49 protein-coding genes and 1 tRNA gene are annotated in these 52,455 nt (G+C 63.6%); 25 read left to right on the top strand and 25 right to left on the bottom strand.

What is annotated here, in order from left to right; all coding sequences use genetic code 11:
* The coding region (locus tag NP534_RS05435) for a DUF1698 domain-containing protein (protein ID WP_274098042.1) at positions 1–90 on the top strand (90 nt) is incomplete at its 5' end.
* Between the two features lie 67 nt (positions 91–157).
* Here NP534_RS05435 and NP534_RS05430 read toward each other — a convergent pair.
* The gene (locus tag NP534_RS05430) at positions 158–361 is read right to left on the bottom strand and encodes a hypothetical protein (protein ID WP_033702705.1); all 204 of its coding nucleotides are present in this window, start codon (positions 359–361) and stop codon (positions 158–160) included.
* 249 nt (positions 362–610) lie between these two features.
* Between NP534_RS05430 and NP534_RS05425 the strand changes: the two genes are divergently transcribed.
* Positions 611–1,285, top strand: a complete 675-nt coding sequence (locus NP534_RS05425) for a heavy metal response regulator transcription factor (protein WP_033702706.1) — start codon at positions 611–613, stop codon at positions 1,283–1,285.
* The gene (locus NP534_RS05420) at positions 1,282–2,661 is read left to right on the top strand and encodes a heavy metal sensor histidine kinase (RefSeq protein ID WP_274098041.1); all 1,380 of its coding nucleotides are present in this window, start codon (positions 1,282–1,284) and stop codon (positions 2,659–2,661) included. Before NP534_RS05425 ends, NP534_RS05420 begins: the two co-directional genes overlap by 4 nt.
* A 74-nt stretch (positions 2,662–2,735) precedes the next feature.
* Here the strand turns inward: NP534_RS05420 and pdxJ are convergent, their stop codons facing one another.
* The 10 genes from pdxJ to rpoE all read right to left on the bottom strand — a co-directional run bounded on the left by pdxJ (position 2,736) and on the right by rpoE (position 12,728).
* Entirely contained in the window at positions 2,736–3,458 is a 723-nt protein-coding gene (gene pdxJ / locus NP534_RS05415; protein ID WP_156310258.1) for a pyridoxine 5'-phosphate synthase, read from the bottom strand.
* Positions 3,459–3,519: 61 nt separating this feature from the next.
* Positions 3,520–4,203: a DNA repair protein RecO gene (recO, locus tag NP534_RS05410; RefSeq protein ID WP_274098040.1), complete on the bottom strand. Its 684-nt coding sequence runs from the start codon at positions 4,201–4,203 to the stop codon at positions 3,520–3,522.
* A 53-nt stretch (positions 4,204–4,256) separates the two neighbouring features.
* On the bottom strand, positions 4,257–5,159 hold the full coding sequence (era, locus tag NP534_RS05405; protein WP_027594149.1) for a GTPase Era: 903 nt from the start codon (positions 5,157–5,159) through the stop codon (positions 4,257–4,259).
* Positions 5,152–5,841 (bottom strand): ribonuclease III, encoded by a 690-nt coding sequence (gene rnc, locus NP534_RS05400; protein ID WP_033702710.1) that lies wholly within the window; start codon positions 5,839–5,841, stop codon positions 5,152–5,154. Before rnc ends, era begins: the two co-directional genes overlap by 8 nt.
* Before the next feature lie 161 nt (positions 5,842–6,002).
* Entirely contained in the window at positions 6,003–6,857 is an 855-nt protein-coding gene (gene lepB / locus NP534_RS05395; protein WP_274098039.1) for a signal peptidase I, read from the bottom strand.
* Positions 6,858–6,862: 5 nt separating this feature from the next.
* Positions 6,863–8,662 carry a translation elongation factor 4 gene (gene lepA, locus NP534_RS05390; RefSeq protein WP_033702712.1) on the bottom strand — a complete coding sequence of 600 codons (1,800 nt, stop codon included), beginning with the start codon at positions 8,660–8,662 and terminating at the stop codon, positions 6,863–6,865.
* A gap of 272 nt (positions 8,663–8,934) precedes the next feature.
* The gene (locus NP534_RS05385) at positions 8,935–10,335 is read right to left on the bottom strand and encodes a DegQ family serine endoprotease (protein WP_371856416.1); all 1,401 of its coding nucleotides are present in this window, start codon (positions 10,333–10,335) and stop codon (positions 8,935–8,937) included.
* Between the two features lie 209 nt (positions 10,336–10,544).
* The gene (locus tag NP534_RS05380) at positions 10,545–11,510 is read right to left on the bottom strand and encodes a MucB/RseB C-terminal domain-containing protein (protein WP_274098037.1); all 966 of its coding nucleotides are present in this window, start codon (positions 11,508–11,510) and stop codon (positions 10,545–10,547) included.
* Between the two features lie 8 nt (positions 11,511–11,518).
* Complete coding sequence (locus NP534_RS05375) at positions 11,519–12,115, bottom strand: sigma-E factor negative regulatory protein (RefSeq protein WP_033702715.1); 597 nt, start codon at positions 12,113–12,115, stop codon at positions 11,519–11,521.
* Positions 12,116–12,146: 31 nt separating this feature from the next.
* Positions 12,147–12,728, bottom strand: coding sequence for an RNA polymerase sigma factor RpoE (gene rpoE, locus NP534_RS05370; RefSeq protein WP_003252049.1), 582 nt, complete (start codon positions 12,726–12,728; stop codon positions 12,147–12,149).
* 435 nt (positions 12,729–13,163) lie between these two features.
* Here rpoE and nadB point away from each other — a divergent pair, with 435 nt between their 5' ends.
* On the top strand, positions 13,164–14,768 hold the full coding sequence (gene nadB / locus NP534_RS05365) for an L-aspartate oxidase (protein ID WP_274098036.1): 1,605 nt from the start codon (positions 13,164–13,166) through the stop codon (positions 14,766–14,768).
* Between the two features lie 56 nt (positions 14,769–14,824).
* Here the strand turns inward: nadB and NP534_RS05360 are convergent, their stop codons facing one another.
* Positions 14,825–15,283 carry a protein YgfX gene (locus tag NP534_RS05360; protein ID WP_274098035.1) on the bottom strand — a complete coding sequence of 153 codons (459 nt, stop codon included), beginning with the start codon at positions 15,281–15,283 and terminating at the stop codon, positions 14,825–14,827.
* The gene (locus tag NP534_RS05355; RefSeq protein ID WP_027594141.1) at positions 15,267–15,521 is read right to left on the bottom strand and encodes an FAD assembly factor SdhE; all 255 of its coding nucleotides are present in this window, start codon (positions 15,519–15,521) and stop codon (positions 15,267–15,269) included. Before NP534_RS05355 ends, NP534_RS05360 begins: the two co-directional genes overlap by 17 nt.
* Before the next feature lie 134 nt (positions 15,522–15,655).
* On the opposite strand from NP534_RS05355, the gene ygfZ reads away from it, so the two are divergent.
* Positions 15,656–16,597 (top strand): CAF17-like 4Fe-4S cluster assembly/insertion protein YgfZ, encoded by a 942-nt coding sequence (ygfZ, locus tag NP534_RS05350; protein ID WP_274098034.1) that lies wholly within the window; start codon positions 15,656–15,658, stop codon positions 16,595–16,597.
* A gap of 57 nt (positions 16,598–16,654) precedes the next feature.
* Positions 16,655–17,461 (top strand): HDOD domain-containing protein, encoded by an 807-nt coding sequence (locus tag NP534_RS05345; RefSeq protein WP_274098033.1) that lies wholly within the window; start codon positions 16,655–16,657, stop codon positions 17,459–17,461.
* A gap of 38 nt (positions 17,462–17,499) precedes the next feature.
* Here NP534_RS05345 and NP534_RS05340 read toward each other — a convergent pair whose 3' ends face one another.
* Both NP534_RS05340 and NP534_RS05335 read right to left on the bottom strand, forming a co-directional pair.
* The gene (locus NP534_RS05340; RefSeq protein ID WP_033702720.1) at positions 17,500–18,879 is read right to left on the bottom strand and encodes a sensor histidine kinase; all 1,380 of its coding nucleotides are present in this window, start codon (positions 18,877–18,879) and stop codon (positions 17,500–17,502) included.
* Positions 18,872–19,543 (bottom strand): response regulator, encoded by a 672-nt coding sequence (locus NP534_RS05335; RefSeq protein ID WP_027594137.1) that lies wholly within the window; start codon positions 19,541–19,543, stop codon positions 18,872–18,874. Before NP534_RS05335 ends, NP534_RS05340 begins: the two co-directional genes overlap by 8 nt.
* Before the next feature lie 199 nt (positions 19,544–19,742).
* Between NP534_RS05335 and NP534_RS05330 the strand changes: the two genes are divergently transcribed.
* From NP534_RS05330 to NP534_RS05310, 5 genes are all read left to right on the top strand, one after another.
* Positions 19,743–21,032, top strand: a complete 1,290-nt coding sequence (locus NP534_RS05330; protein ID WP_274098032.1) for an OprD family porin — start codon at positions 19,743–19,745, stop codon at positions 21,030–21,032.
* Between the two features lie 32 nt (positions 21,033–21,064).
* Entirely contained in the window at positions 21,065–22,045 is a 981-nt protein-coding gene (locus NP534_RS05325; protein WP_274098031.1) for a Bug family tripartite tricarboxylate transporter substrate binding protein, read from the top strand.
* 149 nt (positions 22,046–22,194) lie between these two features.
* Complete coding sequence (locus tag NP534_RS05320; RefSeq protein WP_274098030.1) at positions 22,195–22,653, top strand: tripartite tricarboxylate transporter TctB family protein; 459 nt, start codon at positions 22,195–22,197, stop codon at positions 22,651–22,653.
* Positions 22,654–22,656: 3 nt separating this feature from the next.
* On the top strand, positions 22,657–24,171 hold the full coding sequence (locus NP534_RS05315; RefSeq protein ID WP_047583618.1) for a tripartite tricarboxylate transporter permease: 1,515 nt from the start codon (positions 22,657–22,659) through the stop codon (positions 24,169–24,171).
* Positions 24,164–25,192 (top strand): AbrB family transcriptional regulator, encoded by a 1,029-nt coding sequence (locus NP534_RS05310; RefSeq protein WP_274098029.1) that lies wholly within the window; start codon positions 24,164–24,166, stop codon positions 25,190–25,192. The genes NP534_RS05315 and NP534_RS05310 overlap by 8 nt, the downstream gene beginning before the upstream one ends.
* 37 nt (positions 25,193–25,229) lie before the next feature.
* On the opposite strand, the gene ung is transcribed toward NP534_RS05310, so the two are convergent.
* Positions 25,230–25,922 (bottom strand): uracil-DNA glycosylase, encoded by a 693-nt coding sequence (gene ung, locus NP534_RS05305; protein WP_186663421.1) that lies wholly within the window; start codon positions 25,920–25,922, stop codon positions 25,230–25,232.
* A gap of 126 nt (positions 25,923–26,048) precedes the next feature.
* On the opposite strand from ung, the gene NP534_RS05300 reads away from it, so the two are divergent.
* Positions 26,049–27,164 (top strand): enoyl-CoA hydratase/isomerase family protein, encoded by a 1,116-nt coding sequence (locus NP534_RS05300; RefSeq protein ID WP_274098028.1) that lies wholly within the window; start codon positions 26,049–26,051, stop codon positions 27,162–27,164.
* 39 nt (positions 27,165–27,203) lie between these two features.
* On the opposite strand, the gene NP534_RS05295 is transcribed toward NP534_RS05300, so the two are convergent.
* Entirely contained in the window at positions 27,204–27,644 is a 441-nt protein-coding gene (locus tag NP534_RS05295; RefSeq protein WP_274098027.1) for a hypothetical protein, read from the bottom strand.
* 212 nt (positions 27,645–27,856) lie between these two features.
* Here NP534_RS05295 and NP534_RS05290 point away from each other — a divergent pair, with 212 nt between their 5' ends.
* The 6 genes from NP534_RS05290 (at position 27,857) to NP534_RS05265 (ending at position 33,625) form a co-directional block, all read left to right on the top strand.
* Positions 27,857–29,347, top strand: coding sequence for a sensor domain-containing diguanylate cyclase (locus tag NP534_RS05290; RefSeq protein WP_274098026.1), 1,491 nt, complete (start codon positions 27,857–27,859; stop codon positions 29,345–29,347).
* A complete protein-coding gene (locus tag NP534_RS05285) occupies positions 29,340–29,561 on the top strand; it encodes a cysteine-rich CWC family protein (RefSeq protein ID WP_033702730.1) in 222 nt (73 codons plus the stop codon). The genes NP534_RS05290 and NP534_RS05285 overlap by 8 nt, the downstream gene beginning before the upstream one ends.
* Before the next feature lie 32 nt (positions 29,562–29,593).
* Entirely contained in the window at positions 29,594–30,286 is a 693-nt protein-coding gene (locus NP534_RS05280) for a pseudouridine synthase (RefSeq protein WP_274098025.1), read from the top strand.
* Positions 30,287–30,621: 335 nt separating this feature from the next.
* Positions 30,622–31,506 (top strand): alpha/beta fold hydrolase, encoded by an 885-nt coding sequence (locus tag NP534_RS05275; protein ID WP_186656580.1) that lies wholly within the window; start codon positions 30,622–30,624, stop codon positions 31,504–31,506.
* Between the two features lie 111 nt (positions 31,507–31,617).
* Positions 31,618–31,691, top strand: a tRNA-Gly gene (locus NP534_RS05270).
* Positions 31,692–31,924: 233 nt separating this feature from the next.
* Positions 31,925–33,625 (top strand): SulP family inorganic anion transporter, encoded by a 1,701-nt coding sequence (locus NP534_RS05265; protein ID WP_274098024.1) that lies wholly within the window; start codon positions 31,925–31,927, stop codon positions 33,623–33,625.
* Positions 33,626–33,756: 131 nt separating this feature from the next.
* On the opposite strand, the gene NP534_RS05260 is transcribed toward NP534_RS05265, so the two are convergent.
* The 4 genes from NP534_RS05260 to NP534_RS05245 form a co-directional block, all read right to left on the bottom strand.
* Positions 33,757–35,361 carry an alpha/beta hydrolase gene (locus NP534_RS05260; RefSeq protein WP_274098023.1) on the bottom strand — a complete coding sequence of 535 codons (1,605 nt, stop codon included), beginning with the start codon at positions 35,359–35,361 and terminating at the stop codon, positions 33,757–33,759.
* 7 nt (positions 35,362–35,368) lie between these two features.
* Positions 35,369–37,738: a TonB-dependent receptor gene (locus tag NP534_RS05255; RefSeq protein WP_274098022.1), complete on the bottom strand. Its 2,370-nt coding sequence runs from the start codon at positions 37,736–37,738 to the stop codon at positions 35,369–35,371.
* Between the two features lie 73 nt (positions 37,739–37,811).
* Positions 37,812–38,774 carry a FecR family protein gene (locus NP534_RS05250; protein ID WP_274098021.1) on the bottom strand — a complete coding sequence of 321 codons (963 nt, stop codon included), beginning with the start codon at positions 38,772–38,774 and terminating at the stop codon, positions 37,812–37,814.
* Complete coding sequence (locus NP534_RS05245) at positions 38,767–39,306, bottom strand: RNA polymerase sigma factor (RefSeq protein WP_274098020.1); 540 nt, start codon at positions 39,304–39,306, stop codon at positions 38,767–38,769. The genes NP534_RS05250 and NP534_RS05245 overlap by 8 nt, the downstream gene beginning before the upstream one ends.
* A gap of 135 nt (positions 39,307–39,441) precedes the next feature.
* On the opposite strand from NP534_RS05245, the gene NP534_RS05240 reads away from it, so the two are divergent.
* Positions 39,442–40,452: a DUF4917 family protein gene (locus NP534_RS05240; protein WP_274098019.1), complete on the top strand. Its 1,011-nt coding sequence runs from the start codon at positions 39,442–39,444 to the stop codon at positions 40,450–40,452.
* A 20-nt stretch (positions 40,453–40,472) separates the two neighbouring features.
* Here the strand turns inward: NP534_RS05240 and NP534_RS05235 are convergent, their stop codons facing one another.
* The 4 genes from NP534_RS05235 to NP534_RS05220 all read right to left on the bottom strand — a co-directional run bounded on the left by NP534_RS05235 (position 40,473) and on the right by NP534_RS05220 (position 43,395).
* Entirely contained in the window at positions 40,473–40,982 is a 510-nt protein-coding gene (locus tag NP534_RS05235; RefSeq protein WP_274098018.1) for a helix-turn-helix transcriptional regulator, read from the bottom strand.
* Between the two features lie 2 nt (positions 40,983–40,984).
* Positions 40,985–41,263, bottom strand: a complete 279-nt coding sequence (locus NP534_RS05230; RefSeq protein ID WP_274098017.1) for a hypothetical protein — start codon at positions 41,261–41,263, stop codon at positions 40,985–40,987.
* A gap of 200 nt (positions 41,264–41,463) precedes the next feature.
* Entirely contained in the window at positions 41,464–42,678 is a 1,215-nt protein-coding gene (locus NP534_RS05225) for a class I SAM-dependent methyltransferase (protein WP_274098016.1), read from the bottom strand.
* Positions 42,679–42,777: 99 nt separating this feature from the next.
* Positions 42,778–43,395 carry a TPM domain-containing protein gene (locus NP534_RS05220; RefSeq protein ID WP_274098015.1) on the bottom strand — a complete coding sequence of 206 codons (618 nt, stop codon included), beginning with the start codon at positions 43,393–43,395 and terminating at the stop codon, positions 42,778–42,780.
* A 186-nt stretch (positions 43,396–43,581) separates the two neighbouring features.
* On the opposite strand from NP534_RS05220, the gene bglX reads away from it, so the two are divergent.
* The 6 genes from bglX to NP534_RS05190 all read left to right on the top strand — a co-directional run bounded on the left by bglX (position 43,582) and on the right by NP534_RS05190 (position 52,343).
* The gene (gene bglX / locus NP534_RS05215; protein ID WP_033702736.1) at positions 43,582–45,873 is read left to right on the top strand and encodes a beta-glucosidase BglX; all 2,292 of its coding nucleotides are present in this window, start codon (positions 43,582–43,584) and stop codon (positions 45,871–45,873) included.
* A gap of 83 nt (positions 45,874–45,956) precedes the next feature.
* Positions 45,957–47,714 (top strand): sensor histidine kinase, encoded by a 1,758-nt coding sequence (locus NP534_RS05210; RefSeq protein ID WP_274098014.1) that lies wholly within the window; start codon positions 45,957–45,959, stop codon positions 47,712–47,714.
* Positions 47,708–49,039 carry a sigma-54-dependent transcriptional regulator gene (locus NP534_RS05205; RefSeq protein ID WP_274098013.1) on the top strand — a complete coding sequence of 444 codons (1,332 nt, stop codon included), beginning with the start codon at positions 47,708–47,710 and terminating at the stop codon, positions 49,037–49,039. Before NP534_RS05210 ends, NP534_RS05205 begins: the two co-directional genes overlap by 7 nt.
* A 252-nt stretch (positions 49,040–49,291) precedes the next feature.
* On the top strand, positions 49,292–50,611 hold the full coding sequence (locus tag NP534_RS05200; protein ID WP_274098012.1) for an MFS transporter: 1,320 nt from the start codon (positions 49,292–49,294) through the stop codon (positions 50,609–50,611).
* A gap of 714 nt (positions 50,612–51,325) precedes the next feature.
* On the top strand, positions 51,326–51,613 hold the full coding sequence (locus NP534_RS05195; RefSeq protein ID WP_033702740.1) for a hypothetical protein: 288 nt from the start codon (positions 51,326–51,328) through the stop codon (positions 51,611–51,613).
* A gap of 118 nt (positions 51,614–51,731) precedes the next feature.
* Positions 51,732–52,343, top strand: coding sequence for a flavin reductase family protein (locus NP534_RS05190; RefSeq protein ID WP_274098011.1), 612 nt, complete (start codon positions 51,732–51,734; stop codon positions 52,341–52,343).
* Positions 52,344–52,455: the final 112 nt, after the last annotated feature.

The raw sequence follows: 52,455 nt of genomic DNA, 5'->3' as shown, positions 1-52,455 counted from the left end.
CTGAGCGACTTCCTCGACCCGAACGACCACAGCCGCACCATCGAAGGCCTGCCAGCGCCGCGCCGGGCGACGCTGGTAGCGCGCAAATAAAAAAGGCGCCCTACGGGCGCCCGAACATCCCTGCGACGAGGAGCGATGGCGCCGCAGGTGGGTAAAGTCAGTCCTTGGCCACCTCGCGGGCCTTTTGCTGCGCTGTGCGCTCCCGTTCCACCACGGCCTGTTGTTTGTCACCGTGCAGGCGCTGCTGGTCCTGACGGAACGCTTCCCAGAACTGCCGGGAACGCTCGGCGCCGCCTTCGGCATAGGCGCTGACGCTGCCAAAGGCCAGGGTTGCCAACAGCAGGTATTTGATCAGGTTCATCGTGCTTGCCTCGTGATAACCGTTCAGATGGGGCCATCCTAGCGAGGCGTAGCTAACGCCAAGGTGAGGCGGGCATTACAGTCCTGCAATCTGGCCGGGTGCCCCCCTGCCAGGCAGCGGCATGACGCGCGGATTACAAATCCGTTATCCAGGCAATTCCCCCTCTCTCATGCCGTAACATCCTGCCGCTTGACCCTGATGTCACTACAGGGTCGAGAATCGCCCCCTTTTCACCACTGCGAGCCCCCTATGCGCCTACTGATCATCGAGGACGAGCTGCGTACCGCCGATTACCTGCTGCAAGGCCTGCGCGAGAACGGCTACGTGGTCGACTGTGCCCATACCGGCACCGACGGCCTGCACCTGGCCCGCCAGCAGGCCTATGACCTGGTCATCCTCGACGTCAATTTGCCCGAGCTCGATGGCTGGACCGTACTGCAGCGTCTGCGCGCCGAATCCGCCACGCGCATCATGATGCTGACCGCCCACGGCCGCCTGGCCGACCGGGTCAAAGGGCTGGACCTGGGCGCCGATGACTACTTGCTCAAGCCCTTCGAATTCCCCGAGCTGCTGGCGCGAATCCGCAGCCTGCTGCGCCGCAACGACCAGCAACTGCAACCCAGCACCCTGCGCGTGGCCGACCTAGAGCTGGACCCTGGCCGCCATCGTGCTTACCGCGCAGGGCAGCGCATCGACCTGACCGCCAAGGAGTTCGCCTTGCTGCACCTGCTGATGCGCCAGACCGGCGAGGTGCTGTCACGCACGCAAATCATCTCGTTGGTGTGGGACATGAACTTCGACTGTGACACCAATGTGGTCGAAGTCTCGATCCGCCGCCTGCGGGCGAAGATCGACGACCCCTTCGATGACAAGCTGATCCACACCTTGCGCGGCGTCGGCTACGTACTCGAGGCACGGTTTTGAAGAATGCCAGCCTGTCGCTGCGCCTGGGCCTGAGCGTCACGCTGATGGGGGCGGTGCTGGTGCTGCTGTTGGCCTGCCTGGCCGTGGTTGCCCTGGATCACGAACTGGACAGCCGCGCGCGCAAAGACCTGGCGCGCAAGATGCTGCAGGTCGAGCACAACCTGAGGGTCGACCTGCGCAGCGAAGACCTGGGCAGCCGCGCCCACCCTCTGCTTGACCTGGTGATGGGGCACGACAACCTCAGCCTCAGCGTGCTGGCCCTCGAAGGCCGCCATCCGCACCTGCTCAGCCTGGGGCCGGCACTGGAGTCGCGCGTGGGCGAACTGCAGACTGGTGCGCGCCTGGCCTTCCACGAATGGCGCGACAGCCGTGGCAAGCAGATGCTGACTGCGACACGTCAGATGCGCTTGCGCGACGACACCCCGGTACGGGTGATGATGTCGCTCGACCGCGCCGACGACAACGCACTGCTTCAGGCTTACCTGCGTTCTACCGTGCTGGTCTTGCCTTTGCTGCTGATATTGATCGGCGCTGCTGCATGGTGGCTGGTGCAGCGCGGGCTGGCCCCCCTGCAGCACTTCCGGCGCATTGCCGGGCAGGTATCGGCCCAGGATCTGCAACACCGCTTGCCCGCTACCGGCCTGCCGCAGGAGTTGGCAGCGTTGGCCACAAGCATCAACGTGATGCTCGACCGCCTCGACCAGGGCGTGAGCCAGCTGTCGCAATTTTCCGACGACCTGGCCCATGAGCTGCGCACGCCCTTGAGCAACCTGATGGGCAAGGCCCAGGTTACCCTGAGCCGTGAGCGCGACAATGCCAATTACCGGGAAGTGCTGGAAGACAGTATCGAAGAGCTGACCCGGCTCAACCGCATCATCAACGACATGCTGTTTCTCGCCCAGGTCAGCCAGCCGCAGGCCCAGGTGGCGCTCAAGCCCCTGGCACTGGCGGATGAGACGGCACAGGTGGTCGAGCTGTTCGCCATCAGCGCCGAGTTCAAGGATATCGAACTGCGCATCCGTGGTTGGGGCACGGCATCGGGTGATCGGCTGATGTTCCAGCGTGCCTTGTCGAACCTGTTGAGCAATGCCATTCGGCATGCGCTGCCAGGCAAACCCATAGAGCTGGGTATCGAGCGCCAGGGTGGCGATGTCAGGGTATGGGTTGAGAACCAGGGGGTGGGCATTGCCGCAGAGCATCAGCCGCAGTTGTTCGAGCGTTTTTACCGCGTGGGCGCCGGGCGTTCTCGGCTGGAGGGTGGCACTGGCCTGGGGCTGGCAATTGTGAAATCGATCATGCAATTGCATGGGGGGCGGGTTGAGGTCGTGAGCAGCCCGGCAGGGCCGACCCGGTTCAGTCTGATATTTCCGGGTTAGCGATGGCCCTGGCAATGTCGCCGCGCTCTGTGTAGGAGCGGCCTTGCCGGGGCGCTCCTACAAAGGCCCTATGATCAGCGCGACGCCGCTACGATCAGCGCCTTCATCTCCGCCACCGCCGCCTTGAAGCCGACGAACAGCGCATGGGCCACCAACGCATGGCCGATGTTCAGCTCATTGATGCCCTTGATCGCAGCAACCGCCTCGACGTTGTGATAATGCAGGCCGTGGCCGGCATTGACGATCAGCCCCTGGGCCACGCCAAAGGCCACACCGTCAGCGATGCGCTTGAGCTCTTCAGCCACTTCGGTCGGCGTCTGGGCATCGGCGTAACGGCCGGTGTGCAGTTCGATGGCCGGGGCGCCCACGCGGCGTGAAGCTTCGATCTGGCGCTCGTCGGCGTCGATGAACAGCGACACTTCGGCACCGGTGCGCGCCAGGCGCTCGACGGCGGCCTTAATCCGCGCCTCCTGCCCCGCCACGTCCAGGCCGCCTTCGGTGGTCAGCTCCTGACGGGTCTCGGGCACCAGGCAGATGTGTGCCGGGCGAATCTTCTCGGCGAACGCCATCATCTCTTCGGTAACGCCCATCTCGAAGTTCATGCGCGTCTGCAGCACATCCTTGAGCACCACCACGTCGCGTTCCTGAATATGCCGGCGGTCTTCGCGCAGGTGCACGGTGATGCCGTCGGCACCCGCCTCTTCGGCGTCCAGGGCAGCCTTGACCGGGTCAGGGTAACGCGTGCCCCGGGCCTGGCGCAGCGTCGCCACGTGGTCGATGTTTACGCCGAGAAGCATGCGGTTGCTGTGAGTCACGAAAGGCTCTCCTGAAGATTTAGCCACACAGCATACGACGGGATCAGCGCTTGCGAAACAGTTCCCGACTGACCAGTGGTTTAGGGCCCAGGTGAACAGCCAGTGCCTGGCGCATCAGCCGTTTGGCCGCAAGCAAGGCACCTGGGGCTTCCCAGTCTGCTTCAGCCAGGGCCAGCAGCTCGGCACCCTGGAACAGGCCGGGCTGCACTAACTCGACCCGCTCCAGCCCGGCATCCACGCGCAAACGATAACGCCCATCGGCATCGATCGGCGTCTCGTTGACGTCATGCTGCAACGAAAACGCATAGCCGAGTTCGTCCAGCAGGCGCCATTCGAAGGAACGCAGCAGCGGCTCCAGTGGGCGCCCGGCGGCCAAGGCCTGCAAGGTCAGGGTGTAGTGTTCGAACAGCGCCGGGTGTGGGGCTTCGGCCGGCAGCAAACGCATGAGCAGCTCGTTGAGGTACAGCCCGCTGAACAGTGCATCGCCATGCAGCCAGGCGGCGATACCGAGGGCATCCAGGCGGCCGACATTCTTCAGCTCACCGCGCCCGCGCAGCTCCACCTCCAGCGGCACGAACGGCCGTACCAGGCTGCCCCCTTTGCCTCGCGCCCGGCGCAGCACGGCCCGCACTCGACCTTGCGGCGTGAGGAAGTCCACCAGTGCGCTGGTTTCCTTGTAGGCACGACTGTGCAGCACATAGGCCGGCTGGCCGACTGGTTGTTCCATGGGGAGTGGCCCGAAAGCAGAGCGGCCCGGAGAGATCCGGGCCGCTGGAGGGGTTACAGGTCGCCGTAGCCCAGCGAGCGCAGGGCGCGCTCATCGTCGGACCAGCCGCCCTTGACCTTGACCCAGAGGTTGAGCATGACCTTGGCGTCGAACAGCACTTCCATATCTTTGCGCGCATCGGAGCCAATGCGTTTGATACGCTCGCCCTTGTCACCGATGATGATCTTCTTCTGGCCATCACGTTCGACCAGGATCAGCGCATGGATGTGCAACACATGCCCCTGCTGCTTGAACTCTTCGATTTCCACGGTGATCTGGTACGGCAGCTCCGCACCCAACTGACGCATGATCTTCTCGCGCACCAGCTCGGCCGCCAGGAAACGGCTGCTGCGGTCGGTGATCTGGTCTTCCGGGAAGAAATGCTCGTTCTCGGGCAAATGCTTGGCGATCAGCCCTTCCAGTGCCTCGAGGTTATGCCCCTGCTGGGCGGAGATCGGCACCACTTCCGCGTTCGGCAGTTGCTCCTGGAGCCATTGCAGGTGCGGGATCAGATCGGCTTTTTCTTCCAGACGATCGGTCTTGTTGACCGCCAGGATGACCGGGCCACTGACGTACTGCACGCGCTCGAGCACCAACTGGTCCTCGTCGGTCCAGCGGGTGCGGTCGACCACGAAGATCACCACATCGACGTCTTTCAGGGCAGCCGAAGCGTTACGGTTCATGTAACGGTTCAGGGCCTTGTCGTTGGCCTTGTGCATACCCGGCGTATCGACGTAGATCGCCTGCACATCACCTTCGGTCTTGATGCCGAGCATGTTGTGGCGGGTGGTCTGTGGCTTGCGCGAGGTGATCGCCAGCTTCTGGCCGAGGATGTGGTTGAGCAAGGTCGACTTGCCCACGTTGGGGCGGCCGACAATGGCCACGTAGCCGCAGCGGGTCGGATTGTTATCAGTCATTGCCATTCTCCACGCCCAGGGCGATCAGTGCAGCCGCGGCGGCGACTTGCTCGGCGATTCGCCGGCTCACACCCTGACCACGGCTCTTGTTGTTCAGCAGAACCACTTCGCATTCGACGAAGAAGGTCCGGCAGTGCGGTTCGCCCTGGATGTCCACCACCTCGTAACGCGGCAGCTCACAGCTGCGCGACTGCAGAAACTCCTGCAGGCGGGTCTTGGGGTCCTTGTTGGTGTCGACCAGGGTCAGGCTTTCGAACTCATCGGCCAGCCAGGCCAGCACACGCTCCCGAGCGGTCTGCATGTCCGCGTCCAGGTAGATGGCGCCAATCAGCGCCTCCAGGGCATCGGCCAGGATCGATTCACGGCGGAAACCGCCGCTTTTAAGCTCACCAGAACCCAGGCGCAGGTATTCGCCCAGGTCAAAGCCCCGGGCCAGACGGGCCAGGGTTTCACCCTTGACCAGGCGGGCACGCAAGCGCGACAGTTGGCCTTCGCGGGCCTGCGGAAAGCGCTCGAACAGCGCCTCGCCCGCCACGAAGTTGAGAATGGCGTCGCCAAGAAACTCCAGGCGCTCGTTATTGCGCCCGGCGTAGCTGCGATGGGTCAGGGCCAGAAGCATCTGGTCCTGATCCTTGAAAGTGTATCCGAGCTTTCGCTCCAGAGTGGCAAGGGAAGCAGTCATGCGGCCACCCGTTGGTTGTTCAACGCGTTGTTCAAATCAACATCCTGAAAGACTGTTTGGCTGTGGTCCGCCGCTGCACGCGACGCATCTCTCGATCCCTGAGAACACAGCCTATGTCAGAAATGCATTCGGCGCTGTCTGCTGGACAGCGCCGAAGGGTATCAATGGATCAGGCCGACCCGCGACAGGTTGGGCAGGTGGCTGAGCTTGGGCTCTGGCCAGCTCATCCAGACCGCGAAGGCCTTGCCGACAATGTTCCGGTCCGGAACCATGCCGTGCAGTTCCTTGGGAATGTTCGGATCATCCCAGTAGCGGCTATCGTTGGAGTTGTCGCGGTTGTCGCCCATCATGAAGTAGTGGCCGGCCGGTACGGTCCATTGCTGGTCCGGCGGCATGCGATAACGGCTCATCTCCTTGCGGATCAGGTGCTCGGCCTCGCCCAGCTTCTCCTTGTACAGCTCGGCGCTGCCCAAGGTGCCCGGCTCGGTGCCCACCAGTTGCTCGGCAATCGGCTGACCATTGACGTACAACCGCTTGTCATTGGTGTAGCGGATCTGGTCGCCCGGCAGGCCGACCACACGCTTGATGTAGTTGACGTTCGGGTCGCTTGGGTAGCGGAACACCATCACATCACCGCGTTGCGGGTCACCCACCTCGATGACCTTCTTGTCGATCACCGGCAGGCGAATGCCATAGGAGAACTTGTTCACCAGGATGAAGTCGCCCACTTCCAGGGTCGGTTTCATCGACCCCGAAGGGATCTGGAACGGCTCGACCAGAAACGAGCGCAGCACCAGCACGATGAACAGCACCGGGAAGAACGACTTGCCGTACTCGACCAGCAGCGGCTCCTTGTTCAGGCGCTCGACTACCGCCATCTCGGGCTGGCGGACGCTGCCCTGATAATTGGCGATTGCCGTTCGCCGGCGCGGGGCCAGGAACAGCAGGTCGATCAAGCCCAACAGGCCGCAGACGGCTACGGCGATGACTAGCAACAGCGGGAAATTTAGCGACATAGGACCTAGCTATCCAACCTGAGCACGGCGAGGAAGGCTTCTTGTGGAATTTCCACGTTGCCGACCTGCTTCATGCGTTTCTTACCGGCCTTCTGCTTCTCCAGCAGTTTCTTCTTACGGCTGACGTCACCACCGTAGCACTTGGCCAGTACGTTCTTTCTGAGCGCCTTGACAGTTGTCCGCGCGATGATCTGGCCGCCGATGGCTGCCTGGATCGCCACATCGAACATCTGCCGAGGGATCAGTTCCTTCATCTTCTCGGTCAACGCACGGCCTTTGTAGGCCGCGTTGTCGCGGTGCACGATCAGGGCCAGGGCATCGACCTTGTCGCCGTTGATCAGTACATCCAGCTTGACCAGGTTGGCCGACTGGTAGCGATCGAAATGATAGTCCAGCGAAGCGTATCCGCGACTGGTCGACTTGAGGCGGTCGAAGAAGTCCAGCACCACCTCGTTCATCGGCATGTCGTAACGCACCTGCACCTGGCTGCCGAGGAACTGCATGTCGCGCTGTACGCCACGCTTCTCGATGCACAGGGTGATGACGTTGCCCAGGTGCTCCTGCGGCACCAGGATGGTCGCGGTGACGATCGGCTCGCGGAAGTCGGTGACAGCCGAGACGTCCGGCAGCTTCGACGGGTTGTCGACGATGATGGTTTCGCCGGTCTTGAGTTCGAGCTCGTAGATCACGCTAGGAGCGGTGGTGATCAGGTCCAGGTCGTACTCGCGCTCCAGGCGCTCCTGGATGATCTCCATGTGCAGCATGCCCAGGAAGCCGCAGCGGAAACCGAAGCCCAGGGCGTCGGAGCTTTCCGGCATGTACTGCAACGACGAATCGTTGAGGGTCAGTTTTTGCAGGGCGTCACGGAAGTCTTCGAAATCCTCGGAACTGACCGGGAACAGGCCGGCATAGACCTGTGGCTGGATCTTTTTGAAGCCTGCGAGCACTTCGACTTCCGGGGTCGAGGACAGGGTCAGGGTGTCACCGACCGGTGCACCGTGAATGTCTTTGATGCTGGCGATGATGAAGCCCACTTCACCGGCCTTGAGGTCGGCGGTCTGGGTGTGTTTCGGGGTAAAGACGCCGACGCTGTCGACCAGGTGCACCTTGCCGGTGGACTTGACCAGGATCTTGTCGCCCTTCTTGACCCGGCCTTGGCGCACGCGCACCAGCGAGACCACGCCCAGGTAGTTGTCGAACCAGGAGTCGATGATCAGCGCCTGCAGCGGCGCGTCGATCTCGCCCACGGGCGCGGGGATGGTGTGCACCAAGCGCTCGAGCACCTCGTCGACACCCATGCCGCTCTTGGCACTGCAGGCCACGGCGTCGGTGGCGTCGATGCCGATGATCTTCTCGATCTCGTCCTTGACGCGGTCCGGGTCAGCCTGGGGCAGGTCCATCTTGTTCAACACCGGCATGACCTCGAGGCCTTGCTCGATGGCGGTGTAGCAGTTGGCCACGGACTGGGCTTCGACGCCTTGGCCGGCGTCCACCACCAGCAGCGCGCCTTCACAGGCGGCCAGCGAGCGCGAGACTTCATAGGTGAAGTCGACGTGGCCGGGGGTGTCGATGAAGTTCAGCTGGTAGGTCTTGCCGTCTTGCGCCTTGTAGTGAAGCGTGACGCTGTGGGCCTTGATGGTGATCCCGCGTTCGCGCTCCAGGTCCATGGAGTCAAGGACCTGAGCTTCCATTTCGCGCGCAGACAGGCCACCGCACATCTGAATGAAACGGTCGGCCAGCGTCGACTTGCCATGGTCGATGTGGGCGATGATGGAGAAATTGCGGATATGACTCAAATCACTCACGGGTCAACACTCGAAAAGGCTGCGAGCCGGGACGCCCGCCGAAAAATAGCCGGGAATTGTACCTCAAGCAGCAGGGATATGGGAGATTCCTGATCGGCTGTCTGAATGGGCCCTGTCGCTGGCAAGCCGGTACCCAAAGCGACAGCAACACGCCTGAAACCAGCGGAGTACCCGTGAAAGCCGGCTTGCCGGCGGTAGGTACAGCACATGACCCACGCCTATTTCATGAAAAAGGGCAGCCCTGGCTGCCCTTTTCCTACCCGATGGCCAGCTTATTCAGCCAGCTTGAAGGTAATGAAGCTTGCACGCCCCTGACGCAGCACGCGCATGGACACCGAACGGTTCTTCGGCAAGTCCTTGGCAATCTCGGTGAATTCCTTGGCCGAGCCGATTGCCTGGTTGTTCAGGTGGCTGATGACGTCACCCGGGCGCAGGCCGATCAACGCTGCCGGGCCATCCTGAACTTCCTTGATGACCACGCCGCCCTTGAGCTCCAGAGCTTTCTTCTGCTCGGCGCTAAGGTCGGCGACGGAAACACCCAGCCGGTTGCTGCTGCGCTCGGCACTGCCTTCAGCGCCTGTACCGATGTCGGCGTCATCGTCCGGCAGTGCGCCGACGCTGACGTCCAGATTCTGACGCTTGCCGTTGCGAATGATCTCGAGCTTGGCCTTGTCGCCATCCTTGAGGCTGCCGACCAGGTGCGGCAGGTCGGCCGACATGACGATCGGCTGGCCGTTCATGCTCAGAATCACATCACCCACCTGCAGGCCACCCTTGGCTGCCGGGCCGTCTTCCAGCACCTGGGCTACCAGGGCACCGGCCGGCTTGTCGAGGCCAAAGGATTCAGCCAGGTCCTTGTTGACCTCCTGAATGACCACGCCCAGCCAGCCACGGCTGACCTTGCCGTCTTTTTTCAGCTGGTTGGAGACGTCGATGGCCACATCGATCGGGATAGCAAACGACAGGCCCATGAAACCGCCAGAGCGGGTGAAGATCTGCGAGTTGATACCCACGACCTCGCCATTCATGTTGAACAGCGGGCCGCCGGAGTTACCCGGGTTGATGGCCACGTCAGTCTGGATGAACGGCACATAGGTATCGTTTGGCAGCGTGCGCCCCTTGGCGCTGACGATGCCTTTGGTCACCGAGTGGTCGAAGCCGAACGGCGAACCGATGGCCAGCACCCACTCGCCTACCTTGAGCTTCTCGGAGTCACCCAGCTTGACGGTCGGCAGGTTCTTGCCTTCGACCTTGAGCAGCGCAACGTCGGTGCGCGGGTCGGTGCCGACCAGCTTGGCCTGCAGTTCGCTGCGGTCCGACAGGCGGACGATGATCTCGTCGGCGTCGGCCACCACATGGTTGTTGGTCAGCACGTAGCCATCGCTGGAAATGATGAAGCCCGAGCCCAGCGACTGCGCTTCGCGCTGGCGATCACCACGCGGCGAGCGGGGTTGCTGCGGCATGTTGCGCTCGAAGAACTCGCGGAACATCGGCGGCAAGCCTTCGAGGTCCGGCATCTGCCCTGCGGCGATGCGGCGGTCCGGCAACTTCTGCTTGGTACTGATGTTGACCACGGCCGGCGAGGCCTGCTCGACCAGCGTGGTGAAGTCCGGCAGGGCTTCCTCGGCCTGGGCGGTGAGCACCTGGCCGAGCATCAGCACGGCGGCGAACATCGATAGGTAGGGTTTCAAGCGTGGTATTGACATACGGCTCCCGTCACAACGAGCGTGGTTAGCGTAAGGCCCCTGCACAAGCAGGAAAGGCCAGGCTCCAAGAAGCCTGACCTATAGAAAATTTGCCGAAAGAATGCAAATGACAATGCTTAAATTTCATTTCAGAGGCAGGTCTCTCACGCCATAAACCGCCTGAAAAAAGCACGCCATCATTGCCGCGCCTGGGCATCCTGAGCCCGCATCGACAGCGCAATGCGCTCTGCGGTACCCAGGGGTATTTCACCTACCACGGTGACCAGGACCTTGCCTTTGGGGGTATTGAGACGGCGCGATACCGCTACGGTCGGGCCCAACTGGACGCGCGTGTCGATGCCAGAGTTGTCGTTGACCGGTTCGACGAATACCGATACACGAGCCAGGCCATCGTCATACATCAAGCTGGTGACCGAGCTGTTGCGGGCTGGGTCGCGGCGTACCGAGCTGTTGACCAGCTCGAAACCCGGCGGCAGCCAGTCCGAACGCCAGCCAGCGACCGCTTCTTGCGTGGTTGTGGCGCGATGCTCCACCGGCTTGCAGGCGGCACTGGCGCGCAAGTCTTCATCGGCAGGCAGGTCATCGGTATCCAGGCGGGTCATCTGGAAGCGCTCGAGCAACTGGCCTTTGTCGTTGAGCATCAACGAGCGCAGGGGCAAGCCGGTACGGCGGTCCAGATGCAATTCGAAAGCGTAACGGTGCTGGTCGCGCGGGGTGAGCGTGACGATCACCGCATCGCGCCCAGCGACACGAGACTTGCCCGCCAGGCTAAGGTCATACCAGCCCATCAACTTGAGTGGATCGAGCACACGCGGCGCGGCATCGGGCGGCGTCTTCACGCCACTGACCAAGGCACCACTGACGCATTCCACCTTGCCGTCCACGCGCACGATTTCCTGGGCGGCGCCGTCGAGCTGCAGAAGCCGCTCGCTGACCTTGCCGTCCTGAACCTTGTGCCAGATATCGTGGGAAGAAAAGCTGCCGTTGCGTTCGTAGACGAAAGAGCCTTGGTAGCTCTGCTTCTGCTCGGCCTGTGCCAGCTTGTTCAGCCACTCACTCGCCTCGGGCGAAGAGTTGGCCGCCAACGCTGGCACCGTCATGCAGCTGCCTATCAGCAGCGACAAGAGAGGTAGCGCGCGCATGATCCTCCTTACTTAACGGGGTTATCCAGGCTAGCGGCGCGGGCGTAAGGCAGAGCGGTTTCGTTGCCCTTGAGCGCGGATTCCTGGGCATGCTGGCGCAGGTAGCCTGGCAGACGCTGATCCCAGCCGGCCTGGTTCTGCAGCACGCCGTTAGCCATCGGCCCGGTCGGTTGCTCACTGCTTTCACTATAGCCTGCCAATACAGCCGGGCCCTGAGTTTGTGGCACGCTCAGCCCCTGCTGTGCAGGTTGCTGGGAAGCCAGCTCGGCACCGGTGATCTCGTCCTGGTTGTACATGCGTACACCCGCCAGCACTGCGATCGTCACCGAGGCGGCAACTGCCAGCCGGCCGATGCTGCGCAATGGGCCCTTCTTGACCTTGGCCGGTACCGCTTCGTCGGCCAATGCTGCAGACACCGCCGAGGCGATATCGAGGTTTGGCAGCAGCAGTTCCTTGTGCATCGCTGCGCGGGCTACCTGGTAACGCGACCAGGTGGCCCGGGTTTCGGCATCGTCGACGGCACTCAGTACCCGACGTAATTCCAGTTCGTCCGCTTCGTTATCCATTACCGCGGACAGCGATTCCTGCAACGCTTCACGACTCATGGCGGTTCCTCTCTTGGCTGTAGCCGCTGTCTCAGGTTTCCTGCAACAACGGCTGCAGGGCTTTATCTATGGCCTCCCGAGCGCGGAAGATTCGAGAGCGCACGGTACCCACCGGACATTGCATGACACTGGCAATGTCTTCGTAACTCAGTCCGTCGAACTCACGCAGGGTCAACGCCGTGCGCAGGTCTTCGGGCAGTTGCTGGATGGTGCGATGGACAGTGCCTTCGATTTCATCCCGCAACAACGAGCGCTCTGGGGACTCGAGATCCTTGAGACCATGATCGCCGTCGTAAAACTCCGCATCCTCGGAGCTGACATCGCTGTCTGGTGGCCGTCTTCCACGGGACACCAGGTAGTTCTTCGCCGTGTTGATGGCGATGCGGTACAGCCAGGTATAAAACGCACTGTCTCCGCGGAAATTGCCAAGCGCACGGTAGGCCTTGATAAAGGCTTCCTGCGCCACATCCTGGGCCTCGTGGGTATCGTGAACGAACCGCACGATCAACCCGAGAATCTTGTGCTGATACTTCAGCACCAACAGATCGAACGCTCGCCTGTCTCCACGCTGTACGCGCTCGACAAGCTGCTGATCCTCTTCCTGGGTTAGCATGAACACTCCTCAGTGAACTCGAAGGAGCGCTGCAACAGCCATCGTTCAGGCTTGCAAACATAGACTCGGGCTTTGCGCAAAAGTTCTCCCCTCCAAGCAAGTTTCCTGCAGCCCTTGGTCGGCTCGCACGGAAGACGCGGCGCGGACACGGCCGGCAACGTCGATAATCAGGTTTCGAATACGCAGGTGTCAGCCCGGATAGAGCTGCTGCCCTGCGTCGCCGCGGCAATATGTGGCGTACGGGCAGCCTTCATAGGATTTCCGGCCATGCCGGAAAGTTCCCACAAAGGTTACCGCAAGCTGGCAAGTGGCATGGAAATTGGCCACCCGGGGCTGCTATAAAGGCAACCCGGCCTGGTTTAACGATAGTTTCACAATGCCATCGGCGCGTGACTATTGTGCCGCGCCCCTTCCGTAGATTACTAGTGTCCCGACATGAGCCAACAATTCCAACATGATGTCCTGGTGATCGGCAGCGGTGCCGCCGGTCTCAGCCTGGCACTGAACCTTCCCAGCCACCTGCGCGTCGCCGTGCTCAGCAAGGGCGACCTGGCCAATGGCTCGACCTTCTGGGCCCAAGGTGGCGTCGCCGCGGTGCTGGACGACACCGACACCGTCCAGTCGCATGTCGAGGATACCCTCAATGCCGGCGGCGGTCTGTGCCATGAAGACGCCGTGCGCTTCACCGTCGAGCACAGCCGCGAAGCCATCCAATGGCTGATTGAGCAAGGCGTGCCCTTTACCCGGGACGAGCAGCACGGCGTCGACGATGGGGGCTTCGAGTTCCACCTGACCCGCGAAGGCGGCCACAGCCACCGGCGCATCATCCACGCCGCCGATGCCACCGGCGCCGCGATCTTCACCACCCTGCTGGCCCAGGCCCGGAAACGCCCGAATATCGAGTTGCTGGAGCAGCGCGTGGCGGTCGACCTGATTACCGAGCGCCGCCTGGGCCTGCCCGGCGAGCGCTGCCTGGGGGCGTATGTGCTTAACCGCAACAGCGGGGAAGTGGACACCTTTGGTGCGCGCTTCACCGTGCTGGCCACCGGTGGCGCGGCCAAGGTCTACCTGTATACCAGCAACCCGGACGGCGCCTGCGGCGACGGTATCGCCATGGCCTGGCGGGCCGGCTGCCGGGTGGCCAACCTTGAATTCAACCAGTTTCACCCGACCTGCCTGTACCACCCCCAGGCCAAGAGCTTTTTGGTCACCGAAGCCCTGCGCGGCGAAGGCGCCCTGTTGCGCCTGCCCAACGGCGAGCGGTTCATGCCGCGTTTCGACCCACGCGAAGAACTGGCCCCGCGCGACATCGTGGCCCGCGCCATCGACCACGAGATGAAGCGCCTGGGCGTGGACTGCGTGTACCTGGACATCACCCACAAGCCGGCAGAGTTCATCAAGGGCCACTTCCCTACCGTGTACGAGCGCTGCCTGACGTTCGGCATCGACATCACCCGCCAGCCTATCCCTGTGGTACCGGCGGCCCACTATACGTGCGGCGGGGTGGTGGTCGACGACCGCGGCCATACCGACGTGCCGGGGCTGTATGCCATCGGCGAGACCAGCTTCACCGGCTTGCATGGCGCCAACCGGATGGCCAGCAATTCGCTGCTCGAGTGCTTCGTCTATGGCCGCGCGGCTGCCGCAGACATCCAGGCGCACCTGGACCAGATCGAAATGCCCAAAGCCCTGCCCGGCTGGGATGCAAGCCAGGTCACCGACTCAGACGAGGACGTGATCATCGCGCACAACTGGGACGAGCTGCGCCGCTTCATGTGGGACTATGTCGGCATCGTGCGCACCAGCAAACGCCTGCAGCGTGCCGAACACCGCGTCCGCCTGCTGCTTGATGAAATCGACGAGTTCTACAGCAACTACAAGGTCAGCCGCGACCTGATCGAGTTGCGCAACCTGGCCCAGGTGGCGGAGCTGATGATTCGTTCGGCGATGCAGCGCAAGGAAAGCCGTGGCTTGCATTACACGCTGGATTATCCAGGGATGCTGGACGAGGCGAAGGACACCATCCTCAGCCCGTTTTGAAAACCGCGCTGGCCTTTTCGCGGGTAGCCCCGCGATAAGGCCAGCGCCGTTTCGAGCTATACCTGGCTTGCCTGCCCCCACCTGCGCCGGCTGAATTTCAGCCGTACCCGCAACCGCCGGTGCTCATCAGCCCCCAGCGCATCCGTTGGTATGCATTGGCTTTCCCCCAGCCAGTACCCCTCCCGCACAAAGCGCAGCACCACCAGCCCCGGCACCGCCACGCTATCGCGGCACAACCGCACCGGCTGCCAGCCTCGGGCACGGCTCAACACCTGCCAGCCACGCACATCACGGCGCACGCCCACAACGGCATGATCATGCGTCAACAGAATACGTCGGGGGATGGCCCAACTGGCGTGGGCAATGCAGGCAGCAGCAACAGCAAGGGACAGCCACCAGGGCAACGCACTCACCCACACGGTAAGCAGCGCCAGCACCTGGCAACTCAGGTAGGCCGTCAGCAGCAGGCGCGAGCCCTGCCAACAGCTCTGGAAAAACTCACTTGGGCTGGACACGATCCAGGATGATGCGGACCATGCGCTGCAATTCCGGGTCTTCAGACTCGGTGCGCTCCATGAACCAGCCGAACATGTCCTGATCCTCGCAGCTCAACAGGCGCACATAGAGTTCACGGTCGGCTTCGTTGAGGGTGGCGTAGACTTCCTGGGTGAAAGGCACCAGCAGTACGTCCAGTTCCAGCATGCCGCGACGGCTGTGCCAGAAAAGCCGGTTGAGTTCAGTTTGTTCGACCATGGGGCCCTCCTCGAATGGCCCGCCAGTATACAGCCAGGCGAGCGAAGCGGCACAGGGCGTTGGTCTAGTCACCTACCTATTTTGTTACTGGCGTTCTATGATGGCCGCCAGTCTTTAAGCCACCGCGATGACCCATGGCCGATTCCGCTTTCTTCAGCCCTCTGTCCCACGAGGGCATCCTCGCCGTCCGCGGCTCCGACGCAGGCAAGTTCCTGCAGGGCCAGCTGACCTGCAACATCAACTACCTCAGCCAGGAACATGCCAGCCTCGGCGCCCGCTGCATGGTCAAGGGGCGCATGCAGTCGAGTTTTCGCATCGTGCCGGAAGGCAACGGTTACCTGCTGGCCATGGCCAGCGAACTGCTCGACGCGCAGCTGGCCGACCTGAAGAAGTACGCCGTGTTCTCCAAAGCCACCCTAAGCGACGAAAGCGCCGCCTGGGCACGCTTTGGCCTGCAGGGCGGCGATGCGGCGCTGCAGGCACTGGGTATGACGCCACCCACCGAAGCGGGCGCCACCGTGCGCCACGCGGGCCTGATCGCCATTGCCGTGTCGGTGGGCCGGGTTGAACTGTGGGCACCTGCCGAGCAAGCCAGTGCAGTGTCCGCAACACTTGCCGCAAGCTTGCCCGAAGGCAGCCTCAATGACTGGCTGCTGGGCCAGGTTCGCGCCGGCATCGGCCAGGTCATGGGCCCGACCCGCGAACTGTTCATCCCGCAGATGATCAACCTGCAGGCCGTCGACGGTGTCAGCTTCAAGAAGGGCTGCTACACCGGCCAGGAAATCGTCGCCCGCATGCAGTACCTGGGCAAGCTCAAGCGCCGTCAGTACCGCCTAGCACTCGACCAGCAGGCCATTCCCGCGCCAGGTGCCGAGATCTTCTCGCCAACCCATGGCTCGTCGGTCGGTGAAGTGGTCATTGCTGCCAGCACCGGTGAGGGCTGCGAGCTGCTCGCGGTGCTCAGCGCCGATGCGGTGAACGATGACAACCTGCACCTGGGCAGCCTGGAAGGGCCACGCCTGCACGTGCTGAGCCTGCCCTACGAACTGGACCGCGACCGGGAAATCCAGCGCTGACCAGCCTCTGCCCCGTCCGCATGGCGGGGCCGCACCACCACTGCGGTAGAGAAGTCCATGAACAAGCTGGCCGAGATGGTTCAAGCACAACTGCTTGAGGCCATCGAAAAGGATGACCTGGTCCTGCCCACCCTCCCCGAGGTTGCCTTGAGCATCCGCGAGGCGGCCGAGGACAGCGAGATCAGTGTGTCGGCCCTGAGCAAGGTGATCGGCCGCGACGCAGCCCTCTCGGCGCGGCTGATCAAGGTGGTCAACAGCCCACTGCTGCGTGCCGCGGTAGAGGTCACCGACCTGCACACTGCAATCACCCGCCTGGGCATCAACTACAGCTGCAACCTGGCCATCGGCCTGGTGATCGAGCAGATCTTCCATGCCCGCTCGCCTGCCGTTGAGCAAAAACTGCGCGAAATCTGGGCTAACAGCTTGGAAGTTGCAGGCATCAGCTATGAAATCAGCCGCCGTTATACCCACCTGAAACCAGACCAGGCCACCCTCGGTGGGCTGGTCAACCAGATCGGTGCGCTGCCGGTGCTGATCTACGCCGAGGAACACAACGAGCTGCTGTCCGACCCGGTCTGCCTGCATTACGTGATCGAGCAGATCCAGCCGGCGCTGGGCGACAAGATCCTCAAGGCATGGGAGTTTCCCGAGCAGTTGGTCAACCTGCCAAGCCAGGTTCAGGACCTTGACCGGCAGACCGACAAGGTCGATTACATCGACGTCGTGCAGATCGCCCGTTGCATCAGCCAGCGGGGGCGCAACCGGCCGTTGGCGGCGCTGCCGGCGTACCGCCACCTGGGGCTGCCGTTCGGCACCGAGCTTGAGGTGGAAGAGTTGCTTGAGGCGCGGAGCCTGTTGCGCTGAGGGCGCCGGGGCCCCCTTGAGGCCCCGCGGTTGCAGACTCAATCGGCGATAAAGCTCACTCGCACCCGCAAGCCGCCCTTTTGCCCATCGTGCAGGCTGATCTGCGCCAAGTGCGCGCGGCAGATCTCGCCGACAATGGCCAGCCCAAGCCCACTGCCCTGGGCACTGCGGCGGTAGAAGCGCTCGAACACCCGTTCGCGCTCCTCCTCGGGAATCCCCGGGCCATCATCCTCGACTTCCAGCACCGCCGGCGCCACCACCCGCAAGATCACGTTGCCACCGGCCGGGGTATGCGCCAGGGCGTTATCCACCAGGTTGCTCAACAGCTCGTTGAGCAAGGTCGGCTCGCCCTTGAGCCAGACAGGCGCCTCGGCCTCCAGGGCCAGCGCCACCCCGCGTTTGTGGGCCAGCGGCGCCATGGCCATGCCCAGTTCGCGGGCCAGTTGGCTAAGGTCCAGGCGCTGCGCGCCACCTTCGGCAATCGCCCTGGCACCATTCTCGACCCGCGCCAGAGACAACAACTGGTTGGCCAGGTGCGTCAGGCGGTCGGTGCCCTGGGCTGCGGACTCCAGGGTCTGGCGCCACTGCTCGGGCTCGGACGCACGCAAGCCCAACTCGACCCGTGCCTTGAGCGCCGCCAGGGGGGTGCGCAACTCGTGGGCGGCGTCGGCGATGAACTGCGCCTGGCGTTCGAACTGGCCGCGCAAGCGCTCGGTGAAATGGTTCAAGGCACGCACCAGCGGGCCCAGTTCGCGCTGCACCTGGACCACAGGCAAGGCCCGCAGGTCGTCGGGCTGACGCTCTTCCACGGCGGTGCGCAGGCGCTCCAGCGGGCGTAGCGCCGCACTGATGGCAAACCACACCATCACCAAGGCGCCCAGCGCCAGCATGCCCAGGCGCAGCAGGGTGTCGGCCATCAGCCCCCGCGCCATGCGCACGCGCGCTTCCTCGGTCTCGGCCACACGAATTTCCGCCATGCCGTTCATGTTCGGCTCGCTGACCGGCTTGAGCAGGCTGACCACACGCACGTCCTGGCCGAGGTAGGTCGCATTGTAGAAACGCGCCAGCGCCGGGTAGTCATCCGTGCGCGGCGTGCCCGGCGGCGGTGCTGGCAGGTTCTCGTAGCCGGAAATCAACCGCTGCTTGATGTCCAGTACCTGGTAGTAGATGCGCCCGGCACTGTCGTACGCGAACGTGTCCAGGGCCACGTAGGGCACATCCGCGCTCAACGAGCCATCGCGTTGCGACAAGCCTGCGGCGATGGTCCGCGCCGAGGCCAGCAAGGTCCGGTCGTACGCCGTGTCGGCGGCTTCGCGGCCGTTCCAGTAGGCGCTCAGGCCGCTGGCCAGCATCAGCACCACCAGCAGCAGTGCCAGGTTGCCCAGCAGCCGCCCACGCAGGCTGCCGTTGTCACGCATCGCGATGCTCGAGCAGGTAGCCCAGGCCACGGAAGGTCACGATGGCCACCGGGTGGCCGTCGAGTTTCTTGCGCAGGCGGTGGATATAGATTTCGATGGCATCGGGGCTGGCCTCCTCGTCCAGGCCAAACACCTGGGCGGCCAGTTGCTCCTTGCTCATGACCCGGCCTGGGCGTGCGATCAGCGCTTCGAGCACGCTCTGCTCACGTGAGGTCAGGGTCAGGTTGTCCTCGCCGAGGCTGAAGCGCCGGGTGTCCAGGTCGTACACCAACGGCCCGCAACGCTGCTGGCGCTCGCCACCGAGCACGCTACGGCGCAGCAAGGCCTTGACCCGTGCTTCCAGCTCGGTCAGCTCGAAGGGCTTGGCCAGGTAATCGTCAGCGCCCAGGTTCAGCCCGTGAACCCGGTCCTTGACGTCACTGCGCGCGGTCAGCATCAGCACCGGCAGGGTCTTGCCGCGCCCGCGCAGGCGCGCCAGCACCTCGAAGCCATCCATGCGCGGCAGCCCGACATCCAGCACGGCAACCGCATATTCCTCACTGGCCAGGGCCAGGTCGGCAGCCACGCCGTCATGCAGTACATCCACGGTCAAGCCGTGGCTTTTCAAGGCTTGGGCCACGCTTTCGGCCAGTTGCAGGTGGTCTTCGACCAACAGCACACGCATCGGATTCTCCCTGCTCGGGTGGGGCGGTGGCGCGGAGTGTACCGCTGTAGGCCCGCCTGTGAAGCCCCTTGTAACAAACCTTTCTCGTTGAAAGGTTAGCGAAAGGTTGGCGACCTAGCATCGCACCACGGTCGCCCCACGCGCCGAAAAAAGCACCAGCAAGGTGCAACCAATAAGAACAATAAACGGAGCCATCTCGATGCTGTCATCGCAGCCGCAGGCGTTCGCGCCTACCCGTTCCTTTGCCACACGCCCCTCCGCCATCGCCAGCGCCGTTGCGCTTGCCGGTGTCGCACCGCTGAGCCAGGCCGCCTTTTTCGAAGACAGCACGGCGACCTTCGAAACCCGCAACATGTACTTCAACCGCGACTTTCGCGACGGCACCAGCGCGCAGCAATCCAAGCGCGACGAATGGGCCCAGGGCTTCATCCTCAACTTCGAGTCCGGCTACACCGACGGCACCGTGGGCTTTGGCCTGGATGCGCTGGGCATGCTCGGCATCAAGCTCGACTCCAGCCCCGACCGCACCGACACCGGCCTGCTGCCGACCCATGACGACGGCAAGGCTGCCGACGAGTACTCCAAGCTCGGCCTGACCGGCAAGATCAAGGTGTCCAAGACCGAACTGAAAGTCGGCACGCTGATCCCGGAACTGCCGACCCTGCAGCCCAACGACGGGCGCATTCTGCCGCAAACCTTCGAAGGCGGCCTGCTCACCTCGAAAGAGATCAGCCACCTGACCTTCACCGGTGGGCGCCTGGAAAAGGCCAAGGACCGCAACGACACCAACTGGGAAGACCTCGCGCTCAACAACAAGAACGGCCGCTTCGGTGGCACCTTCTCGGCCGACAACCTGGACCTTGCAGGCCTTGATTACCAGTTCACCGATCGCATCACTGGCAGCTACCACTTCGCCCAGCTCGACGACATCTACCGCCAGCACTTCCTGGGCATGGTCGCCACCCAGCCGTGGGGCCCAGGCACCTTCGGCGCCGACCTGCGCCTGGCGGTGAGTGATGACCAAGGCCAGGCCAAGGCCGGCAACATCGACAACACCACCGTCAACGGCATGCTCAGCTACGCCCTGGGCGGGCACAAGGTCAGCGCCGCCTACCAGCGCCTGTCCGGTGACAGCGCCTTCCCCTACATCGACGGCGCCGACCCGTACCTGGTCAACTTCGTGCAGATCAACGACTTCGCCGGGGCCGACGAGCATTCCTGGCAGATGCGCTATGACTACAACTTCGCCGCCCTGGGCATCCCCGGCCTGACCTTCATGACCCGTTACATTAGCGGCGACAACGTCAGCCGCGCCGATGGCAGCGAGGGCAAGGAGTGGGAGCGCAACACCGAGTTCAAGTACGTGGTACAAAGCGGCCCGTTGAAAAACGTCGCCGTGCGCTTGCGCAATGCCACCTTCCGCTCGAATTTTGCCCGCGACGCCGACGAAGTGCGGCTGCTGGTGAGCTACAGCGTGGCCCTGTGGTAACCCAATAACAACAACGCTCACGGAGATTGACGATGACCTTTTCACTGCGCCGCCTCGTCCTCGCTACCGGCTGCCTGCTGCTGGCCGGCAACGCCCTCGCCGCCGAACCGAAACGCCCCGAATGCATCGCCCCCGCCTCGCCGGGTGGTGGCTTCGACCTGACCTGCAAGCTGGTGCAAAGCGCGCTGGTGCAGGAGAAAATCCTCAGCAAGCCCATGCGCGTCACCTACATGCCCGGTGGTGTCGGGGCGGTGGCCTACAACGCCGTGGTGGCCCAGCGCCCAGGCGATGCCGGCACCTTGGTGGCCTGGTCGAGCGGCTCGCTACTCAACCTGGCCCAGGGTAAGTTCGGCCGCTTCGACGAGAACGCGGTGAAATGGCTGGCAGCGGTCGGCACCAGCTACGGGGCCATCGCCGTGAAAAGCGATTCGCCCTACAAGACCCTCGACGACCTGGTCGCCGCGTTGAAAAAAGACCCGGGCAAGGTGGTGATCGGTTCTGGCGGCACCGTCGGCAGCCAGGACTGGATGCAGACCGCACTGATCGCCAAGGCCGCCGGTATCAACCCGCGTGACCTGCGCTACGTGGCCCTGGAAGGCGGTGGCGAAATTGCCACCGCGCTGCTGGGCGGGCATATCCAGGTGGGCTCCACCGACATCTCCGACTCCATGCCGCACATCCAGAGCGGCAACATGCGCATCCTCGCAGTGTTCTCCGAGAACCGCCTGGACGAGCCGGAGATGAAAGACATCCCCACCGCCAAGGAGCAGGGCTACGACATCGTCTGGCCGGTTGTACGCGGCTTCTACCTCGGGCCGAAGGTGAGCGACGAAGACTACGCCTGGTGGAAAGCCTCGTTCGACAAGATGCTGGCCTCCGAAGACTTCGCCACGTTGCGTGACCAGCGCGAGCTGTTCCCGTTCGCCATGACCGGTGAAGAGCTGGACGGCTATGTGAAGAAGCAGGTGGCTGACTACAAGGCACTGGCCAAGGAATTCGGCCTGATCCAGTAAGCCCTAACGACCTGTCACCGCCCTTGTGGGAGCGGGCGTGCCCCGCGAAGCCAGCACCGCGATGCATGGCACCGGCTTTGCCGATGTTCGCGGGGCAAGCCCGCGCCCACGAGGGCCGCGCTGTTCAGAATAAAAACGAGGATTCCCCGATGATCCTGCAACGTCTCTTCGCCCTGGTCTTGCTGGCCGTCTGTGCCGCCCTGGCCGTGATGGCCTGGCCTTACCAGGCTGCGTTTTCCTACGAGCCAGTTGGCCCGCGCGCCTATCCGCTGTTGATGCTCGGCCTGATGGGCCTGGGCCTGCTGTACCTGGTGATCCGCCCCACGCCGATCGTGCGCAAGGACGACGAACCCGAACTGGACCGCGAAACCCTGATCAAGATCGCCGCCTGTGTCGGCCTGCTGGTCGTCTTCGCTGCCACCTTCGAAGCCCTGGGCTTCATCCTCAGCGCGATCCTGATCGGCCTGCCGATGGCCCGGCTGTATGGCGGGCGCTGGTTGCACAGCGCCATCGTGGTGGTCGGCATGAGCCTGTTCCTCTACTGGCTGTTCGACCGCGTCATGGATGTGCCCCTGCCCCTTGGCCTGCTGAGCGTACTGGAGAACTGACACATGGATACCTTGAGCTACCTGGGCCAGGGCTTTGGCGTCGCCCTGAGCCCGTACAACCTGGTCACCGCCCTCTGTGGCACCCTGATCGGCACCGTGGTCGGGCTGTTGCCGGGCCTGGGCCCGATCAACGGCGTGGCGCTGCTGATCCCCATCGCCTTTGCCCTGGGCCTGCCCCCTGAGTCGGCACTGATCCTGCTGGCCGCAGTTTATCTGGGCTGTGAATACGGCGGGCGCATCAGCTCGATCCTGCTGAACATCCCGGGCGAAGCTTCGACCGTGATGACCACCCTCGACGGCTACCCGATGGCCCGTCAGGGCCTGGCCGGCGTGGCGCTGTCGCTGTCTGCCTGGAGTTCGTTCATCGGCGCCTTCATCGCCACCTGCGGCATGGTGCTGTTCGCCCCGCTGTTGGCGAAATGGGCCATCGCCTTCGGCCCGGCGGAGTACTTCGTGCTGATGGTGTTCGCCATCGTCGCCCTGGGCGGCATGGCCGGCGACAAACCATTGAAAACCTTCATCGCCGCTCTGATCGGCCTGTTCCTGTCGGCAGTCGGCATCGATGCCAACAGCGGCGTGTACCGCTTCACCGGTGACAGCGTGCACCTGGCCGACGGCATCCAGTTCGTGGTGCTGGTGCTGGGGCTGTTCTCGGTCAGCGAAATCCTCCTGCTGCTGGAAAAGACCCACCATGGCCACCAGGCAGTCAAGGCCACCGGGCGCATGCTGTTCAACTTCAAGGAAGCCGCCTCGGTGTTCGTGGTCAACATCCGCTGCGGCCTGCTCGGCTTCATCATGGGCGTGCTGCCGGGCGCTGGTGCCACCCTGGCCAGTGCCGTGGCCTACATGACCGAGAAGCGTATCGCCGGCGAAAGCGGCACGTTCGGCAAGGGCGATGCCCGCGGCCTGGCCGCCCCGGAAACCGCGATCGGTGCGTCCTGCTGCGGCGCCCTGGTACCGATGCTGACCCTCGGTGTGCCAGGCTCGGGTACCACGGCGGTGATGATCGGTGCGCTGACCCTGTACAACATCACCCCTGGCCCATTGCTGTTCGAGCAGCAGCCCGACATCGTCTGGGGCCTGATCGCCTCGTTGTTCATCGCCAACATCATGCTGGTGATCCTCAACATCCCGATGATCCGCATCTTCACCCGCATCCTTGCGGTACCGAACTGGGCGCTGGTGCCGGTCATCGCGATCATCACCGCGATCGGCGTATACGCCGTGCATGCCACCACCTTCGACCTGTTCCTGATGGTCGGCATCGGCATCATGGGCTATATCCTGCGCAAGCTGGACTTCCCGCTGTCGCCGATCCTGCTCGGTTTCATCCTTGGCGGGCTGATGGAGCAGAACCTGCGCCGTGCGCTGTCGATCTCCAACGGTGAGCTGGGCATCCTCTGGTCGAGCCCGATCAGCCTGGGTGTTTGGGTATTGGTGGGCTGCATGCTCTGCCTGCCGCTGCTGCGTATCTGGCGCAAGCGCAGTCAGCAACGCCGGGCCATGGCTGATGCCTGATCGGTCGTTGCCGCTGTACTGGGCTACCGGGCTGGTCGGCCTTGCTGGCGGGTATCTCGCCAGCCGGGTCGGCTGGCCTTTGCCCTGGATGGTCGGCTCGTTGCTGGCGATCATCCTGGTGCGCTGCCTGACGCCCTGGCAGCTGTCGGAAATCCCCCATGGCCGCAAATGCGGGCAATGGATCATCGGCATCGGCATCGGCCTGCACTTCACCCCGGCGGTTATCGAGCAGGTGGCCAGCCACTTTGCGCTGATCTTCTTTGGCGCGCTGTTCACTACCCTGTCCAGCGTCATCAGCGTGTGGTTGCTGCGCCGCACCGGCGAGGACCGCGCGACCGCCTTCTTCGCCAGCATGCCGGGTGGGTCGGGGGAGATGGTCAACCTTGGGGCGCGCAACGGCGCAGTGCTCAGCCAGGTCGCCGCGGCGCAGAGCTTGCGGGTGCTGGCAGTGGTGCTGTGCGTGCCGGCGCTGTTCAAGCTGCTGCTGGGTGACGGGGTGGCGCTGAACCACGCAGGCAGCGTCAGCTGGGGCTGGCTGGCCTTGATCGCACCGCTGGGCGTTGCCGTGGCGCTGCTCTGGCAACACCTGCGCCAGCCCAACCCCTGGCTGTTCGGCCCCTTGCTGGTGGCAGCCACCGTGAGCCTTGCCGGCAACCTGCAGATCGCCCTGCCCGAGGGTGCCAGCCAAGTCGGCCAGTGGTTGATCGGCAGCGGGCTGGCATGTCACTTCAACCGTGCGTTCTTCCGCCGGGCACCGTCGTTCCTGGGGCGTACCCTGGTGGCCACGGCCTTGTGCATGCTGATCGCCGCCAGTGCCGCCTGGGCACTGAGCGTGATGACCGCACTGGACCTGCGCTCGCTGACACTGGGGATGATGCCGGGCGGGATTGCCGAGATGAGCCTGACGGCCGAGACCCTGCAGTTGTCGGTGCCGCTGGTGACGGCGCTGCAGGTAATGCGCTTGCTGTTCGTGCTGTTTCTGGCAGAGCCGTTGTTCCGACTCTGGAATGGGCAAAGCTGAAATACGCATCACCTCGCAAGGGAGGTGATGCGGTCTGTCACAGCGGCGGCAAGGCCCAGTTGATCGGTGCCAAACCGCGCTGTTCAAGGAAGCCGTTGGCCCGGCTGAAATGCCCGCAGCCGAGGAACCCACGGTACGCCGACAACGGCGACGGATGCACCGACTTGAGCACCAGGTGCTTGGTGCCATCGATGAGCTTCTGCTTGCCCTGGGCATGCGCGCCCCACAGCAGGAACACCACGTTCGGGCACTGCTCGCTGACCACCTGTATGACGCGGTCGGTAAAGAACTCCCAGCCTTTCTTGGCATGCGAAGCCGCATTGGCACGCTCCACGGTCATGGTCGTGTTGAGCAGCAGCACGCCCTGCTCGGCCCAGCTCTGCAAATAGCCGTGGCTGGCGATCGGGATGTTCAGGTCGCGCTGCAGCTCCTTGTAGATATTGACCAGCGACGGCGGCGTGGCAATGCCGGGCTGCACCGAGAAGCACAGGCCATGGGCCTGCCCGGGGCCGTGATAAGGGTCCTGGCCGAGGATCACCACCTTGACCTGCGGCAGCGGCGTCGAATTGAGCGCATTGAAGATCAGCGGGCCCGGTGGGTAGATTTCCTTGCCGGCCGCGTGCTCCTGACGCAGGAAGTCACGCAGCTGATGCATGTAGGGCTGGTCGAATTCGTCGCGCAATGCGGCTTTCCAGCTGGGTTCGAGTTTGATGCGATCGTCGTCAGTCATGGGGCCATCCGTAAACAATGGCGCGACACTAGGTAAGCCACTCCCGCTTGTCAAACGATCCGACCGACGACCGGCATGATCGCCCACGCAGGCCATACTTGAGCCATGACCTGCGAGAGGTAGTCCATGTCCATTCATTGCGAGGTACTCACCGGTGCCGATGGCGCCGGCATCGGCATCGCCACCCTGGATGCACCCAAAGCGCTGAATGCGCTGAACCTGCGGATGATCGAAGTGCTCGGCGAACAACTGCACGCCTGGGCCCGCGACCCCGAAATCGTCTGCGTGCTGTTGCGCGGCAACGGCGCCAAGGCGTTCTGCGCAGGGGGCGATGTGCGTGCGCTGGCCCAGGCCTGCCGGGCACACCCGGGCAGCGTGCCGCCGTTGGCCGCCGCCTTCTTCGCCGCAGAATACCGCCTCGATTTCGCCCTGCACACGTACCCCAAACCCTTGCTGTGCTGGGGGCATGGGCATGTGCTGGGCGGGGGCATGGGCTTGTTGCAAGGCGCCAGCGTGCGCATCGTCACCCCCAGTAGCCGCCTGGCCATGCCAGAGATCAGCATTGGTTTGTACCCCGACGTCGGCGCCAGCTGGTTCCTGGCCCGCCTGCCAGGCAAGCTCGGGTTGTTCCTGGGGCTCACCGGCGCCCCGATCAACGCCCATGATGCCCTCGACCTGGGCCTGGCCGACCGGTTCCTGGGTGAGTACCAGCAAGAGGCGTTGATCGAAGAGTTGCTGCAACTGAACTGGCAGGAACAGACCGCCCTGCAATTGAACAGCCTGCTCAAGGCCGAGCAGCACCGCGCCTGCGTCGAGCTGCCTGAAGCGCAATGGCTGCCCCGCCGCGACGAGATCGATCGGTTGCTCGACGTTGCCGACCCTGCCGCCGCGTGGCGGGCACTGGAGGGCCTGAAATACCATGATGACCCGCTGCTGGCCGAAGCCGGCAAACGGCTGCACGAAGGGTGCCCGCTGACAGCGCACCTGGTCTGGGAACAGATACGCAGGGCGCGGCACCTGTCGCTGGCGCAGGTCTTCCAGATGGAATACAGCATGAGCCTGAACTGCTGCCGACACCCGGACTTCAGCGAAGGGGTGCGCGCACGCCTGCTGGACAAAGACAACCAGCCGCGCTGGCACTGGCCGGATGTGGCCCAGGTACCGGCGGCGGTGGTCGAGGCGCACTTTGCCAAGGTCTGGGAAGGGCGCCACCCGTTGGCGGATCTCGCTGATCAGGTATGACCGGGTCGTGGAAAGGGGCGCAAAGCGCCCCCCATTGCATCACCGCTGCCAGTTGCGGCCCTGCCCCCGGACGCCATCCGGCCTGCGGTCACGATCCCCACGCCCATTGGAGTGCCAGCGATCGTTCTGGTAACGCTGGCTGCCATCGCGATAGTTGTGACGATCGCGGTCGCGCCCATAGTCATAGCGCTGGCGATTGCCATAGTCATACCGCGGGTTACCGTGCCACTGGTTCATCCCTGGCTGGGGGTGTGGCCTGTATTGCGGCACCGGCGCCGGGCGGTAGTAGCGCGGTGCTGGCTGGTAGTAGTAGCGCGGTTGCGGCGCCACATAGTAGCGGTCGTGGCGGTAATACCCCGGCGACACGTAGCGGTCGCTGGTGTAGTAATCGGAACGGTAGTAGCCCCCGCCACCGTAGTAAGGGGCGCAGGCGGACGTCATCAGACCCAGCAGGGCGATCAACAGAATTCGATAGGACATGGCGGCCTCCTGGACCGCTGGAGTGCCCGCACAGCGGCGCTGGCGAGCATCGATGCGTAAGGCGTTCATCGATACTGAATAAGACCGCCAGACCCGGGTGCAGTGCCATTTTTGCAATAATTTGAAACAGCTCGAATAACCCTGAAAAACTTGCAGTCATTTGCCGGCCATCTCACTAGAATAAGCGCCTTGGCACACATCACGGGAAGATCATGCCTGTACGTTCCGCTCTGTTTTCGCAGCGTTCGCTGATCATTACCCTGCTGATGTTGCTGGCCAGCGGCTTTCTCGCCACCTCACTGCTCAGCTACTTCGCCTCGCGCAGCGCCATTCGCGATGGCATCGTCAATACCGAACTGCCACTGACGTCCGACACGGTCTATTCGGAAATCCAGAAAGACCTGATCCGCCCCGTGCTGATCGCCTCGATGATGGCCCAGGACACCTTCCTGCGGGACTGGGTGCTGTCCGGTGAGCAGGACACCCAGCGCATCACCCGCTACCTGGGCGAGATCATGGGCAAGCAGGACACCTTCACCTCGTTTTTCGTCTCAGAGCGCAGCCTCACCTACTACCAGGCCAAGGGTGTGCTCAAGCAGATCAAGCCAGGCAGCTGGCGCGATGCCTGGTATTTCCGCCTGCGCGACCTCAAGGCACCCTACGAGATCAACGTCGACCTGGACATGGCCAACCAGGACAGCCTGACGGTATTCATCAACTACCAGGTGCTGGATTACCAACAGCGCTTTATCGGCGCCGCCGGCGTAGGCCTGAGCGTGTCGTCGGTGGTCAAGCTGATCGACCAGTACCAGCGGCGCTACCAGCGCTCGGTGCTGTTCACCGACGCCAAGGGCAAGGTCCTGCTGACCGGCTCCGACGGTGGCCCGCATGGCCTGCGGGTCGGCCAGCCGCTAAGCGACAACCCCGAACTGAGCGACCTGCTGGCCCAGCAACCGGTACCCGGTGAAGGCAGCCACGAATACCGCGACAGCGACAACCACAGCCACTTCCTCAATGTGCGCCACCTTCCCGAGCTGGACTGGTACCTGCTGGTGGACAAGCGCGAGACCGGTGCTCTGGACCGCATCCGCCACTCGCTGTACCTGAACTTGGCGATCTGCGCGATGATCACCCTGGTGGTGCTGGCGCTGGTGCATGCCATGGTCAAGCGCCACCAGGCCAGCACCGAGGCGCTGGCCACCCTCGATAGCCTTACCGGCCTGCCCAACCGGCGCAGCTTCGACCTGCTGGCCGCCCAGGCCTTGCATGAAGCCCAGCGTGACAGCGGCCCACTGGTGGCACTGTTGATCGACCTTGACCACTTCAAGGCCCTCAACGATAACCACGGCCACCTGGCAGGCGACGAAGTGCTGCGCCAGTTCGCCAATGTGCTGCAGGGCAGCCTGCGCCAGTCGGATATACTGTGCCGGTGGGGCGGTGAGGAGTTCATCGTGCTGCTGCGTGAAGCACAAGGCCGGCAAGCCATCGAAGTGGCGGAGAAAATCCGTCGCCGCACCGAGCAACTGACCTTCAGCTATGACGACCAACCCTTGCGCCTGACCACCAGCATCGGCCTTAGCAGCCTGCAGCCGGGTGATACCTTGCATGCCCTGCTGACCCGCGCCGACCGCGCGCTCTATCGTGCCAAGCAGGCCGGCCGCAACCGCGTCTGCAGTGAGGCCCCCGGACCCAGCCATGAATGACAGCCAGCACTGCCCCGCCTGCGGCGCCCTCAACCAGTGCAGCCTCGCCGACCCTCGCAGCGCCACCCAGGCCTGTTGGTGCTACAGCGTGACCATCGACCCCGCCGTGCTCCAGGCCCTGCCCGCCGAATTACGGGACAAGGCCTGCCTGTGCCCACGCTGTGCAGCAGTCGAAACGCAACTGCAGGCAGCAGCGCCCGGCACAAAGCGCTAGACTGCGCGCCCGCTTCTTCTGCCCTGTTCGCCATGCGCCTCGACCGTTTCCTTGCCAACCTGCCCTGTTACAACCGCCAGCAAGTTCGCCTGCTGCTGGTGCAGCGCCGTGTGCGGGTCGATGGCATCGTCGCGGCCGACCCGTTGACCCCGGTGCGTGAGTTCAGCCGCGTCGAAGTGGATGAGCAAACGCTGCAGGCCGGGCGGCCGGCGCGCTACCTGATGCTCAACAAGCCAGCCGGGTACGTCAGTGCCACGCTCGACCCGCAGCACCGCACGGTGCTTGAGCTACTGCCCGCCGAGATGCGCGACGACCTGCACATTGCCGGGCGCCTGGACTTCAACACCACCGGCCTGCTGATCCTGACCAACGACGGCCAATGGTCACGGCGCCTGACCCAGCCAACCACCAAACTGCCCAAGCATTACCTGGTCGAGACCGAGGACGAGATTGGCCCGCATTATGCCGCCACGTTCCAGCAAGGCCTGTACTTTGCATTCGAAGACCTCACCACCCTGCCCGCCCAGCTCGACATCCTCGGCCCGCGCCGGGCCCGGCTGGCGATCGTCGAGGGGCGGTACCATCAGGTCAAACGCATGTTCGGCCATTTCGACAACAAGGTGGTGGGGTTGCACCGTGAGAGCATGGGCGCGATTCGCCTGGACCCAGGGCTGGCGCCAGGCGCCTACAGGGCGTTGACCGACGAGGAAGTTGCCGGCGTCTAGGCCTCAGCCTGGTCCAACACGACCGCCCAGCGGCTCAGGTCACATTTTTACCCGAACGGCACTTGCAGGATTCCCAGGCCACTGCTTGAATCCAAATCGTCAGTCTGCATGTGACTCGTGAGTCACGCCCGCAGCCGAAGACACTTTTTGCCGGCCACCCAAGGCCTAGATGCCTTGGGGCACGGCAAATTGCCCGCCAAAAACAATACCGTCGACACGTGTGCCAAGGATCGACACTGGGCCCCCCGTTACTCTTCAAGGCAAATGCCTACCTGTCATAAAGAACGTGCACCCTAGGTGACGCGAATACCCTTTTTGCGCCAGGAGTCGATGACATGAGGCCAGAAATCGCTGTACTTGATATCCAAGGTCAGTATCGGGTTTACACGGAGTTCCATCGCGCGGATGCAGCCGAGAAGACGATCATTTTGATCAACGGCTCGCTGGCCACTACGGCCTCGTTCGCCCAGACGGTGCGTAACCTGCACCCGCAATTCAACGTCGTGCTGTTCGACCAGCCGTACGCCGGCAAGTCCAAGCCGCACAACCGCCAGGAGCGGCTGATCACCAAAGAGGCCGAGGCGCATATCCTCCTTGAGCTGATCGAGCACTTCCAGGCCGACCACGTGATGTCGTTCTCGTGGGGCGGTGCAAGCACGCTGCTGGCGCTGGCGCACCAGCCACGGCGGGTGAAGAAGGCCGTGGTCAGTTCGTTCTCGCCGGTAATCAACGAGCCGATGCGCGACTACCTGGACCGTGGCTGCCAGTACTTGGCCGCCTGCGATCGCTACCAGGTCGGCAACCTGGTCAACGACACCATCGGCAAGCACCTGCCGTCACTGTTCAAGCGCTTCAACTACCGCCACGTCAGCAGCCTGGACAGCCACGAGTACGCGCAGATGCACTTTCACATCAACGAGGTGCTGCAACATGACCTGGAACGGGCATTGAGTGGGGCGCGCAACATCGACATCCCGGTGCTGTTCATCAACGGTGAACGTGACGAATACACCACGGCCGAAGATGCCCGCGAGTTTGGCCGCCATGTAGGCAAGAGCCACTTCAGTGTCATCCGCGATGCCGGGCACTTCCTCGACATGGAGACCAAGGCAGCCTGTGAAGACACCCGCAGCGTACTGCTCGGCTTCCTCAAGCCGACCGAGCGTGAGCCACGTCAACGCTACCAGCACGTACAGGGGCAGCATGCACTGGCCATCTGAGCGCATCGGCGCCCTGTAGTGATTACCCGCAGGCTATGGGTCGCCGACAAGCTTTTTTATAACTTGGGCTTCTAATTCGTGGAGGTTTCTGGTAAAAAGTCGAACGCAGACGCGGGTATAGTTTAGTGGCAAAACGAAAGCTTCCCAAGCTTTAGTTGAGGGTTCGATTCCCTCTACCCGCTCCACCACGCATTCCCGCATGACGTTCCAGCAACGTCATCGCTGTTTAAAGGAGCCTTGGCTCCTTTTTTCGTTTCTGGTCCCCGCCTTTCCATCTCCAAGCCCTTTCCTTGACCTGGCCCATGGCCACTTTGTTGCCGATCCGCTTGAATGCGCGACCGACGAATCCGCTTGCAAGCGAAACGGCTTGAAGCGCATATGCTTCAGGGATTCGTGAAACATTCAGAAAGGACCCCGCATGTTTCTGTCCCGCTGGCTACCTGGCCTCGCCAATCTGCTGCACTACCGCCGCGCGTGGTTCCACGCTGACCTGCAGGCCGGGTTGTCGGTTGCCGCCATCCAGATCCCCATCGCCATCGCCTACGCCCAGATCGTCGGCCTGCCACCGCAATATGGCCTGTATGCGTGCGTACTGCCCATGATGGTGTACGCCCTGATCGGTAGTTCGCGCCAGCTGATGGTCGGCCCGGACGCCGCCACTTGCGCAATGATCGCCGGCGCCGTGGCGCCCCTGGCACTGGGCGACCCACAGCGCATCGCCGAACTGTCGGTGATCGTCACCGTGCTGGTTGGCGTGATGCTGATCGCGGCGGGGCTGGCCCGAGCGGGCTTCATCGCCAGTTTCTTCTCGCGGCCGATCCTGATCGGCTACCTCAACGGCATCGGCCTGAGCCTGATTGCCGGGCAGTTGTCCAAGGTGGTGGGGTTCAAGATCGAGGGCGACGGGTTCATCCTCAGCCTGGTCAACTTCCTGCAGCGCCTGGGCGAGATTCACCTGCCCACCCTGGCCATCGGCCTGTGCGCGCTGGCCCTGCTTATCTGGCTGCCACAGCGCTACCCACGGCTGCCTGCGGCGCTGGTGGCGGTGGCACTGTTCACCGTACTGGTCGGCCTGTTCGGCCTGGACCGCTTGGGTGTCGCCATCCTCGGCCCGGTACCGGCCGGCATGCCGCAACTGGCCTGGCCGCAAAGCAACCTGGCAGAAATGAAGAGCCTGTTGCGCGATGCCTTGGGTATCGCCACCGTCAGTTTCTGCAGCGCGATGCTCACCGCCCGCAGCTTTGCTGCACGCCATGGCTATGCCATCAATGCCAACCATGAGTTCGTGGCGCTGGGCGTAAGCAACCTGGCGGCGGGGATGTCCCAAGGGTTTGCCATCAGTGGCGCCGATTCACGCACCGCAGTCAACGACATGGTCGGCGGCAAGAGCCAACTGGTGGGGATCATCGCCGCGCTGGTGATCGCCCTGATTTTGCTGTTCTTCACCGCCCCCATGGCCTGGATCCCCCAGGCGGCGCTGGGCGCCGTGCTGTTGATGGCAGGCTGGGGGCTGATCGACATCAAGTCGCTGAAGACCATAAGGCGCCTGAGCCGCTTCGAGTTCTGGCTGTGCCTGCTGACCACGGTTGGCGTACTGGGCCTGGGCGTGCTGCCGGGTATCGTATTTGCCGTGACCCTGGCGATCCTGCGCTTGCTGTACAGCATCTACCAACCCACCGACGCGGTGCTGGGCTGGCTGCCAGGCACCGAGGGCCAGGTCGACATCCGCAAGTTCAAGGACGCCCGCACCGTGCCGGGCCTGGTGGTGTACCGCTTCGACGACGCGATCCTGTTCTTCAACGCCGACTACTTCAAGATGCGCCTGCTGGAAGCCGTGCAGAGCCAGGCCCAGCCCAAGGCCGTGCTGTTCGATGCCGAAGCGGTGACCAGCATCGACGTCAGCGGCATCGCCGCACTGCGCGAGGTGCGCGACACCCTGGCCGCCCAAGGCATCTTCTTCGCCATCGCCCGCGCCCGTGGCACCTTCCTGCGCATGCTGGTGCGCTCAGGGATGGCCCGGGAGATGGAGGACAAACTGCTGTTCGGCTCGGTACGGGCCGGGATCCGCGCTTATCGGGTATGGCGCAACAGAATTCGCAACGACTCACCGGCGGAATAACAGGCCAGTACATAACCTATTGATTTAACAGTGTGGGAGCGGGCTCGCCCCGCGAACACCGGCGAAGCCGGTGCCAGGCACCCGCGGCCCCATTCGCGGGACAAGCCCGCTCCACAGAGTATGAAGCGCACTCACTGGCTTCGTTCTCTGCAAGCCCGGGCACTGGCCTCACCCGGCCTGCCAATCAGGCTGATCAGGCCACACGGCAATGACCCGCGCCATTGCAGGTAATCGTGCCCCGCCGGGTACTCCACCGCCTCCACCGCATACCCCTTGGCTCGCAACACATCACGCAGGTGGCGGTGAGTGTCGAGAATCGTCGGGCCTTCGAACAGCCCCGCTTGCAGGTAAAAGCGCAGCGGCCTGGGCGGTGCCTTGACGTACTCGCGGGTCAACCAGCCCGGCTCTTCACCGTCCTTGGCCCACCAGTACGACCCCGACAGGCTCAGCACGTTGCCGAACAGCTCGGGGTGCATCAGGCCCAGGTAGGAAGCGGCCAGGCCACCGTAGCTGGAACCTGCGATCACCGTACTGGCTGCAGATGCACTCAGGCCCTGCCGGCGCGCCCAGGGCATCAGCTCTTCGGCCATGAAGCGGGCGAACTGCGGGTTGGGCGGCAGCTCCTGCTGGCGGCTGAGGTCGCTAGGGTTGGCGATGATGATCGCTGCCGTCGGTGGCATCAGGCCATCGGCGATCAGGTTGTCGAGCAGCGTAGGCGTCGGCACTTGGCGGGTGTAGGCATGGGCATCGAACAGCACCAGCAAGGCCTGGCCTGCAGCGCCCGGGCGCCAGCCGGCGGGGCGGTACAGGTAGAGGTCGCGCTCGTTACCGAGCACAGCGCTGGCCAGGCGCTTGCGTTCGAGCGTGCCACGGGCGATGCCTGGCCGCGCTGCGACCCACGGCTGCGGTGGCGCATCCGCAAGCTCCAGGCGCGAACGCGACAACCAAGGGTCACCGCTGCTGTCGGCGAACGTGGCAGGGTTGAGCGGGTCGCGTCGCGTGGTGGCCAGTATCACCCGGCGATCATCCGACTGCGGCACGTCAGGCGCCATCTGGTAGCTGAGCCGGGCGCTGGCCGGGACCTCGAAGCTTGCATACCAGACATCGCTGCTGCCAAGGCGCTGCAGGGTTTCATGACGGCCCGACGGCGCGCCGAACATTCGCACATTGTGCTGGGCACCGCGCCACAGAAAGGTCACCAGGCGCTGCTGCGGCTGCCCCGGCAACGGCTCCACCAGCGGCGTGCCCTCGGCCTTTCGTGCGTGCCAGAAGGCCTCGGTATCGCCGCCCTGGGCAAGCTGCCTGGCCAGCTCGGCCAAGGCCGGGCTGGCCAGCTGCTGCGGGCTACGCTGCTGCTCGGCGAGCGCTAGCACCTGGTCCAGGCGCAAACTGTACTGCGCATCCGGGCGCCCGTGCAGCGGCTCTGCACGCAAACCGTAGCGCCCAGGGCCGTCGGCGACGAACAAGAATTCGCGTGGCTGGTCCTGGCCGTCGATCAGCAGGCGCAAGGGCCTGCCCTCGGAGTCAAGCAGGCGCAGGCTGACGTTGCCGTCGACCCGCCCGCGCACCAGGTCGCCCGCCTTGAGCGTAACGCCCCAAACCGTGCTGCCTGCCGGTAGCGCCTGGCCGTTGACGGCCTGGCCCGGCTGCAGCGTGGCGCCTGTTGCCGCCTGCGCCGTAGCGGCACAGGTCAAAGTCAGCAGCAAGGCGCAACTGATGCCAATGATCCGCTGCATACTCACCTCAGAAGTCGACACTGGCAGACAGCTTCAAGGTGCGCGGTTCGCTGACGGTGGCATACCCCGGGTTGAACACCCCGGCCCAGTAAGCGCGATTCTCGACGTTCTCCAGGCTAGCGCGCAGCGTCACGTCCTTGCTCAGCATCCGGGTGGCGTAGCGTGCGCCCAGGTCGTAGCGCGTCCACTGGGGGATTTTCATCGTGTTTTCATCGTCCAGGTACTGTGAACTGCTGTGGATGCCCAACGCCGTCAAGGTCAGGCCGTCGACCCAAGGCAGATCCCACTCGGCGCCCAGGTTGGCCGACCAGGCCGGCACGCCGCGGGCCGTGTTGCCATCCAGGGTGCCGTTGGCGGTCTTGCTCAGTTCGGCACGGGTGTAGGTCACCCCGCCCAGCAGACGTACACCCGGGGCTGCCTCGCCGAACATGTTCCATTCCACGCCGCGGTTGCGCTGCTCGCCATCGTCGGTGTACCAGAAGGTGTCGCCGCGGGTGTTTTTCACCATGCTGGGCTTTTCGATCTGGAACACCGCCAAGGTGTGGCTGAACCTGCCCAGGTCCCACTTCACACCGGCTTCCATCTGCTTGGCCACGTATGGCGCGAACTGCTCGTCCTTGTTCAGCGCACCCACTTCAGTCACCGTGCCGCCTTGGGTCAGGCCTTCGATGTAGTTGGCGTACAGCGACACTGGCGCATCCCAGGGTTTGACCACGATGCCGAAGGCTGGCGTCAGTTTGCGTTCGTCGTAGGCCGTTGGCTTGCTCATCTTCTGCCGCACCCGCTGGGCACGCGCTCCCAGGGTCAGCAGTACACGCTCGTCGAAGAAGCCAAGGGTGTCGGCCAGGGCGAAGCTGGACAGGGTGTTGTCGCCGGTCTTGACGTTGGCGCCATGATCACCGGCAATCACCCCTTTGACAGGGCGATAGAGATTGGTGTCGTAGGTCGGGCCGGTAATCGTCGGCGCGCGGCCGATGTCCTGGTGCAGCAGCGATGTGGTGAACACCAGTTGGTGGCTGACCGGGCCCGTCATGAAGTTGCCACGCAGGCCTGCCTCGCTGGACAGGCTGTGGGTGTAGCCGGCCTGGTTGTAGGTCTGCCCCTTGGCGCTGCCATCGGCCGCCTGCACGCGAATGCGGGTGCCATTGAGGAAGCCGTCGTAGTAAGTGCGCGCCCCACCCACACTGGCAAACGCCGTCCAGTCGTCGTTGAGCTGGTACTCGCCGCGCAGCATCACCGCCTTGCTGACCTGCTTGGCATAAATACCCTTGAGCACGTTGGTGTCGGGCTTGGGCGCTTTGGTCACGTAGCCCAGGTCGCTGAAGCCCGCCATCATCGGGCTGCCGTTATCGAGTTTCTCATGGGTCTCGTAGGCATCGAGTTCCAGCTTGAAGTCGTCACCTCGGTAATCCAGCGCCAGCGAGGCCAGGGTGCGGTCCTTGGACTGTTCGTCGACACCTGTGTCGCCGCTGCCGTACACCCCATTGAAACGAATGCCGAAACGCCCGTCTTCAGAACGCCGGGCCACGTCGATGTGCTGGGCAAAGTAGCCGTCGGACACATAGCTGGTGGTCAGGCGGGTCAGTGGCGCATCGCCGGCACGCTTGGGTATCAGGTTGATATTGCCACCTACCCCACCATTGGGCGCCATGCCGCTGAGCAATGCGCTCGGGCCTTTGAGCACCTCTACCCGCTCCAGGAATTCGGTGGGTACATGGCCATCCGGCGCCAGGCCGTACAGGCCATTGACCGCCAGTTCCGAAGATTCCAGGCCATAGCCGCGGATCATGAAGTTCTCGTAGGCATGGCCTTCGCCGGTGCTGAAGCGGATCGACGGGTCATTGCGCAACACGGCGCCAACCGTGCCGCTCTGCTGGTCGGCGATGGTCTTGGCGGTGTAGGCCGTGATGTTGAAGGGGGTGTCCATGATGTCGCGATTGCCCAGCATGCCAAGCCGCGCACCGCGCGCTACCTGGCCGCCACTGTAGGCCTCGGGCAGGTCACTGTTGAAACCGGCAGCGTTGACGTTGGTGGCCCCGAGGGTCAGGGCGCCGTCTTCGGCGGTGCTGCGCAGGGTCACTACGCCGTTGACCTCCTCGGCCACCAGGTCGGTGCCGACCAGCAACTGCTGCAGGGCCTGCAGCACGCTGAAGTGCCCGTGCAGGGCCGGCGCATTGCGGCCCGCGAGTACCCGGCTGTCGGCGGCAATGGCTACACCCGACTGCCGGGCAAGAGCGTGCACGGTGGCTTCCAGCGGTTGGCTGGGAAAATCCAGGGCCAGCGGCTGGCTGTCAGCCAGGGCCATGCCCGGCGACAACAGGCTGCCCAACGCACAAGCCAGGGCCAGCGCAGATAAACGGGTGCAGGCGAACGACATGAAGGGTCCTTGCTGTTAGAGGGGTTCACTGTTGATGACGCCGCTCAAGCGCCTTACCCCTCAACGTTTTTTTTCAGCGCGGCAACAGCTCCAGCCTGCCCTGCCGTTCACTCAGACGTACCGGCAGAATCCGTGGCAACGCCTGCAGCAGCTTCTGCGGTTGGTCACTGGGGAAACTACCGGTCAGCTTCAGCTCGGCGACCTCTGGCGCCAGCAACACTGGCTGGGTCAGGTAGGCATTGAGCTCGCCGATCACTTCACCCAGCGACTGGTCGGTGTACGACCACCAGCCGCGTTGCCAATGGCCAAGATCGGCGCCGAATTGCCCGCTCTCACGCAGACTGCCCAAGTGCCCCCGGCCATCGATACAGACACGCTGGCCAGCACCCAGGATGCGTTCGCCGCCGTGCAGGTCACGCACCTGCACCCGGCCGCGCGCCACCGCGACAAACAGCCGATCGCCCCGATCACTGACCGAAAACGCAGTGCCCAGTACCTGCACGCTGCCCACCCGGGTGCTGATGTGAAAGGGCCGCGCCGCCTCGTGGGCGACGTCGAAGAAGACATTACCGTGCAACAGCATCACCTGGCGCCGGCCAGAGTCGAAGCGGATGCGCAGGTTGCTCTCTGCCGCAGCCAGCAACTGGCTGCCATCGGGCAAGGTGAGCGGGCGTGGCTGTTCGCCGTGAGCGGTCTGCAGGTCTTGCTGGTAGATCCCCGTGCGCTGCCACATCCAGCCAAGCCAGCCTCCTGCCGCCAACAGCACCGCCAGCGCGCCGCCCTGGCGCAGCAGGCGCCGACGGCTCGGGTCGTACGGCTGCGGCTGCAAAGCGCCGCGCAGTTGCGGCGCCAGGCGATGCACCATCTGCCAGCGCTGCTCGGCTTCTTGCCAGGCCTGCTCATGCGCATCGCTCTTGTGCCGCCAGCGCAGCGCCTGGCCGCTGGCTTCGCGTACCCGCGCCGGATCGTCGCCATGCATGGCCGCGAGGTAGACCAGCGCCTGCTGCACCTTGCGGGCGGCTGAAGGCTCAGCCATGACGGCTGGCCAGGCGCAATTCGGAAAGGTCGAACACCGCACGGGCGATGTGCAGTTCCACCGACTTGGCCGACAGCCCCAGCGCTTCGCACACCTCCCGGTGGCTCTGGCCATGCAACCGAACCCGCACGAACACTTCGCGGCGCAGCCGTGGCATGCGCTCGATCAGGGCAATCAGTAGCTGCAACTGCTCGCGCGCGATCATGATGTCTTCGACGCTGGGGCTCAGCCCATCGACCCGCACCAGCCAGTCTTCCAGCGCTGCAAGTTCGGTGCTGCGACGGCGGTACTGGTCGATGCACAGGTTGCGCGCCGCCTGGAACAACAAGGCGCGCGCATTGAGCACCGGTGCATTCAGGGCATGGGCATAGGCCTGGGCGAAACTGGACTGGGCGATGTCTGCGGCGTCGTCGGGGTTGCGCAGGCGCCCGGTCAGGTAGCGGCGCAAGTCACTGTAGTTGGCCAGCAGCTCATCGACGACTGCCTGAAACGGAGCAGCGGTGCCAGCCCAGGGCGTGGTAATGGAGGTCATTGAAGGCGAGCATCGTTAATAGGAATTCCTATCATTCTCACACATGCCTTCTGGCCATCGCCAGCCTCAATCACTAGGCGCTTGCCTGGCATGCTAAAGTCGCCCCCGTTTCCCGCGCCGCCAAACGGACCCCGCATGCCCGCACTTGACGCTCACCTCGCCACCTGGCCAGCACTCGACCAACGCCACCCTTGCGACGCCCTGCTGGTGGGCAACGGCGCCAGCCGCGCACTGTGGAAGCCGTTTGGCTATTTCTCGCTGTTCGAGGAAGCGCAACGTGCGGGCCGCAAGAAAGGTTTGGCGATCAGCGACCAGGCCCTGTTCAAGTCGCTTGCCACAGAACTGTTCGAGCCGGTGCTCAGCGCCCTGAACACCACCGTGCGGGCCAATGCCGCACTGGCCATCAACTCCACCGCCCCGCTGAACCGCTATTACTCGATCAAGGAAGCGCTGATCCATGCTGTGCGCACGCTGCACCTGCCCTGGCCGCAGATGCCGGCCACCACGCTGGCCACGCTGAACCAGGCCCTGCGCGGCTATCGCAACATCTACACCAGCAACTACGACCTGATCCTGCCATGGGCCGTGCAGCACGCCCCGCAAGGTTTTGCCGAGCTGTTCGATGAGCAGGGTTTTTTCGACGTACGCCGCACCCGCAGCGAAGGCACCCGCGTACTGCACCTGCATGGCGGCCTGCACCTGCTGAAGCTGCCGGATGGCACTACCCGCCAGCGCAGCGCCGAAAGCGCCGAACTGCTCGATGGCTTTGCCGTAAACATTCCGGGTGAAGTGCCGTTGTTCGTCAACGAAGACCGCAGCGACGAAAAGCTGCGCGCTATTCGTCACTCGGACTACCTGAGCTGGTGCCTGGGGCAACTCGCGCAGGAAAGCCAGGGGCTGTGCCTGTTCGGGCAGCATCTGGACAGCAGTGACCAGCACCTGGTCGAGGCTGTTCGCCAGGCGCGCCCCCACCATTTGTCGATTGCCATCCGGCCGTTGGGGGAGGCTTCGGTGATCAATCAGAAGCAGCACTACATCGATCGGTTCGGGGATCTGCCGGCGACTGCGCTGCACTTTTTCGATGCGAGCACGCATCCTTTGGGGTTGGCGGAACTGGCGATCGAGGTGCCGACTGCTCGCCGTTGAGGCGAGCAGGGCTTATCGGTTCAATAGGCCAGCTTCGGTGAATCACCGAAGACGCGCTGGTATGCGCTTGATACATTGACCGTCATCGCGACGCGAGCCAGCTCAAGGGTCTCCTGGCCGATAGCGTAGCTGCCGCGGGCTTGCAACCAAACCAGAATTTCAGCCAGATGCCAAAGCGAAGCACTTCCCTCGTGAATGGGCGCAGGGAAGCTATGAGCGTGTGAGAGCATCAGTTTGCGCATGTTCTGGCGCGAAACACCCACGATTTCAGCCACATCAGTAAGCCCGACGAGGTCTGGCGTCGCTTCGATCAGGCGTGCGTCAGGCACTGCTTCGCGAACATCCTTGAGCGCACTCTCGATGGCCTCCCGGGCCGATGGAGACTCGCGGACAAAAGCCAGCGCCAAGCGACCGGGCTGACCTACGCCAACCAATGCGTCCTCGCAGCCTGCTTGGGCCAGGCGCTCCAAAAGCGCATCGGCATCTTCGTCTTCGTTCAGTTGATACTTGAGGGTGAATTCATATTCCATCGCTACCGTTCCTCAGCCACATTTGCTGCGCCTTTCGCCATCCTGTTGCCAGAGCAGTTATCCACGACACGCCGTAGCTGGCGCGCGAAATTTCCAGGATTCTTGGGGGTACTCCAGACGCTAGTGATGCAAAACTCTGCACAACGGCAATCGGTGTCGTTGAAGGGGCAATACATCCTCCCCCAGCAATGCCCGCCACCCACCACGACTCGCCACCCCTGTAACTCAGCGTGCGTCAAGGCCTGCTCGACCTCCTTCTTGGCATGACTGGGGCGTGACATCAGCTTTTCTCCAGTGTGGGCTCGCAATAACAAAGTTGTCAAATGACAACCAAGCCATCTGACGCATGCACGCCACACTACAGCTATCCTCGCGCCAAACTCGGCCGCTAGGTGGTCTTGAGAATTCTCCTACGCGTATTCAGGAACAATGCACCTTCGGCCCGGCTGGTATGAATGGGTGCTGGCGCCAGTTGCCGCGCTCAGATCAACCCATCCCCGCGCAACAACGTCTCCAGGCAATGCTCCTGCACCCCATAAAACGTCTTGAGCTGCGCAATCTTCTCCAGCAGCGCTCCGTTATCCACCGCCTGCCTGCGCTTGACCGCCAGAATCATCTTGTTCTTGTTGGTGTGCTCCAGCGAGATGAACTCGAACACCTTGGTCTCATAACCACAGGCTTCCAGGAACAGCGCGCGCAGGCTGTCGGTGAGCATCTCGGCCTGCTGCCCCAGGTGCAGGCCGTACTGCAGCATCGGCTGCAGCAACCCCGGGCTGTGCAACTGCGGGCGGATCTGTTTGTGACAGCACGGCGAACACATGATGATCGCGGCGTTGCAACGGATGCCGGTGTGGATGGCGTAGTCGGTGGCGATGTCGCAGGCGTGCAAGGCGATCATCACCTCGATCGCTTCGGGCACCACGCTGCGCACATCACCGCACTGGAACTCAAGGCCAGGGTGCTCAAGCCGCGCAGCGGCGGCGTTGCACAGGTCGACCATTTCCTGGCGCAGCTCGACACCCGTCACCTGGGCTTCGCGGCCCAGGGTATCGCGCAGGTAGTCGTGCATGGCAAAGGTCAGGTAACCCTTGCCCGAGCCGAAGTCGGCCACCCGCAGGGCCTGCTCGGCTGGCACCGGCGCGCTGGCCAGGGCGTGCTCGAACACCTCGATGAACTTGTTGATCTGCTTCCACTTGCGCGACATCGACGGGATCAACGCCCCTTGTGCATCGGTCACACCCAGGTCACGCAGGAAGGGGCGCGACAATTCCAGGTAGCGCTTCTTCTCGCGGTCATGGGCACTGCTCGCTGCCGCTTCACGCGGGGCCTGGGCGCCGTGGCGCTGGAGCATGGGCTTGCCCTTCTTGCTGAACGTCAACTGCACTTCGCCGTCGGCATCGAACAGGTGGGCATTGCGAAAACTCTCAGGCAGCAATTCGGCCACCAGCACTTCGGCCTGTTCCAGCGGCAGGTTGCGGGTGATGTCTCGGGTCTGGTGGCGATACACCAGCGACAGGCAGGGCTGGCCCTTGACCTGCAACGGTTTGGCGATGATCCGCTGCAAGGTCGAGTCGGCACCGACATGGCGCGCCAGCACCAGTTTCACCAAGGTATTGCCGTGCAGGGCGGTGCTCAACAGCGCGAGGAACTGGGCACGCGCATCTGGCGCGGTTGAAGCAGAAGAACTGGCGGACATGAAAAACGGTGCCTCGGGTAGCAGGGGGCGCGTTGCGCAATGCCCGGTATTCTACAGGTGTGGCGGCGAGCTTGCCGCCCTCTCACTCGCCAGCCGCGTTCAGTCCAGAATGACCAGGCGATTAGGCAGCTCGTTGCGCGTATGGGTGGGGGGTACATGCTCGCTGAGCAACTCGCCACAGGCCTCGATGCATTCGACAAAACCCTGCAGGGTCCGGCCCTGGCGGACCTGTTCGGCAAAACGGCCGACGATGGCCGCGCGGGCGCTGGCATCAAGGTAACGCTCGACCCCTTGGTCGACCAGGATCTCTACATGCCGCTCCGCCTCGCTGACGAAAATCAGCACCCCCGTGGCAGCCGTGGTGCGCTGCAGGTTCTGCTCGCGAAACTGCTGACGGGCCAGGCTCGACGCACGCCATCGGCGCAAGGCACGGGGGATCAACCAGCCGGCCAGGCGCGGGTTGCGCAACAGCAGGCACAAACCGATGAACACCAGCACATTGGCCACCAGCAGGCCACGCATACCGGGCCAGCCAAGCACTAATTGCAGCAGGCCAGGCACGGCCAGGGCCAGCACGGCGGCCCAGAACAGCGGCAGGTAGGCGTAATCGTCGGCACGTCTGGCCAGCACCGTGACCAGCTCGGCATCGGTGCGCCGTTCGGCACGGGCAATGGCTTCGGCGATCTGGCGTTGATCGTATTCGTTGAAAGGGGTCATGCCAGCGGTCTCTCGATCGTTCTTATTGTTGTTGTCCAGGCACGCAGGGCGCCATCGGCAGCCGATATATTCAGGCATAATCCGCCGCTGGCAGCATTGCCCCCGAACTGTACAACAATAGTCGCCTGATAACTTCGGCCGCGCGCGTATCACTGTGGATACGGTAGAGGCCCCACAACGGAATCCATGATGAAACTGTCTTTGCTGGGCCTGGCCATGGGCCTTGCCAGTCAGGCGGCCCTCGCCGCCCAAACCGCCCCGCCCCTGCAAGACAAGCAGGCGTTCATCAATCACCTGATCAGCCAGATGACCGAGGCCGAGAAGATCGGCCAGTTGCGCCTGATCAGCATCGGCCCGGAGATGCCGCACGAGAAGATCCGCGAAGAAATCGCCGCAGGGCGTATCGGCGGTACCTTCAACTCGCGCACCGCGCCCGAGAACCGGCCGATGCAGGACGCGGCCATGCGCAGCCGTCTGAAGATTCCGATGTTCTTCGCCTACGACACCGTGCACGGCGAACGCACCATTTTCCCGATCGGCCTTGGCATGGCCGCCACCTGGGACATGGACGCCATTGCCAAGGTCGGCCGCACCGCAGCCATCGAAGCCGCGGCCGACGCTCTGGACATGACCTTCGCCCCGATGGTCGATATCGCCCGCGACCCGCGCTGGGGCCGCACCAGTGAAGGTTTTGGTGAAGACACCTACCTGACCTCCAGAATCGGCCAGGTGATGGTCCGCTCGTTCCAGGGCAGCAGCCCGGCCAACCCCGACAGCATCATGGCCATCGTCAAGCACTTCGCCCTGTACGGCGCGGTGGAAGGCGGCCGCGACTACAACACGGTCGATATGAGCCTGCCGAAGATGTACAACGACTACCTGCCGCCCTACCGCGCCGCGCTCGACGCCGGTGCTGGCGGGGTGATGGTGGCGCTCAACTCGATCAATGGCGTGCCAGCCACCTCCAATACCTGGTTGATGAACGACCTGCTGCGCAAGGAGTGGGGCTTCAAGGGCGTGACCATCAGCGACCACGGCGCCATCCAGGAGCTGATTCGCCACGGCGTCGCCCGCGACGGCCGAGAAGCCGCGAAGCTTGCGATCAAGGCCGGCATCGACATGAGCATGAACGACACCCTTTACGGCGAAGAGCTGCCAGGGCTGCTGAAGGCCGGCGAAGTGACCCAGGGCGAGCTGGACCAGGCGGTGCGCGAAGTGCTGGGCGCCAAGTACGACATGGGCCTGTTCAAAGACCCGTACGTGCGAATCGGCAAGGCCGAAACCGACCTCAAGGACTACTACGGCAACGACCGCCTGCACCGCGACGCCGCGCGTGACGTGGCCCGCCGCAGCCTGGTCCTGCTGGAAAACCGCAACCAGACCCTGCCCCTGAAGAAAGCCGGCACCATCGCCCTGGTCGGCCCGCTGGCCGATGCACCGATCGACATGATGGGCAGCTGGGCCGCCGACGGCAAACCGGTGCATTCGGTGACCGTGCGCGAAGGCTTGCGCCGCGCCGTCGACGGCAAAGCCAAACTGGTCTACGCCAAAGGCTCCAACATCACCGGCGACAAGGCGATCTTCGACTACCTGAACTTCCTCAACTTCGATGCCCCGGAAATCGTCGATGACCTGCGCCCAGCCGCCGTGCTGATCGATGAAGCGGTCAAGGCGGCCCAGCAGGCCGACGTGGTGGTGGCAGTGGTCGGCGAGTCGCGCGGCATGTCCCACGAGTCGTCGAGCCGCACCACCCTGGAGATCCCGGCCAGCCAGCGCGAGCTGATCAAGGCCCTGAAAGCCACCGGCAAACCGCTGGTACTGGTGCTGATGAATGGCCGGCCGCTGTCGATCGCCTGGGAGCGTGAGCAGGCCGACGCGCTGCTGGAAACCTGGTTCAGCGGCACCGAGGGCGGCAATGCCATCGCCGACGTGCTGTTCGGCGATTACAACCCGTCCGGCAAACTGGCCATCACCTTCCCGCGTTCGGTCGGGCAGATTCCGATGTACTACAACCACACACGCATTGGCCGGCCGTTCACCCCCGGCAAGCCTGGCAACTACACCTCGCAGTACTTCGAAGAGCCCAACGGCCCGTTGTATCCGTTTGGTTATGGTTTGAGCTACAGCAGCTTCGAACTGTCGGGCCTGACCCTGTCGGCCAAGGACCTCAAGCGTGGCGATACGCTGGAGGCCAAGGTCACGGTGAAGAACACCGGCAAACGCGACGGCGAAACCGTGGTGCAGTTGTATCTGCAGGATGTTTCGGCGTCCATGAGCCGCCCGGTCAAGGAGCTGAAGAACTTCCAGAAACTGCCGCTCAAGGCCGGCGAGTCACGGACATTGACCTTCCGCATCAGCGAAGAAGACCTGAAGTTCTACAATAGCCAACTGCAGCGGGTTGCCGAACCTGGCGAATTCAACGTTCAGGTAGGGTTGGATTCCGAGTCGGTGCAACAGCAAAGCTTCGAGTTGCTGTGACACGCCTGTGAACAGTACCGGCCCTTCGCGGGTTTACCCGCGAACAGGCCGGCCCTGCTATCCCTTTCATGCGGATCTGCCCCATGGCTTTTTCCTTTCGCGCCCTGCGTCTGGGGCTGATCATCCTGTTCATCCTGCTCGGCACCGCCCTCAGCGCGGGCTGGGCCATGCACCAGGCCAAGCGCCAGGCCATGGAAGACGACGCCCAGCGTGCCAGCCAGCAGCTCGGCCTCTATGCCAACGCACTGCACACCCTGATCGAACGCTACCGCGCCCTGCCTGCGGTGCTGGCGCTCGACCCGGAACTGATCGAAGCTTTGCGCGGCCCAGTCAGCGAGCCGGTACAGGACGCCCTGAATCGTAAGCTCGAACGCATCAACGGTGCCGCCAACTCGTCCACCCTCGAACTGCTCGACCACACCGGGTTGGCCATCGCGGCCAGCAACTGGCGACTGCCGAGCAGCTACGTCGGCTCCAACTACGGCTTTCGCCCCTACTTCAAGCAGACCCGCAGCCAGGGCAGCGGGCGTTTCTACGCCGTCGGTGTGACCAGCGGCGTGCCAGGTTATTTCCTCGCCAGCGCGGTAACCGACGAGCAAGGCCGCTTCCTCGGTGCCATGGTGGTCAAGCTCGAATTCCCCGAGCTGGAACGCGAATGGCGCCAAGGCAGCGATATTCTGTTGGTCAGTGATGCCCGCGGTATCACCTTCATTGCCAACCAGGACGGTTGGCGCTACCGCGAGCTGCAGCCGCTCAGCGGCGCTGACCGTGCCGAACTGGCCGAGACTCGGCAATACGACAAACAGCCTCTGGTGCCTTTGCAGCACCAGGTGCTGACCCAGTTTGCCGACAACAGCCACCTGAGCCGCGTGCATGGCCCGCAGGGGGTCGCCGAATACCTGTGGGAAAGCCTGCCATTGCACGGTGAGGACTGGACCTTGCACCTGCTGCGCAAACCGCAGGTCGCGGCCGACGGCCGCAATGCCGCCCTAGGGGCCGCCGCCGTGTGGTTGAGCCTGGTCTTCGCGGCGCTGTTCGTCAGCCAGCGGCTGCGCCTGGCACGCTTGCGCCAGCGCAGCCGCGAAGCCCTCAAACGCCAGGTCGAGGAGCGCACCCGTGAGCTGCGCACCGCACAGGAAGGCTTGGTGCAATCGGCCAAGCTGGCTGCACTGGGGCAGATGTCAGCCGCCATGGCCCACGAGATCAACCAGCCCCTGACCACCCAACGCATGCAACTGGAGACCCTGCGCCTGCTGCTCGACCATGGCCGCTACGACGAGGCCCGCCAAGCCCTGGAGCCGCTGGAGCAGATGCTCACGCGCATGGCCGCGCTCACCAGCCACCTGAAAACCTTTGCCCGCAACAGCCCGGTCGGGCTGCGCGAGCGGCTGGACCTGGCCTCTGTGGTCGACCAGGCCCTGCACCTGCTGGACACGCGCATCCGCACCGAAGGCGTCGAGGTGGCGCTGTACCTGGCGCGCCCGGCCTGGGTCCGCGGTGATGCGATCCGCCTGGAGCAAGTGCTGATCAACCTGCTGCGCAACGCCCTCGACGCCATGGCCGACAAACGCTACAAGCGCCTGGAGGTCCGCATCGAGCTGGATAACGACCTGTGGCGCCTGAGTGTGCTCGATTCGGGAGGCGGTATTGGTGATGAGCACCTGGCCAAGGTCTTCGACCCGTTCTTCACCACCAAGCCGGTGGGTGAAGGGCTAGGCCTGGGCCTGGCCATTTCCTATGGCATCGTGCATGAGGCGGGCGGCCAGCTGCAGGCCGAAAATCTGCCTGGCGGCGCACGCCTGAGCCTTACCCTGCCCCGCGACCTGGAGCCTGTATGTTGAATTCAGTGATCGTTGTCGACGATGAAGCCAGTATCCGTACCGCCGTCGAGCAATGGCTGAGCCTGTCCGGCTTCAGCGTACAACTGTTCGCCCACGCCGAAGCGTGCCTGGCACAACTGCCAGAGCACTTTGCCGGGGTGATCATCAGCGATGTGCGCATGCCGGGCATCGATGGCCTGCAGTTGCTCGAACGCCTGCAAAAGGCTGACCCCGACCTGCCGGTGATCCTGCTGACCGGCCACGGTGACGTACCGATGGCGGTGGAGGCGATGCGCAACGGTGCCTACGACTTCCTCGAAAAGCCCTTCACCCCGCAACACCTGCTGGGCAGCCTGCGCCGTGCCCTGGAAAAGCGCCAGCTGGTGCTGGAAAACCGCCGGCTGCACGAACAGGCAGACTTCAAGTCGCGCCTCGAAGGCACGCTGCTGGGCATGTCCCAAGGCCTGCAGCAACTGCGCCGGCAGGTACTGGACCTGGCCGGCTTGCCGGTCAATGTGCTGATCCGCGGCGAAACGGGCAGTGGCAAGGAGCGCGTGGCCCGCTGCCTGCACGATTTCGGCCCGCGTGCGGCTAAGCCCTTCGTTGCCCTGAACTGCGCGGCAATCCCCGAAGCGCTGTTCGAGGCCGAGCTGTTCGGCCATGAGAGCGGTGCCTTCACTGGCGCCCAGGGCAAACGGATCGGCAAGTTGGAATATGCCAATGGTGGCACGGTGTTCCTCGATGAGATCGAGAGCATGCCCCTGGCCCAGCAGGCAAAACTGTTGCGCGTGCTCCAGGAACAGAAGCTCGAACGCCTGGGCGCCAACCAGAGCATCAGCGTCGACTTGCGCATCATCGCCGCGACCAAACCCGACCTGCTGGAAGAAGCCCATGCCGGGCGCTTTCGTGAAGACCTCGCCTACCGTTTGAACGTCGCCGAGCTACGGCTGGCGCCGTTGCGTAAACGGCGTGAAGACATCCCGTTGCTGTTCGAGCACTTTGCCCGTGCTGCCGCTGAGAAGCTGGGCAGAACGGCGCCGGTGCTCAGCGCCAGCCAGCTGGCTCAGCTGCTTTGCCATGACTGGCCGGGCAATGTGCGCGAGTTGGCCAACGCGGCAGAGCGGCACGCGCTGGGGCTGGGTTCGCCGAACAGTGAAGTGGTGCCGGCCGGGCAGTCGCTGGGCGAGCAGATGGAAGCGTTCGAAGCGCAGTGTTTGCGGGCGGCGTTGCGCCAGTGCAAGGGCGAGATCAAGGGGGTGATGGAGGCTTTGCAACTGCCGCGGCGGACGTTGAACGAGAAGATGCAGCGGCATGGGCTGGTGCGGGAGGATTATATCGAGCGGTAGGCGGTTTTCCGCTTATCTGATGTGCGGGGTAAGCGGATATTTGCTTATGGCGGCTAGTTTGGGGCTGCGCTGCAGCCCTTCGCGACGCAAGGCCGCTCCTACACGGGCGCGTTGCCAGGCCTTGGTAGGCGGGCTGGGTGCCATGCGTGCCCGCAAATGAATCACTTCGCACCCGTTTGGCACACCTTCTGCAATCACTGTGGCAAGCAGCGCTCCGGCGCGCTCCACAAAAACAACGAGAAGGTATCCCTGATGGATAACGCCACCTCCCTGCCCACCGGGGCGGCCATTGCGCCGGCCGCAGAAAAAACCACCGCCAGCCGCCTGAAGTCGATTTTCAGCGGGTCCATCGGCAACATGGTCGAATGGTACGACTGGTACGTCTACGCCGCATTCTCGCTGTACTTCGCCAAAGCGTTCTTCCCTGCCGGCGACACCACTGCACAATTGCTCAACACCGCCGCGATCTTTGCCGTGGGCTTTCTCATGCGCCCGATCGGTGGCTGGCTGATGGGCCTGTACGCCGACCGCAAAGGCCGCAAGGCCGCACTGATGGCCTCGGTGCTGCTGATGTGCGCAGGCTCCCTGGTCATTGCCCTGACCCCTGGCTATGAAACCATCGGCGTCGCCGCCCCGATCCTGCTGGTGCTTGCGCGCTTGCTGCAGGGCTTGTCGGTGGGCGGAGAGTACGGCACCTCGGCCACCTACCTCAGCGAGATGGCCAGCAAGGAACGCCGTGGCTTCTTCTCCAGCTTCCAGTACGTGACCCTGATCTCTGGCCAGCTCATTGCCCTGGCGGTGCTGATCATCCTGCAGCAGACGCTGACTACCGAGCAGCTGTATGCCTGGGGCTGGCGTGTGCCCTTCGTGATCGGCGCGCTGTGCGCGGTGGTTGCGCTGTACCTGCGTCGCGGCATGGAAGAGACCACCTCCTTCACCAAGAAGGAGAAGGCCAAGGAAAGCCTGATGCGCACCCTGATGCGTCATCCCAAAGAGCTGATGACCGTGGTCGGCCTGACCATGGGCGGCACCCTGGCCTTCTACACCTACACCACTTACATGCAGAAGTACCTGGTCAACACGGTGGGCATGAGCATCACCGACTCGACCACCATCTCGGCCGCCACGCTGTTCCTGTTCATGTGCCTGCAACCGCTGGTCGGCGGCTTGTCCGACAAGATCGGCCGACGCCCGATCCTGATCGCCTTCGGTGTGCTCGGCACCCTGTTCACCGTGCCGATCCTCAGCACCCTGCACACCGTGCAAAGCTGGTGGGGCGCGTTCTTCCTGATCATGGCTGCGCTGATCATCGTCAGCGGCTACACCTCGATCAACGCAGTGGTCAAAGCCGAGTTGTTCCCGACCGAAATCCGCGCCCTGGGCGTTGGCCTGCCGTACGCCCTGACCGTATCGATCTTCGGCGGCACCGCCGAATACGTGGCCCTGTGGTTCAAGAGCAACGGCATGGAAACCGGCTTCTACTGGTACGTCACCGGCTGCATCGCCTGCTCGCTGTTGGTGTATGCCACCATGAAAGACACCAAGCAGCATTCGCGGATCACCACTGACTGATTCAGGTCCGCGGGTCTTGAACAGGGGCGCTCCTTCATGGGGGCGCCCCTTTTTTGCTGGGTTGTGGATGCCTGGCGATTATATTTGGGCCACCAGGTGCCTGGCTTGATTTTTTCAAGGGGACGAAGATAGAGCGCCGCCCGCGCGGCGCATCGCGAGCAAGCTCGCTCCTACATCTGTTTCGGGCCAATTATTCCTGAGGCATTGGCGCGCCCCCCTTGGTGCTCGCCTCAATATCGCGTCGTACGAACAAGGCCGTCGCGCGCAAATGCCCAGGCCGCACTGGCCCGAAACAGATGTAGGAGCGAGCTTGCTCGCGATGCGCCGCGCGGGCGGCGCTCGATCATGTGAGCCGATTAGCGGACTTATTCGGCTCACGGGTGCCTGGCCCCGCTACTACACGCAGGCATCGCGCATTTCTGGTTCGTCACGCCGCCCATCAGCACCACTACCCGCAACGTCCCAGTAACGCGCCAGGTTTCCTATCTTAATGCCCCATTAATTCCGCGCCGCCATGCTGCAAGGGCTGACGAAGCGATGATCCGCGCCCTGACAATACACCTCAGGCCCACTGCCTGATTCACCGTCAGCACGGGCCAACTAATCGATAAAAACGATATTTAGACGCTATTTTTTGCGCTTTTTTATCAATTTTATCAGCGTAGGATTAAACCCATAGAAACAACAACCCCTCGCCACCCTGGAGCAACGACCATGAAAAACAAACTGATCCTCACCCTGGCCCTTTCGGTTTTCGCTGCTGGCGCCTTCGCCGAAGACGGCTTCGATCGTACCAATGCCCATACCTTCGCAGCGGTGCAAACCCAAGCCGCCACTTACGCCGAAGACGGTTTTGACCGCACCGGCGGCCAACGCTTCGCCGAAGACGGCTACGACCGCACTGGCGCCCAACGCTTCGCTGAAGATGGCTTCGACCGCACCGGCGGCCAGCGCTTCGCCGAAGACGGCTTCGACCGCACCAACGCTCACCGCATCAGCTGACCGCTGATGCGCGTACCCAGCCCGGCTTCGGCCGGGCTTGATCATTTTCAGGCGGGCACAGGCTTGGCACACTAGAGGCCTTCGTCCCCAAGAGGTAGGGCAAGCAAGCCCAGCACCGATGTATTACTACGAACCTGCCAAAGGCCACGGCCTGCCCCACGACCCCTTCAACGCCATCGTCGGCCCCCGCCCCATTGGCTGGATCTCGTCCCACGACCGCGAAGGCCGCCTGAACCTGGCGCCCTACAGTTTTTTCAACGCCTTCAACTACATCCCGCCGATCATCGGTTTCTGCAGTGTCGGGCGCAAAGACAGCCTGAACAACATCGAGCAGACCGGCGAGTTTGTCTGGAACCTGGCGACCCGGCCTTTGGCCGAGGCGATGAACCAGAGCTGTGCGGCGGTAGCGGCAGACATCGATGAGTTCGCGTTGAGCGGCCTGACGCCAGCACCGTCGCGTGTGGTGCAGGTGCCCCGCGTAAGCGAAACGCCGGTGGCGTTCGAGTGCAAGGTCAGCCAGATTGTCCAGCTGCAGCGGGCAGACCAGGCGCTGGTGCCCAGCTGGCTGATCCTGGGTGAAGTGGTGGCGGTGCACATTGCCGAGCACCTGCTCAAGGACGGCATCTACGATACCGCTGCCGCTGAGCCGATCCTGCGTGGTGGCGGCCCGGCGGATTACTTCGAACTGGGCAACCTGTTCAAGATGGCCAGGCCGCAGGTGGGCGACTGATCACCAGATCAGCTCGCCCTCATCACTGACGCCCTGCAGGCGTTCGAGTTCGGCGCAGGCGGCCTCGTCGGCCGCCATGGCCCCCTTGAACACCTGGCCGTCCAGTACCTTG

The organism is Pseudomonas sp. 39004, assembly GCF_028682155.1.
Taxonomy (GTDB): domain Bacteria; phylum Pseudomonadota; class Gammaproteobacteria; order Pseudomonadales; family Pseudomonadaceae; genus Aquipseudomonas; species Aquipseudomonas capeferrum.
This window is presented reverse-complemented; position numbering and strand designations above follow the sequence as displayed.

Excerpts from the sequence above, each read along its gene's own strand:
- NP534_RS05430 (WP_033702705.1), bottom strand. The coding sequence starts at position 361 with ATGAACCTGATCAAATACCTGCTGTTGGCAACCCTGGCCTTTGGCAGC.
- NP534_RS05220 (WP_274098015.1), bottom strand. The coding sequence starts at position 43,395 with ATGACCCCTTTCAACGAATACGATCAACGCCAGATCGCCGAAGCCATT.
- NP534_RS05245 (WP_274098020.1), bottom strand. The coding sequence starts at position 39,306 with ATGACCTCCATTACCACGCCCTGGGCTGGCACCGCTGCTCCGTTTCAG.
- NP534_RS05290 (WP_274098026.1), top strand. The coding sequence starts at position 27,857 with ATGCCTGTACGTTCCGCTCTGTTTTCGCAGCGTTCGCTGATCATTACC.
- NP534_RS05195 (WP_033702740.1), top strand. The coding sequence starts at position 51,326 with ATGAAAAACAAACTGATCCTCACCCTGGCCCTTTCGGTTTTCGCTGCT.
- NP534_RS05190 (WP_274098011.1), top strand. The coding sequence starts at position 51,732 with ATGTATTACTACGAACCTGCCAAAGGCCACGGCCTGCCCCACGACCCC.
- NP534_RS05235 (WP_274098018.1), bottom strand. The coding sequence starts at position 40,982 with ATGGAATATGAATTCACCCTCAAGTATCAACTGAACGAAGACGAAGAT.
- NP534_RS05295 (WP_274098027.1), bottom strand. The coding sequence starts at position 27,644 with ATGTCCTATCGAATTCTGTTGATCGCCCTGCTGGGTCTGATGACGTCC.
- NP534_RS05380 (WP_274098037.1), bottom strand. The coding sequence starts at position 11,510 with ATGCGCGCGCTACCTCTCTTGTCGCTGCTGATAGGCAGCTGCATGACG.
- NP534_RS05425 (WP_033702706.1), top strand. The coding sequence starts at position 611 with ATGCGCCTACTGATCATCGAGGACGAGCTGCGTACCGCCGATTACCTG.
- NP534_RS05260 (WP_274098023.1), bottom strand. The coding sequence starts at position 35,361 with ATGCAGCGGATCATTGGCATCAGTTGCGCCTTGCTGCTGACTTTGACC.
- NP534_RS05325 (WP_274098031.1), top strand. The coding sequence starts at position 21,065 with ATGACCTTTTCACTGCGCCGCCTCGTCCTCGCTACCGGCTGCCTGCTG.
- rnc (WP_033702710.1), bottom strand. The coding sequence starts at position 5,841 with ATGACTGCTTCCCTTGCCACTCTGGAGCGAAAGCTCGGATACACTTTC.
- NP534_RS05280 (WP_274098025.1), top strand. The coding sequence starts at position 29,594 with ATGCGCCTCGACCGTTTCCTTGCCAACCTGCCCTGTTACAACCGCCAG.
- nadB (WP_274098036.1), top strand. The coding sequence starts at position 13,164 with ATGAGCCAACAATTCCAACATGATGTCCTGGTGATCGGCAGCGGTGCC.
- rpoE (WP_003252049.1), bottom strand. The coding sequence starts at position 12,728 with ATGCTAACCCAGGAAGAGGATCAGCAGCTTGTCGAGCGCGTACAGCGT.
- NP534_RS05275 (WP_186656580.1), top strand. The coding sequence starts at position 30,622 with ATGAGGCCAGAAATCGCTGTACTTGATATCCAAGGTCAGTATCGGGTT.
- recO (WP_274098040.1), bottom strand. The coding sequence starts at position 4,203 with ATGGAACAACCAGTCGGCCAGCCGGCCTATGTGCTGCACAGTCGTGCC.
- NP534_RS05315 (WP_047583618.1), top strand. The coding sequence starts at position 22,657 with ATGGATACCTTGAGCTACCTGGGCCAGGGCTTTGGCGTCGCCCTGAGC.
- lepB (WP_274098039.1), bottom strand. The coding sequence starts at position 6,857 with ATGTCGCTAAATTTCCCGCTGTTGCTAGTCATCGCCGTAGCCGTCTGC.
- NP534_RS05205 (WP_274098013.1), top strand. The coding sequence starts at position 47,708 with ATGTTGAATTCAGTGATCGTTGTCGACGATGAAGCCAGTATCCGTACC.
- NP534_RS05340 (WP_033702720.1), bottom strand. The coding sequence starts at position 18,879 with ATGCGTGACAACGGCAGCCTGCGTGGGCGGCTGCTGGGCAACCTGGCA.
- NP534_RS05225 (WP_274098016.1), bottom strand. The coding sequence starts at position 42,678 with ATGTCCGCCAGTTCTTCTGCTTCAACCGCGCCAGATGCGCGTGCCCAG.
- NP534_RS05345 (WP_274098033.1), top strand. The coding sequence starts at position 16,655 with ATGAACAAGCTGGCCGAGATGGTTCAAGCACAACTGCTTGAGGCCATC.
- NP534_RS05385 (WP_371856416.1), bottom strand. The coding sequence starts at position 10,335 with ATGTTCGCCGCCGTGCTGATGCTCGGCCAGGTGCTCACCGCCCAGGCC.
- NP534_RS05320 (WP_274098030.1), top strand. The coding sequence starts at position 22,195 with ATGATCCTGCAACGTCTCTTCGCCCTGGTCTTGCTGGCCGTCTGTGCC.
- ung (WP_186663421.1), bottom strand. The coding sequence starts at position 25,922 with ATGACTGACGACGATCGCATCAAACTCGAACCCAGCTGGAAAGCCGCA.
- NP534_RS05200 (WP_274098012.1), top strand. The coding sequence starts at position 49,292 with ATGGATAACGCCACCTCCCTGCCCACCGGGGCGGCCATTGCGCCGGCC.
- NP534_RS05250 (WP_274098021.1), bottom strand. The coding sequence starts at position 38,774 with ATGGCTGAGCCTTCAGCCGCCCGCAAGGTGCAGCAGGCGCTGGTCTAC.
- ygfZ (WP_274098034.1), top strand. The coding sequence starts at position 15,656 with ATGGCCGATTCCGCTTTCTTCAGCCCTCTGTCCCACGAGGGCATCCTC.
- NP534_RS05335 (WP_027594137.1), bottom strand. The coding sequence starts at position 19,543 with ATGCGTGTGCTGTTGGTCGAAGACCACCTGCAACTGGCCGAAAGCGTG.
- bglX (WP_033702736.1), top strand. The coding sequence starts at position 43,582 with ATGATGAAACTGTCTTTGCTGGGCCTGGCCATGGGCCTTGCCAGTCAG.
- NP534_RS05285 (WP_033702730.1), top strand. The coding sequence starts at position 29,340 with ATGAATGACAGCCAGCACTGCCCCGCCTGCGGCGCCCTCAACCAGTGC.
- NP534_RS05300 (WP_274098028.1), top strand. The coding sequence starts at position 26,049 with ATGTCCATTCATTGCGAGGTACTCACCGGTGCCGATGGCGCCGGCATC.
- pdxJ (WP_156310258.1), bottom strand. The coding sequence starts at position 3,458 with ATGCTTCTCGGCGTAAACATCGACCACGTGGCGACGCTGCGCCAGGCC.
- NP534_RS05330 (WP_274098032.1), top strand. The coding sequence starts at position 19,743 with ATGCTGTCATCGCAGCCGCAGGCGTTCGCGCCTACCCGTTCCTTTGCC.
- NP534_RS05230 (WP_274098017.1), bottom strand. The coding sequence starts at position 41,263 with ATGTCACGCCCCAGTCATGCCAAGAAGGAGGTCGAGCAGGCCTTGACG.
- NP534_RS05375 (WP_033702715.1), bottom strand. The coding sequence starts at position 12,115 with ATGAGTCGTGAAGCGTTGCAGGAATCGCTGTCCGCGGTAATGGATAAC.
- NP534_RS05255 (WP_274098022.1), bottom strand. The coding sequence starts at position 37,738 with ATGTCGTTCGCCTGCACCCGTTTATCTGCGCTGGCCCTGGCTTGTGCG.
- NP534_RS05265 (WP_274098024.1), top strand. The coding sequence starts at position 31,925 with ATGTTTCTGTCCCGCTGGCTACCTGGCCTCGCCAATCTGCTGCACTAC.
- era (WP_027594149.1), bottom strand. The coding sequence starts at position 5,159 with ATGACTGATAACAATCCGACCCGCTGCGGCTACGTGGCCATTGTCGGC.
- NP534_RS05355 (WP_027594141.1), bottom strand. The coding sequence starts at position 15,521 with ATGGTCGAACAAACTGAACTCAACCGGCTTTTCTGGCACAGCCGTCGC.
- NP534_RS05240 (WP_274098019.1), top strand. The coding sequence starts at position 39,442 with ATGCCCGCACTTGACGCTCACCTCGCCACCTGGCCAGCACTCGACCAA.
- NP534_RS05210 (WP_274098014.1), top strand. The coding sequence starts at position 45,957 with ATGGCTTTTTCCTTTCGCGCCCTGCGTCTGGGGCTGATCATCCTGTTC.
- NP534_RS05310 (WP_274098029.1), top strand. The coding sequence starts at position 24,164 with ATGCCTGATCGGTCGTTGCCGCTGTACTGGGCTACCGGGCTGGTCGGC.